The sequence below is a fragment of the Nocardia sp. NPDC004340 genome (genome assembly GCF_053602575.1).
On sequence record NZ_JBSGDW010000002.1, the window covers coordinates 227681 to 282744 of the forward strand.

Annotated in this window: 56 protein-coding genes, 1 tRNA gene and 1 pseudogene (3 of these 58 only partly in view); 23 read left to right on the plus strand and 35 right to left on the minus strand. The window is 68.0% G+C overall.

Annotation, left to right across the window (positions count from 1 at the left end):
* Positions 1-435, plus strand: the 3' portion of a protein-coding gene (locus tag ACWEOI_RS08515; RefSeq protein ID WP_452359275.1) for an oxygenase MpaB family protein. It extends 420 nt beyond the left edge of the window; 435 of the gene's 855 nt are visible here — the last part of the coding sequence; its start codon lies off the left edge, out of view; it ends in the stop codon at positions 433-435.
* A 13-nt stretch (positions 436-448) separates the two neighbouring features.
* Here ACWEOI_RS08515 and ACWEOI_RS08520 read toward each other — a convergent pair whose 3' ends face one another.
* Positions 449-1081, minus strand: a complete 633-nt coding sequence (locus ACWEOI_RS08520) for a TetR family transcriptional regulator (RefSeq protein ID WP_433668044.1) — start codon at positions 1079-1081, stop codon at positions 449-451.
* A 146-nt stretch (positions 1082-1227) separates the two neighbouring features.
* On the opposite strand from ACWEOI_RS08520, the gene ACWEOI_RS08525 reads away from it, so the two are divergent.
* Positions 1228-2091 (plus strand): oxygenase MpaB family protein, encoded by an 864-nt coding sequence (locus tag ACWEOI_RS08525; RefSeq protein ID WP_452359276.1) that lies wholly within the window; start codon positions 1228-1230, stop codon positions 2089-2091.
* A 24-nt stretch (positions 2092-2115) separates the two neighbouring features.
* Here the strand turns inward: ACWEOI_RS08525 and ACWEOI_RS08530 are convergent, their stop codons facing one another.
* The 7 genes and pseudogenes from ACWEOI_RS08530 to cofG all read right to left on the minus strand — a co-directional run.
* Positions 2116-3075, minus strand: a complete 960-nt coding sequence (locus tag ACWEOI_RS08530) for a proline dehydrogenase family protein (RefSeq protein WP_433668047.1) — start codon at positions 3073-3075, stop codon at positions 2116-2118.
* Positions 3075-4709 (minus strand): L-glutamate gamma-semialdehyde dehydrogenase, encoded by a 1635-nt coding sequence (gene pruA / locus ACWEOI_RS08535; RefSeq protein WP_433668048.1) that lies wholly within the window; start codon positions 4707-4709, stop codon positions 3075-3077. Before pruA ends, ACWEOI_RS08530 begins: the two co-directional genes overlap by 1 nt.
* Before the next feature lie 76 nt (positions 4710-4785).
* Positions 4786-6273 carry a GMC oxidoreductase gene (locus ACWEOI_RS08540; protein WP_433668050.1) on the minus strand — a complete coding sequence of 496 codons (1488 nt, stop codon included), beginning with the start codon at positions 6271-6273 and terminating at the stop codon, positions 4786-4788.
* 353 nt (positions 6274-6626) lie between these two features.
* Positions 6627-6700, minus strand: a tRNA-Asp gene (locus tag ACWEOI_RS08545).
* A 69-nt stretch (positions 6701-6769) separates the two neighbouring features.
* Positions 6770-7876, minus strand: a complete 1107-nt coding sequence (gene dapC / locus ACWEOI_RS08550) for a succinyldiaminopimelate transaminase (protein WP_433668052.1) — start codon at positions 7874-7876, stop codon at positions 6770-6772.
* Positions 7877-7885: 9 nt separating this feature from the next.
* The gene (gene fdxA, locus ACWEOI_RS08555) at positions 7886-8209 is read right to left on the minus strand and encodes a ferredoxin (protein WP_040812194.1); all 324 of its coding nucleotides are present in this window, start codon (positions 8207-8209) and stop codon (positions 7886-7888) included.
* Positions 8210-8348: 139 nt separating this feature from the next.
* A pseudogene (gene cofG / locus ACWEOI_RS08560) lies at positions 8349-9668 on the minus strand (7,8-didemethyl-8-hydroxy-5-deazariboflavin synthase CofG); the annotation flags it as partial.
* A gap of 174 nt (positions 9669-9842) precedes the next feature.
* Here cofG and ACWEOI_RS08565 point away from each other — a divergent pair.
* From ACWEOI_RS08565 to ACWEOI_RS08575, 3 genes are all read left to right on the plus strand, one after another.
* Positions 9843-11336, plus strand: a complete 1494-nt coding sequence (locus ACWEOI_RS08565; RefSeq protein WP_433668054.1) for a hypothetical protein — start codon at positions 9843-9845, stop codon at positions 11334-11336.
* Positions 11337-11432: 96 nt separating this feature from the next.
* Entirely contained in the window at positions 11433-11939 is a 507-nt protein-coding gene (locus ACWEOI_RS08570; protein ID WP_433668056.1) for a PH domain-containing protein, read from the plus strand.
* A gap of 113 nt (positions 11940-12052) precedes the next feature.
* Entirely contained in the window at positions 12053-13585 is a 1533-nt protein-coding gene (locus tag ACWEOI_RS08575) for a PH domain-containing protein (protein WP_452359571.1), read from the plus strand.
* 6 nt (positions 13586-13591) lie between these two features.
* Here ACWEOI_RS08575 and ACWEOI_RS08580 read toward each other — a convergent pair whose 3' ends face one another.
* From ACWEOI_RS08580 to typA, 6 genes are all read right to left on the minus strand, one after another.
* Complete coding sequence (locus ACWEOI_RS08580) at positions 13592-14896, minus strand: FAD-binding oxidoreductase (RefSeq protein WP_452359277.1); 1305 nt, start codon at positions 14894-14896, stop codon at positions 13592-13594.
* Between the two features lie 83 nt (positions 14897-14979).
* Complete coding sequence (locus ACWEOI_RS08585; RefSeq protein ID WP_433668060.1) at positions 14980-15477, minus strand: hypothetical protein; 498 nt, start codon at positions 15475-15477, stop codon at positions 14980-14982.
* Entirely contained in the window at positions 15474-15632 is a 159-nt protein-coding gene (locus ACWEOI_RS08590; RefSeq protein ID WP_167333469.1) for a hypothetical protein, read from the minus strand. The genes ACWEOI_RS08585 and ACWEOI_RS08590 overlap by 4 nt, the downstream gene beginning before the upstream one ends.
* Before the next feature lie 12 nt (positions 15633-15644).
* A complete protein-coding gene (gene mshB / locus ACWEOI_RS08595) occupies positions 15645-16535 on the minus strand; it encodes an N-acetyl-1-D-myo-inositol-2-amino-2-deoxy-alpha-D-glucopyranoside deacetylase (RefSeq protein WP_433668061.1) in 891 nt (296 codons plus the stop codon).
* Positions 16532-18292: an ABC transporter substrate-binding protein gene (locus tag ACWEOI_RS08600; RefSeq protein ID WP_433673470.1), complete on the minus strand. Its 1761-nt coding sequence runs from the start codon at positions 18290-18292 to the stop codon at positions 16532-16534. The genes mshB and ACWEOI_RS08600 overlap by 4 nt, the downstream gene beginning before the upstream one ends.
* 193 nt (positions 18293-18485) lie before the next feature.
* Entirely contained in the window at positions 18486-20384 is a 1899-nt protein-coding gene (gene typA, locus ACWEOI_RS08605) for a translational GTPase TypA (protein WP_379273392.1), read from the minus strand.
* 169 nt (positions 20385-20553) lie between these two features.
* Here typA and ACWEOI_RS08610 point away from each other — a divergent pair, with 169 nt between their 5' ends.
* Together ACWEOI_RS08610 and ACWEOI_RS08615 are read left to right on the plus strand one after the other, a co-directional pair.
* Positions 20554-20730: a hypothetical protein gene (locus ACWEOI_RS08610; RefSeq protein WP_357091493.1), complete on the plus strand. Its 177-nt coding sequence runs from the start codon at positions 20554-20556 to the stop codon at positions 20728-20730.
* Between the two features lie 21 nt (positions 20731-20751).
* Positions 20752-21045 carry a 4a-hydroxytetrahydrobiopterin dehydratase gene (locus ACWEOI_RS08615; RefSeq protein ID WP_379273396.1) on the plus strand — a complete coding sequence of 98 codons (294 nt, stop codon included), beginning with the start codon at positions 20752-20754 and terminating at the stop codon, positions 21043-21045.
* Here the strand turns inward: ACWEOI_RS08615 and ACWEOI_RS08620 are convergent.
* Positions 20987-22207: a mannosyltransferase gene (locus ACWEOI_RS08620; RefSeq protein WP_379273398.1), complete on the minus strand. Its 1221-nt coding sequence runs from the start codon at positions 22205-22207 to the stop codon at positions 20987-20989. The two genes, ACWEOI_RS08615 and ACWEOI_RS08620, sit on opposite strands and share 59 nt — an antisense overlap.
* Positions 22208-22352: 145 nt before the next feature.
* Entirely contained in the window at positions 22353-23561 is a 1209-nt protein-coding gene (locus ACWEOI_RS08625; protein WP_452359278.1) for a mannosyltransferase, read from the minus strand.
* Between the two features lie 270 nt (positions 23562-23831).
* Between ACWEOI_RS08625 and ACWEOI_RS08630 the strand changes: the two genes are divergently transcribed.
* Positions 23832-24617, plus strand: a complete 786-nt coding sequence (locus tag ACWEOI_RS08630) for an Rv1157c family protein (RefSeq protein WP_357091504.1) — start codon at positions 23832-23834, stop codon at positions 24615-24617.
* Positions 24618-24724: 107 nt separating this feature from the next.
* Complete coding sequence (locus ACWEOI_RS08635) at positions 24725-25090, plus strand: hypothetical protein (protein WP_433668066.1); 366 nt, start codon at positions 24725-24727, stop codon at positions 25088-25090.
* 70 nt (positions 25091-25160) lie between these two features.
* Here ACWEOI_RS08635 and ACWEOI_RS08640 read toward each other — a convergent pair whose 3' ends face one another.
* From ACWEOI_RS08640 to ACWEOI_RS08655, 4 genes are all read right to left on the minus strand, one after another.
* Positions 25161-25886, minus strand: coding sequence for a DUF1906 domain-containing protein (locus ACWEOI_RS08640; protein ID WP_452359279.1), 726 nt, complete (start codon positions 25884-25886; stop codon positions 25161-25163).
* Positions 25887-26171: 285 nt separating this feature from the next.
* A complete protein-coding gene (locus ACWEOI_RS08645; RefSeq protein ID WP_452359280.1) occupies positions 26172-27404 on the minus strand; it encodes a hypothetical protein in 1233 nt (410 codons plus the stop codon).
* Positions 27405-27559: 155 nt separating this feature from the next.
* Positions 27560-28204, minus strand: coding sequence for a CHAP domain-containing protein (locus ACWEOI_RS08650; RefSeq protein ID WP_452359281.1), 645 nt, complete (start codon positions 28202-28204; stop codon positions 27560-27562).
* Positions 28205-28242: 38 nt separating this feature from the next.
* Positions 28243-32193 (minus strand): BTAD domain-containing putative transcriptional regulator, encoded by a 3951-nt coding sequence (locus tag ACWEOI_RS08655; protein ID WP_452359282.1) that lies wholly within the window; start codon positions 32191-32193, stop codon positions 28243-28245.
* A 149-nt stretch (positions 32194-32342) separates the two neighbouring features.
* Between ACWEOI_RS08655 and ACWEOI_RS08660 the strand changes: the two genes are divergently transcribed.
* Positions 32343-32819, plus strand: a complete 477-nt coding sequence (locus ACWEOI_RS08660) for an MmyB family transcriptional regulator (protein WP_379273413.1) — start codon at positions 32343-32345, stop codon at positions 32817-32819.
* On the opposite strand, the gene ACWEOI_RS08665 is transcribed toward ACWEOI_RS08660, so the two are convergent.
* The 3 genes from ACWEOI_RS08665 to ACWEOI_RS08675 form a co-directional block, all read right to left on the minus strand.
* Entirely contained in the window at positions 32816-33361 is a 546-nt protein-coding gene (locus ACWEOI_RS08665; protein WP_433668074.1) for a hypothetical protein, read from the minus strand. The genes ACWEOI_RS08660 and ACWEOI_RS08665 overlap by 4 nt on opposite strands.
* A gap of 192 nt (positions 33362-33553) precedes the next feature.
* Positions 33554-34237, minus strand: coding sequence for a GNAT family N-acetyltransferase (locus ACWEOI_RS08670; protein WP_433668076.1), 684 nt, complete (start codon positions 34235-34237; stop codon positions 33554-33556).
* Positions 34238-34542: 305 nt separating this feature from the next.
* Positions 34543-35055: a nucleoside deaminase gene (locus ACWEOI_RS08675; RefSeq protein ID WP_452359283.1), complete on the minus strand. Its 513-nt coding sequence runs from the start codon at positions 35053-35055 to the stop codon at positions 34543-34545.
* A 548-nt stretch (positions 35056-35603) separates the two neighbouring features.
* Between ACWEOI_RS08675 and ACWEOI_RS08680 the strand changes: the two genes are divergently transcribed.
* Positions 35604-35843: a hypothetical protein gene (locus ACWEOI_RS08680; protein ID WP_452359284.1), complete on the plus strand. Its 240-nt coding sequence runs from the start codon at positions 35604-35606 to the stop codon at positions 35841-35843.
* A 55-nt stretch (positions 35844-35898) separates the two neighbouring features.
* On the opposite strand, the gene ACWEOI_RS08685 is transcribed toward ACWEOI_RS08680, so the two are convergent.
* Together ACWEOI_RS08685 and ACWEOI_RS08690 are read right to left on the minus strand one after the other, a co-directional pair.
* A complete protein-coding gene (locus tag ACWEOI_RS08685; protein ID WP_452359285.1) occupies positions 35899-36570 on the minus strand; it encodes an NAD-dependent epimerase/dehydratase family protein in 672 nt (223 codons plus the stop codon).
* 2 nt (positions 36571-36572) lie between these two features.
* The gene (locus ACWEOI_RS08690) at positions 36573-37481 is read right to left on the minus strand and encodes an SDR family NAD(P)-dependent oxidoreductase (RefSeq protein WP_452359286.1); all 909 of its coding nucleotides are present in this window, start codon (positions 37479-37481) and stop codon (positions 36573-36575) included.
* A 111-nt stretch (positions 37482-37592) separates the two neighbouring features.
* On the opposite strand from ACWEOI_RS08690, the gene ACWEOI_RS08695 reads away from it, so the two are divergent.
* The gene (locus ACWEOI_RS08695; protein WP_452359287.1) at positions 37593-38156 is read left to right on the plus strand and encodes a TetR/AcrR family transcriptional regulator; all 564 of its coding nucleotides are present in this window, start codon (positions 37593-37595) and stop codon (positions 38154-38156) included.
* A gap of 37 nt (positions 38157-38193) precedes the next feature.
* On the opposite strand, the gene ACWEOI_RS08700 is transcribed toward ACWEOI_RS08695, so the two are convergent.
* Positions 38194-38955, minus strand: coding sequence for a dienelactone hydrolase family protein (locus ACWEOI_RS08700; protein WP_452359288.1), 762 nt, complete (start codon positions 38953-38955; stop codon positions 38194-38196).
* A 198-nt stretch (positions 38956-39153) separates the two neighbouring features.
* Here ACWEOI_RS08700 and ACWEOI_RS08705 point away from each other — a divergent pair, with 198 nt between their 5' ends.
* A complete protein-coding gene (locus tag ACWEOI_RS08705) occupies positions 39154-39561 on the plus strand; it encodes an SgcJ/EcaC family oxidoreductase (protein WP_433668094.1) in 408 nt (135 codons plus the stop codon).
* Between the two features lie 45 nt (positions 39562-39606).
* Here the strand turns inward: ACWEOI_RS08705 and ACWEOI_RS08710 are convergent, their stop codons facing one another.
* Positions 39607-40632 carry an NAD(P)-dependent oxidoreductase gene (locus ACWEOI_RS08710; RefSeq protein WP_452359289.1) on the minus strand — a complete coding sequence of 342 codons (1026 nt, stop codon included), beginning with the start codon at positions 40630-40632 and terminating at the stop codon, positions 39607-39609.
* Here ACWEOI_RS08710 and ACWEOI_RS08715 point away from each other — a divergent pair.
* From ACWEOI_RS08715 to ACWEOI_RS08730, 4 genes are all read left to right on the plus strand, one after another.
* Positions 40625-41188, plus strand: a complete 564-nt coding sequence (locus tag ACWEOI_RS08715; protein ID WP_452359290.1) for a CGNR zinc finger domain-containing protein — start codon at positions 40625-40627, stop codon at positions 41186-41188. The genes ACWEOI_RS08710 and ACWEOI_RS08715 overlap by 8 nt on opposite strands.
* 178 nt (positions 41189-41366) lie before the next feature.
* Entirely contained in the window at positions 41367-41540 is a 174-nt protein-coding gene (locus tag ACWEOI_RS08720) for a CsbD family protein (RefSeq protein ID WP_404204912.1), read from the plus strand.
* A 110-nt stretch (positions 41541-41650) separates the two neighbouring features.
* Positions 41651-41821, plus strand: coding sequence for a DUF5670 family protein (locus ACWEOI_RS08725; RefSeq protein WP_433668100.1), 171 nt, complete (start codon positions 41651-41653; stop codon positions 41819-41821).
* Positions 41822-41888: 67 nt separating this feature from the next.
* On the plus strand, positions 41889-42467 hold the full coding sequence (locus ACWEOI_RS08730) for a GNAT family N-acetyltransferase (protein ID WP_452359291.1): 579 nt from the start codon (positions 41889-41891) through the stop codon (positions 42465-42467).
* Between the two features lie 412 nt (positions 42468-42879).
* Here ACWEOI_RS08730 and ACWEOI_RS08735 read toward each other — a convergent pair whose 3' ends face one another.
* Positions 42880-43326, minus strand: coding sequence for a MarR family winged helix-turn-helix transcriptional regulator (locus tag ACWEOI_RS08735; RefSeq protein WP_452359292.1), 447 nt, complete (start codon positions 43324-43326; stop codon positions 42880-42882).
* Positions 43327-43400: 74 nt separating this feature from the next.
* Between ACWEOI_RS08735 and ACWEOI_RS08740 the strand changes: the two genes are divergently transcribed.
* A complete protein-coding gene (locus ACWEOI_RS08740) occupies positions 43401-43775 on the plus strand; it encodes a cupin domain-containing protein (protein WP_452359293.1) in 375 nt (124 codons plus the stop codon).
* A 349-nt stretch (positions 43776-44124) separates the two neighbouring features.
* On the opposite strand, the gene ACWEOI_RS08745 is transcribed toward ACWEOI_RS08740, so the two are convergent.
* Both ACWEOI_RS08745 and ACWEOI_RS08750 read right to left on the minus strand, forming a co-directional pair.
* Positions 44125-45588 carry a flavin monoamine oxidase family protein gene (locus ACWEOI_RS08745; RefSeq protein ID WP_452359572.1) on the minus strand — a complete coding sequence of 488 codons (1464 nt, stop codon included), beginning with the start codon at positions 45586-45588 and terminating at the stop codon, positions 44125-44127.
* Positions 45589-45692: 104 nt separating this feature from the next.
* A complete protein-coding gene (locus tag ACWEOI_RS08750) occupies positions 45693-46340 on the minus strand; it encodes a hypothetical protein (RefSeq protein WP_452359294.1) in 648 nt (215 codons plus the stop codon).
* Positions 46341-46935: 595 nt separating this feature from the next.
* Between ACWEOI_RS08750 and ACWEOI_RS08755 the strand changes: the two genes are divergently transcribed.
* Together ACWEOI_RS08755 and ACWEOI_RS08760 are read left to right on the plus strand one after the other, a co-directional pair.
* Positions 46936-47688 carry a Mut7-C RNAse domain-containing protein gene (locus ACWEOI_RS08755; protein ID WP_452359295.1) on the plus strand — a complete coding sequence of 251 codons (753 nt, stop codon included), beginning with the start codon at positions 46936-46938 and terminating at the stop codon, positions 47686-47688.
* 529 nt (positions 47689-48217) lie between these two features.
* Positions 48218-48442 (plus strand): hypothetical protein, encoded by a 225-nt coding sequence (locus ACWEOI_RS08760; protein WP_452359296.1) that lies wholly within the window; start codon positions 48218-48220, stop codon positions 48440-48442.
* Between the two features lie 288 nt (positions 48443-48730).
* Here ACWEOI_RS08760 and ychF read toward each other — a convergent pair whose 3' ends face one another.
* Positions 48731-49810: a redox-regulated ATPase YchF gene (gene ychF / locus ACWEOI_RS08765; RefSeq protein WP_357091601.1), complete on the minus strand. Its 1080-nt coding sequence runs from the start codon at positions 49808-49810 to the stop codon at positions 48731-48733.
* A gap of 66 nt (positions 49811-49876) precedes the next feature.
* Positions 49877-50506, minus strand: a complete 630-nt coding sequence (locus tag ACWEOI_RS08770) for a TIGR03086 family metal-binding protein (protein ID WP_452359297.1) — start codon at positions 50504-50506, stop codon at positions 49877-49879.
* Between the two features lie 101 nt (positions 50507-50607).
* Between ACWEOI_RS08770 and ACWEOI_RS08775 the strand changes: the two genes are divergently transcribed.
* Positions 50608-51576 (plus strand): helix-turn-helix transcriptional regulator, encoded by a 969-nt coding sequence (locus ACWEOI_RS08775; RefSeq protein WP_379471547.1) that lies wholly within the window; start codon positions 50608-50610, stop codon positions 51574-51576.
* 140 nt (positions 51577-51716) lie between these two features.
* Positions 51717-52061 carry a hypothetical protein gene (locus ACWEOI_RS08780; RefSeq protein ID WP_379345297.1) on the plus strand — a complete coding sequence of 115 codons (345 nt, stop codon included), beginning with the start codon at positions 51717-51719 and terminating at the stop codon, positions 52059-52061.
* Positions 52062-52074: 13 nt separating this feature from the next.
* Here the strand turns inward: ACWEOI_RS08780 and ACWEOI_RS08785 are convergent, their stop codons facing one another.
* Both ACWEOI_RS08785 and ACWEOI_RS08790 read right to left on the minus strand, forming a co-directional pair.
* On the minus strand, positions 52075-52869 hold the full coding sequence (locus ACWEOI_RS08785) for a family 43 glycosylhydrolase (RefSeq protein ID WP_433668120.1): 795 nt from the start codon (positions 52867-52869) through the stop codon (positions 52075-52077).
* Positions 52870-53055: 186 nt separating this feature from the next.
* Positions 53056-54378: an MFS transporter gene (locus tag ACWEOI_RS08790; protein ID WP_452359298.1), complete on the minus strand. Its 1323-nt coding sequence runs from the start codon at positions 54376-54378 to the stop codon at positions 53056-53058.
* 195 nt (positions 54379-54573) lie between these two features.
* Here ACWEOI_RS08790 and ACWEOI_RS08795 point away from each other — a divergent pair, with 195 nt between their 5' ends.
* Positions 54574-55064 carry the 5' portion of an HIT family protein gene (locus ACWEOI_RS08795; protein ID WP_452359299.1) on the plus strand. Its footprint extends 1 nt past the window's final position, so only the first 491 of its 492 coding nucleotides appear in the window; it begins with the start codon at positions 54574-54576; the stop codon is cut by the window's right edge — 2 of its three bases fall inside, at positions 55063-55064.
* Positions 55062-55064 carry the 3' portion of an ATP-grasp domain-containing protein gene (locus ACWEOI_RS08800; protein ID WP_452359300.1) on the minus strand. The gene runs 288 nt beyond the window's last position, so 3 of the gene's 291 nt are visible here — the last part of the coding sequence; its start codon lies beyond the right edge, outside the window; its stop codon occupies positions 55062-55064. The two genes, ACWEOI_RS08795 and ACWEOI_RS08800, sit on opposite strands and share 4 nt — an antisense overlap.

Below are 55064 nucleotides of genomic sequence, written 5' to 3' on the forward strand. Positions count from 1 at the left end.
GACGACTACGACGCCGACGCCTTCTACCACCACGCCGCCCGCCTGGGCACCACCTTGCAGGTGCGCCCGGAGATGTGGCCCGCCGACCGCGCCGCCTTCGACCGGTACTGGGCCGAGAACCTCGCCAGGACCCGCATCGACCCGAAGATCAAGGCGTACTTCGACGATCTCATCGACCTGAAGATGCTGCCCCGCCCGCTGCGCCCGCCGTTCGCCGGCGCGCACCGCTTCTTCGTGACCGGGCTGCTGCCGCAACATCTCCGGGACGAGATGGGTATGACCTGGACGCCGGGTCAGGACCGGGCGCTGGCCGCCATGCTGAAGACGGCGGGCGCGGTCGAGTCGGTGGTGCCGGCCCCGCTGCGCGCGTTCCCGCTCAACGTCTATCTCACCGATATGCGGCTGCGCCGCCGACTGGGCCTGAAGCTGGTGTGAAACCCGTTGCCGGTCAGAGGATTCGGAAGCCCGGAATCACGTGCTCGCGGGCGAACTTGCGCAGCGCCTCCGGATCGTCGAGCGGGATGACGGTCTGCGGGGTGAGCGCCAGCGAGAGCGCGGCCCGCGCGGTCATCTCCGCCAGCGGCAGCGGATCGTACTGCGGCAGTTTGCCTTCCGCCTGGAGCCGGGCGGTGAACTCGGCCACGTAGTCGCGGCCCAGTTCGATCACCGGCGCGCCCTGCACGGTCAGATAGGGCAGCACGATCTCGGGCTCGGTCTTGAGCAGCCGGTCCAGCAGCTGGTTGTTGCGCAGGCCCTCGGTGAAGGCCACGAACAGCGCGACGATCTGCTCCTCGGCGCTGGCGTCGGCCTCGATCGGCCCCTGCACGGCGGCGTCCACGTCGTCGATGAACTGGCGGGCCTGCCGCAGCCCGACGGCCTGGATGAGATCGTTCTTCCCGGCGAAGCGCCGGTAGAGGGTGGCCAGCGAGAGTCCGCCACGCCGGGCGACCTCGACCATGCTGGTGCGTTTGATGCCGAAGTCCAGGAAGGCGAGCAGGGCGGCGTCGAGGACCTTGGCCTGATTGCGGTCCTCGGGGCCGGATCCGCGGACGAGTGGCAGCAGTTTGGCCAGTTTGGCCATGGTCCGGGCCCTTTCCGGTCGCAAAGAAACGGTGAGGCACTAATCTTCGCACATTGACACCGGCACCCCATGATGAGAAGGTGAGTGGCGAAATTTCTCACACTCTCCTCACCGGCGAGGAGTGACGACGAGGAGTCGAGTCAACGATGACCGCCCCGCTGCGCAAATTCGACGAGTTTCCCCCGGCCTATCAGCCGTTGACCCCCGCGGACATCCGCGAGCACATCGACGGCGTCGCGGCCTTCCTGGGCGGCGCGGCCAATGTGGTGATGCAGCTGTCGCTCGAGCCGGTCGCCTACGGCGTCATGGAGAGTGACGTGGACAGCGGCAAGGTGACCCTGCACCCGGTCAAGCGGCTGCGCACCACCCTCACGTACCTCTCGGTCGCCCTGCTCGGCAACGACCTGGACCGCAGTACCTACCGCGAGGCCGTGAACGGCGCGCACCGCAGCGTGCACTCCAAGCCCGGCAGCGCGGTCAAGTACAACGCCTTCGACCCCAAACTCCAGTTGTGGGTGGCGGCCTGCCTGTACTGGGGTGTGGACGACCTGTACCACCGCATGCGCGGCCCGATGGATCCCGAACTGGCCGAAGCCTTCTACCAGTACTGCGCCCGCCTGGGCACCACGCTGCAGATGCGCCCGGAGATGTGGCCCGCCACCCGCGAGGACTTCTACGCCTACTGGGACGAGAACCTGGCGACCAAGTCCATCGACGGGCCCACCCGAAAGTACTTCAACGACCTCACCGATCTGAAGATGGTGTCGTGGCCGGTGCAGTTCGCCCTGGGCGGCCTGCACCGCTTCATCGTCACCGCGCTGCTCCCCCAGCACCTGCGCGACGAGATGTCCATGACCTGGAGCGCCCGCGACGAGCGCGTCTTCACCGGCTTCCTGCGCGTGATCTCCGCGGTCTGGACCCGCATGCCCACGGTGCTGCGGATGTTCCCCTACAACTTCTTCCTGGCGGACATGCGTCTGCGCCGGCGCTTCGGCCGTCCGCTGGTCTGAATCCGACCGGCGGCCGGAGGGCCCTCAGCCGCGCTCGGTCAATGCGCGCAGGAAGAAGCCGAGATTGGCCGGGCGTTCGGCGAGACGGCGCATGAGGTAGCCGTACCACTGGGTGCCGTAGGGAATGTAGACGCGCAGCGAGTGGCCGTCGTCGACCAGGCGGCGCTGTTCGGCGTCGCGGATGCCGTAGAGCATCTGGAACTCGAAATCGCCTGGTTCGCGGTGGTTTTCGGCGGCCAGCGCGAGGGCGGCGGAGATCATGGCCGGGTCGTGCGAGGCGATCATGGGGTACCAGGCATTGCGGAGCAGCACCTCGAGGCAGCGCAGGTAGGAGGCGTCCACCTCCGCGCGGCGCTGGTAGGCGACGGTGTCGGGTTCCTGATAGGCGCCCTTGCACAGGCGGATTCGGGTGCCGTCGGCCGCCAGGTCGCGGGCATTGTGCTCGGCCTGTCGCAGATAAGTCTGCAAAGCTACCGCCAGCCACGGGAATTCGGTGCGGGCATTGCGGACCGCTTCGAGAGTCTCGGCGGTCGTGGTGTGGTCCTCGGCATCGACGGTCACCCAGACGTGGCGTTCGACGGCCTTCGCGCACAGCTTGTGCAGGTTCTCCGCGGCGATGGCCGGGCCGTCCTGCCCCAGGGACTGGCCCAGCGCCGACAGCTTGAGCGAGACCTCCACCCGCGGGATGTCGGTGAGCACCCCGGCGGCCGTCCGGTCCGCCTCGGCCAGATCGTCGATGAGCGAGAAGTATTCCGCCACCGCGGCATCCGCCTGGGCGCGGTCGGTGGTGTACTCGCCCAGGAAGTCGACGCTGACCGAGCGCCCGCTCTCCAGCAGCGCCCGCGCGACCGGCACCATGTCCGCGCGGGTCTCCCCCGCGACGAACCGCCGCACCACCGCGGCGGTCACCGGCACCTTCGTGATGACGTCCTTGATCCGGGACGACCCGGCGGCCGCCAGGATCGCCGGGCGCAGTGGATTCATCACGCCTCCATGTGGGGGTAGCGGTACTCGGTGGGCGGGACGAACGTCTCCTTCAGGGTGCGGGGCGCGACCCAGCGCAGCAGGTTGAGGTGGGAGCCCGCCTTGTCGTCGGTGCCCGAGGCCCGGGCGCCGCCGAAGGGCTGCTGGCCGACCACCGCGCCGGTGGGCTTGTCATTGATGTAGAAGTTCCCGGCCGCGAATCGCAGTGTGCTGGTGGCGGATTCGACGGCCTGGCGGTCGCGGGCGAAGATGGCGCCGGTGAGGGCGTACGGGGAGGTCCCGTCCACCACGTCCATGATCTCCTCGAAGGCGTCGGGCGCGCCGTCGTCGTAGACGTAGACCGACAGGATCGGCCCGAAGTACTCGGTCTCGAAGGACTCGTCGCCGGGGTCGTCGCTGAGCAGCACGGTCGGCCGCACGAACCAGCCCTCGCTGTCGTCGTAGCCGCCACCCGCCGGAATCGACACGCCCTGCTCGCGGGCGCGCCCGATGGCGGCCACGCACTTGGCGTAGGAGCGGTCGTCGATCACGGCACCACCGAAATTCGAGAGATCGGCGACATCCCCGTAGGTCAGCGACTCCACCTCGGCCAGGAAGTCCGAGCCCATCCGCCGCCACACCGATTTCGGAATATAGGCGCGCGAGGCGGCCGAGCACTTCTGGCCCTGATACTCGTAGGCGCCGCGAATCATGGCCACGCGCAACGCATCCGGATCGGCGGAGGGGTGCGCGAGGATGAAGTCCTTGCCGCCGGTCTCGCCCACCAGCCGCGGATAACCGTGGTATCGGCCGATATTCGAGCCCACCGTCTGCCACAGGTATTGGAAGGTGCGCGTCGATCCGGTGAAGTGGATGCCCGCCAGGTGTGGATCGGCCAGCACGACCTCCGACAACTGCGCGCCGGCACCGGTCACCATGTTGATGACCCCCGGCGGCAGTCCAGCCTCCTCCAGCAATTTCATGGTGTAGTAGGCCGAGAGCGTCTGTGTCTGCGACGGTTTCCAGATGACCGTATTGCCCATGAGCGCGGGCGCGGTGGGCAGGTTCCCGGCGATGGCGGTGAAGTTGAACGGCGTGATGGCGCACACGAACCCTTCCAGGGGCCGGTAGTCCATCCGATTCCACACGCCCGGTGAGGATTGCGGCTGTTCCCGCAGGATCCCCCGCGCGAAGGCCACATTGAACCGCCAGAAGTCGACCAGCTCGCACGGTGCGTCGATCTCGGCCTGCTGCACCGATTTCGACTGTCCGAGCATGGTGGCGGCGGCGATGGTCTCGCGCCAGGGCCCGGCCAGCAGGTCGGCGGCGCGGAGCAGGATGGCGGCCCGTTCCTCGAAGGGCATGGCCCGCCAGCCGGGCGCGGCCGCGGTCGCCGCGGCGATGGCCGCCCGGGCTTCGTCGTGGGTGGTGTTGGCGTAGGTCCCCAGTACGTGCCGGCGCCGGTGCGGCATCACGATATCGCGGCGTTCACCCGCGCCGGGCTGATGTTTGCCGCCGATCACCAGCGGCACTTCAACGGCTTCGGCGGAGAGTTCGGCCAGCCGCCCGGCCAGCAGCTCGCGTTCGCGGCTGCCGGGGGCGTAGGTGTGCACCGGTTCATTGACGGGAGCGGGGACAACCGTGACAGCGTCCATATCCAACACTATCGCGATCGCCCCCGTCCGGCCGGACAGAACACGCCCCGACGGCCGCTACAGCGGAATATTTACGTCAGTGAAAGTCCTCCGCGATGATCTTCTCGATATTCCGTTCCGCCAGAGCCGTAATGGTTACGAAGGGGTTCACGGTGGTGAAGCCCGGGATCAGGGAGCCGTCGATGACGTAGAGGCCCGGGTAGGACGAGAGGCGGCCGTAGTTGTCGGTGGCCACATTGAGCACGCAGCCGCCGAGCGGGTGGTACGCGAAGTCGTCGCCCCAGGTCTTGTAGGTACCGAACAGGTCGGTCCGGTAGATGGTGCCTTCCTTGCTGTTGATCTTGTCGAAGATCCGCTTGGCCGCGTCGATGCCGGGCTGGTTCCAGGCGGTCTGCCAGTTCAGGTCGACACCGCCGCTGCCCGAGTTGTAGGTGAACTTGGCCCGGTTCGGGTTCTTGGTGATGGCCAGATACAGGCTGGCGAAGGTCTCGATCCCGGCCGGGAACGGCGAGACCTCGGCGAAGGCCGGACCGCCGCTGTCGGCCAGGTTGTCGATGCCCAGGCAGGGGATGCAGGACTGCAGGCTGCCGGTGGCGTCCCAGGCTTGGTTCTGCCGGGCCACCATGACATTGCCGTTGTTGCCCCAGCCGGCGCCGACTGAGTCGGGCAGGTTGGGCAGCTTGCCGGTGGCCTTCTGGGTCACCAGCAGTTTGCTGGTGCCCACGCTGCCGGCCGCGAAGAAGACCTTCTGCGCCGTAACCGTTTTCGACTTCACGGTGTTGCCGCTGGTGTCGATCTGGTTCATCACGACCGAGAACCCGCCGCCGTTGGCCGGGGACACGGTGGTGACCACGTGCTGCGGGACGATGGTCACCTTGCCGGTGGCCGAGGCGTCCGCGAGATAGGTCTTGTCGAGGGAGTTCTTGCCGTAGTTGTTGCCGTAGATGACCTCGGCGTTGAGGGCGGAACGCGGCGCGGTGTTGGCCTGCTCCTGCTTCATGTAGTTGAAGTCGTAGACGTTGGGGACGAAGGTCCACTTGAAGCCGGACCGCTCGGCCTGCTTACGGCCGACGCGGGCGAACTGGTAGCAGTCGGCGTTCTCGAACCAGGTCGAGTCGATGTTGTTCACCTTCAGCCCGGCATTGGCGCGCGGGTAGTAGGTGTTGTACATTTCGCCCGGGTCCACCGAGGGCAGGATGGTCGGGAACCAGCTCTGCTGCGGCGTCACCGCCATACCGCCGTTGACCAGCGAGCCACCGCCGACGCCGCGGCCCTGGTAGATGCGAATCCCGCTGAACTGCTCGGAATCCAGCACGCCGGTGTACCGGGAGATGGACTTGTTGTAGGGCGCGCCCATGAAGTGGTTGACGGGCTGGTCGGTCTCGGTGCGCAGCCAGAACGAGCGGCCGTCGGGCTTGAGCATGTTGCAGAAGACCTTGCCGTCGGAACCCGGCTGGCTCCAGGACATGCCCTTCTCGACCATGACCACGTTCTGACCGGCCTGAGCGAGCCGCAGGGCCGCGACCGCGCCGCCATAACCTGTTCCAATTACCAGGACCGGCATCTGATCGCCGTCATTGATCGACCCGGCAGGTAAGGCCCGGGCCGCTGGGAGCTTCCCTAGTAGCGCGGCCGCCCCGAGAACAACCCCCGTTGCAGCTAGGAACCCTCGTCGGCTGACATTGCTGCCGTAAACACTCTTGCCGGGGGTTTCATAAGACAATCCACGCACTGAAATACTCCTCATCGAGTTGCGATGAGAACTTGTTATAGATGTTCTGGAGAGAACGTGTGTCAGTTTTCACAAAACGAGAGCTGACAACATATCTCGCTAACGGCGAGCAACCGAGGACGCAGCCGGAGGCAGAACAGCAAAAAGCCTCCCCACCGAAATCGGTGGGGAGGCTTTCACACTTGCGACCCTGACGGGACTCGAACCCGCGACCTCCGCCGTGACAGGGCGGCGCGCTAACCAACTGCGCCACAGGGCCTTACGAATCGCTCGGCCTTCGGCCTGGCGACGTCGTAGACGGTATCACGCGGGCCCGGGTAACCGAAAATCAGCTGGTCAGGCGATCAGCCGCAGTCGCGATGCGCTCGTCGGTGGCCGTGAGGGCAATGCGCACATGCTGATTCCCGCGCGGTCCGTAGAACTCGCCCGGGGCCGCCAGGATGCCGCGCGCGGCCAGCCAATCGAGGGTGGTGCGGCACGGCTCGTCGCGCGTCGACCACAGGTACAGACCCGCCTCGGAGTCGTCGATCCGGAATCCCGCGCGCTGCAGCGCATCTCGCAGCACCACCCGGCGGGCACGATAGCGGTCCTTTTGCTGGACCTCGTGCGCGTCATCGCCGAGCGCTGCGGTCATGGCCGCCTGGATCGGGAACGGCAGCATCATGCCGGAGTGCTTGCGCACCTCCAGCAGCTCCGCCACCAGCTCCGGGTCACCGGTCACGAAACCCGCGCGGTAACTGGCCAGATTCGAGGTCTTGGACAGCGAGTGGATGGCCAGCAGACCGGTGTGATCACCGTCGCACACCTCGGGATCGAGGATCGACACCGCGCGGCCCTCCCAGGCCAGGCCCAGGTAGCACTCGTCGGAGGCCACGATCGCACCGCGCTCGCGGGCGAACCGCACCACCTTGCGCAGATGGTCGACGCCGAGCACCTTGCCGGTCGGGTTGGACGGCGAGTTCAGGAAGATCAGCGCGGGCCGCTCGGGGCCCAGCGCCACCGTGCTGTCGGCGCGCAGGTACCGGGTGCCGGCCAGCAGCGCGCCCACCTCGTAGGTCGGGTACGCGACCTCGGGGATGACCACCAGATCCTCGGCGCCCAGCCCCAGCAGCCGCGGCAGCCCGGCGATGAGCTCCTTGGTGCCGATGGCCGGCAGCACCGCCGCCGGGTCCACCCCCGTGATCCCGAATCGCCGTTTCAGGGCCGCCACGACGGCCTCACGCAATTCGGGCGTGCCGTGCGTGGTCGGGTACCCGGGCACCTCCGCCACCGACGAAAGCGCCTCGCGGATCAGCGGATCCACCGGATCGACCGGGGTCCCGACCGAGAGGTCGACGATGCCGTCCGGATGCGAAGCGGCCTTCGCCTTCACGGAAGCGATGGTGTCCCAGGGGAAATCGGGTAGCAGTGCGCTGACCCGGCCACGCGCGGTCAAATCTCGGTCCTACTCGCTCGCCATCGGCGGCAGCGCGGCGATGAACGGCGGGTCGTAGTCGACCTTGCCGACCTTGGTGGCGCCGCCCGGGGAACCCAGGTCGTCGAAGAAGTCGACGTTGGCGTTCACGTAACCGGCCCACTGATCCGGGGTGTCGTCTTCGTAGAAGATGGCCTCCACCGGGCAGACCGGCTCACACGCACCACAGTCCACGCACTCGTCGGGTTGGATGTACAGCATGCGTCCGCCCTCGTAGATGCAGTCCACGGGGCATTCCTCGATGCACGCCTTGTCCTTCACGTCAACGCACGGTTCAGCGATGATGTACGGCACTGCCGCTCTCCTAGTCTGTCCACACCTGAGGGGGATACCTCCCCCCGGCGAAACCCTATCCCGGCCAGCCAACATTACTCTTGCACAGCCTGCCCTAACTTCGCGCGGTCACCTCGGGACCCCGTCCGGGCCGCGGGAGGTCGTCCCAGTCCTGCCACGGCAGGCCCTTCGGCCGCACGTCGGCGGCCAGACCGGTCACCGGATCGACCAGCGCGGCCACATGGCCCGCGATGCGCGGATCGATCCAGGGTTCGCCGGCCAGCACGTATTCCGGGTGGGCGGTGACGCGCTCGGTCAGCACGTACCCGCAGTCGGCGGTGATCCGCGCCAAAGTGTCCAGGTTCGGCCACGGACGTTCCGGATTCACGTGGTCCGGGGTCAGCGGCGAGACCCCGCCCCAGTCGTCGATGCCCGCCCCCAGCAGCGCCCGGCACTCCTCGAGCGACACCAGGTTCGGCGGCGCCTGGATGCGCATCCCCGGGCCCATCACCAGCCGGGTCACCGCGATGGCGGCGCGGAACTCCTCCATCCCGGCGTCGGGACTGTGCCGCATGGCGGTGTCGTGCTTGGCCAGGAAGTTCTGCACGATGACCTCCTGCACGTGCCCGAAAGCCTTGTGCAGCTGGTGAATCGCGAGAATGGACTCGGCCCGCTCGACGATGGTCTCGCCGATGCCCACCAGGATGCCGGTGGTGAACGGCACCGCGAGTCGACCGGCGTCGGTCAGCGCCCGCAACCGCACCGCCGGATCCTTGTCCGGCGAACCGTAGTGCGCCTGGCCGGGTTCGGTGAACAGCCGGGTGGAGGTGGTCTCCAGCATCATGCCCATGGACGGCGACACCGGCTTGAGCCACGCCAGTTCCTCGTGGCTCATCACGCCGGGGTTCAGGTGCGGCAGCAGCCCGGTCTCCTCGAGCACCCGGATCGCCATGGCGCGGATGTAGTCCAGGGTGGAGGCGTAGCCGCGTTCGTCGAGCCACTGCCGGGCCTCGGGCCAGCGGTCCTCGGGACGGTCGCCGAGCGTGAAAAGCGCTTCCTTGCAACCGAGTTCGGCGCCCTGGCGGGCGACGTCGAGGATCTCCTCGGGCTCCATGTACATGCCCTTGCCCTGGGCGCGCAGCTTGCCGGGCACGGTGACGAAGGTGCAGTAGTGGCAGCGGTCGCGACACAGGTGCGTAATGGGGATGAACACCTTGCGCGAGTAGGTGATCGGCAGGGTCTCGCCCGCATACCCGGATGCCCGCAGCCCGGCGTCGCGCACCCGCGCCGCCGACTCGCACAGCTCGACCAGGTCCGCGCCGCGCGCCCGCAGCAGCACGACGGCCGTATCCAGGTCGAGCGTCGCGCCGTCCCGGGCCCGTCCCAGTGCGGCCCGCATGACCTCGGCATCGGGTGTCACCTGCTCCCGCGGCGCGCTGGGCAGGCTCGGGGTGGGTAGATCCGTCACGTCCACGATCATGCGCCATCCATCCCGTTGATCCGACTCGGGTGCCATGGAACGAGGCAACCCGCGAGCCCGCCGAGGTTATTCCGATGCAATTACTTGCATCCTCGAGTACATCTATTCAAATCTCGGAAACGATCCAATAGCCTCGCGGGCGACTACTTCCCAGCAGAAAAGGGAGAGATCTTCGTGCTCGCGCAAATCCGACGTGCCGCCGTCGTCGCCGGCCTCGGCGCCACCGCCCTGCTCACCATCGCCACCAGCACCGCATCGGCCTTCGGGCCGCTCCCACCGGCAAATCCCTATCTGGGACCGGTCGGCACCGCGACCATGCACGGCGATTCGGAAGCCTCCGACACCACCCCGCTGCCGGGCGTCGGCACCGGCGGAGTGAATGCCGACTTCCACGAACAGGGCGCGGCCTGCCCGACCATCCTGCAGGGCGCGGACGGCCTCCCGCAGGCCCTGTGCACCAAGATCACCGATCGCGCGCCCGAGGTGCTGCTGCTGGATCCGGGCAACGGCAACACCCTCGCCAAGCTCGACCTCACCAAGGGCAGCCTGCTCGGCGGCGTCTACGCCTACCTCGACAACCAGGACCGGATGGTCACCGTAGACGGCTCCGGCAATCTGCTGCGGATCGGGCACCAGCGCGGCTCCGACGGCAAGTGGTCGCTGTCCATCGCGTCCAAAACCGATGTGACACAGGCGGTCACCGGGCACTGCGGCGGCGGCGACTGCGACGCGGTCAGCTCCGTCTCCCCCGACTACCAGGGCCGGGTCTGGTTCGCCACCGATGGCGCGGCCGCCGGATTCGTCAACCTCGACGGCAGCGCGCGCTCCATCGTGCTCGCGCCCGGCGAGAACGTGGCCAACAGCATCGCCACCGGACCCCAGGGCATGGCCGTCGCCACCGACCACGCCCTCTACCTGCTCGACGTGGACGGCGGCGGCAACCCGCGGATCGTCTGGCGGCAGGCCTACGACCGCGGCCCCGCCCGCAAACCCGGCCAGCTGAGCTGGGGCACCGGCGCCACCCCGACCTTCTTCGGCCCCGGCGACGGCACCGAATACCTGGCCATCACCGACAACGCCGCCACCAAGGAGAACCTGCTCGTCTACAACACGGCCACCGGCACGCCCGTCTGCTCGGTGCCCGCCATCGACGGCACCGAGAACTCCCCCATCGGATCCGGCAACAGCGTGTTCGTGGCCAGCACCTACGGCTACCCGTACCCGGCGCTGCCGCCCAACGCGGGCACCAGCCAGCCCGCCAGCGCGCCGATCTCGGGCGGCATGACCCGCATCGACGTCACCGGCTCCGGCTGCACCGTGGTGTGGACCAACACCGTGCCGTCCTCGGCGGTGCCGCGCCTGTCCGTGGCGGACGGCAAGATCTACACCTTCACCCGGCACTCGCTGCTCGGCAGCGGCAGCAGCGCGCTCGGCAGCGGTAGTTCCGCGCTCGGCAGCGGCAGCGCGGGTCTGGGCAGCGGCAGCGCGGGCGTCACCGACAACTACAGCTTCGCGGTGATCGACGCCAATACCGGCAAGGTCGACTCCGAGCAGTTCGTCGGCGCGACCACGATCAACGACACCCTCGAGATGGTCGGGACGATCGCGCCCGGCCGAATCCAGTACCAGGGCACCACGACCGGGCTGTACCGAGTCACGCCCAAGTAGACGGTCCGCCGCGGCGGCGGAGGCGACAGAACCGAGCGTTCGGTACTCGCTCGCAACAACCGCCTCCGCGGCCCGATTCATGCAAGCATGGGCACCATGTCCCAGCCCCTCGCTCCCGGCGGCCTGCCGGCCGACCCGGCCCGGCGGCCCAGCCCCCGCGCCAAACTGCTGTGGGCGCTGAGCGCCGCCCTGTCCTGGGTGGTGCCGGTCCTCGGGGTGGGGGTCTGGGCGTTGTTCGACACGCACCGGCGCGGGTTACAGGGACTGGTGCTCGGAATCGTGCTGCTGGCAGCGGTTTTCAGCATCGTGGTGATTCCGCTGTGGCGGTACGCGGTGCACCGGTGGGAGATCACCGACGAGGCCGTCTATACCCGGACCGGCTGGTTCACCCAGGAGAGCCGGGTCGCGCCGATCACCCGGGTCCAGACGGTCGACACCTATCGCGGGCCGCTCGAGCGACTGCTCGGGCTGGCCACCGTCACCGTCACCACCGCCTCCTCGGCGGGGGCGGTGCACATCAGCGCGCTGGCACTGGCCGACGCGCGGGACACCGTCGCCCAGCTGACCGCGATCGCCGCCCAGCACCGCGGGGACGCCACGTGAGCCTGCCGCCCGACGAGGACGCCTTCTCCGATTCCTATCCGACAGAACAGCTTTCACCGCTGCCCGCGAGCCTCGAACCGGCCGGCGCGGGCTGGCAGCGGCTCGACAAGCGCATGCTGCTGGTGCACCCGGTCACCGAACTCATCCGCTTCATCCCGGTGCTGATCGCCACACTGGTCGCGGGCGCCCGCGCCGACAGCCCGCTGTGGAGCCTCACCGTGGTCGGCGTGATCGTGGCCTTCGCGCTCACCCGCTGGTTCACCACCACCTACCGCATCACGCCCGACAATGTGGAACTCCGCACCGGCCTGATCCAGCGCAAACGACTCTCCGTCCCGCGCAACCGGGTCCGCTCGGTGGACGTGGAGGCCGACCTGCTGCACCGGGCGCTCGGACTGGCCGTGCTGTCCATCGGCACCGGGCAGCACGCGGACAAGCGGGAACAGTTCAAGCTGGACTCCCTGGACGCGAAACTGGTGCCGGACCTGCGGACCGCACTGCTGGCGCACACCCGGGCGAGCGCGGAATCGACTGCCCCGCAGTCGATCACGCCCGAAGCAGCCGCCCCGGTCGTGGCCGGCGATGCCGTGGAGATCGCGCACTGGCAGGCGGAATGGGTGCGGTACGCCCCGCTCTCGCTGACCGGCTTCGCCATCATCGCCCCGGTCGTGGGTCTGGCCTTCCAGTACGGCTTCGCGCAGATCTTCCTGAAGTCCGGCACCGTCCAGGATGTCGGCCACCGCAGCGCGGGCGTCATCGCGGGCGTCATCGCGCTGCTGATCGTGCTGCTCGTGGTCGTGGTCAGCGTGGCCGCCTGCGCCCGCTACCTGCTGACCTGGTTCGGCCTCCTGGTCCACGACGACGGCAAGACCCTCACCATCCGGCACGGCCTGCTCACCACCCGTCAGACCACGCTCGACCTGGCCCGCCTGCGCGGCGCGACGGTGAACGAGCCGCTGCTGCTGCGCCTGGCCGGGGCCGCCGAGCTCGAGGCCATCATGACCGGCACCAGCCCGCGGCAGAAGATCCTGCCGCAGGCTCCGCGCGCCGCCGTGCACCGGACGCTCGGCCACCTGCTCGGCACCGGCCGGACCGGCACCGCCGACACGGCATCGCTTGCCACACAACCGATCTCCGCTGTATCGGCGGTGGACGCCTCCGCGCTCGTGACCGTGCCGCTGCTCCCCCACGGCCCCGCCGCGCACCGCCGCCGCTACACCCGCGCGCTGGGCCCGCTCGCCGCGGCCGCCGCGATCCTGCTGGTGATTTCCCTTGCGGGAGGCCAGGTTCCGCTGTGGGTCTGGATCGCGCTTGCCGTAGCCGTGCCGCTCGCGGCGGCCCTGGCGTGGGACCGGTACCGCGGTCTCGGCCATGCCGTCCTGCCCGCCGCGGACGGCAAGCCCGCCTGGCTCATCACCCGCAGCGGCTGCCTGGACCGCGACCGCGACTGCCTGGAAGCGCCCGGCGTCATCGGCTGGACCGTCCGCCAGACCTTCTTCCAGCGCCGCGCGGGCGTCGCCACCGTGGTGGCGGCGTCGGCGGCGGGCAAGAAGCGGTATCACGTCATCGATCTACCGCTGGAGCAGGCGTGGGAGCTCATCGAGGCGGTCACGCCCGGACAGCTGGGCGTCCCGGCCCGGCCGTGATCCGGCTCAACCCTGGACCGGATAGTTGGCGCGAATCACGTTGTGCGGGTCGCGCTCTCGCTTGACCGCCCGCAGGCGGTCCAGGGTCGCCGGGTCGAACGCGGCGGCCGCCGACTCACCCGGGGACAGGAACGTGAAGGGCTTGCGCCCGGTGACCTGACCATCCAGCTGCGCGACCAGGGTGTCCACCTTGGCGTGCACCGCGTCCCGCAGCTGCGGCAGTCCGATGCCCAGCAGATACACCAGGTACCCGTCGGCCAGCGCACCGCGCGCGCCCGCGGCGGGTCCGGCGAACGCGCCGCCGAGCCCGCGCACCTGGATATTGGCCAGTGGCGCAACGGATTCGCCGAGCAGGATCTTCTCCGCCTCCGCCGTCAGCTCGGGCAGCAGTTCGGTGCGGCCGATGGCCGGGCTGGGATCGGTCGGCTCGGAGGTGATGGTCCCGATCTCCGCGACCGTCATGGCCGCCCGCGAATCGGAGACCGCGCCGCCGATCCGGTCCAGCGCCGACACCAGGTCCCGGCCCGTGCCGGCGTCGCCGAGGTAGGCGACATCGAGGGCCACCATCTCCGGCGACTGCGGGAACTGGAAGCGCTGGAACCACACCGACAGCTCGTCCGGCCCGTGAGAAGTCAAGGCCCGGAAGGCCTCCCACACCTCGGGCAGACGCTCGGCGGGCCACATCACCCGGCCGCCGTACAGGTCGGGCGCGGGGAACAGCTCGAACTCGAGCCCGGTCACCACCGCGAAATCACCGCCGCCGCCGGACAGCGCCCAGAACAGGTCCGGATCGCTGTCGGCGGTCACCCGGGCGGGGCGGCCGTCGGCGTCCACGATCTCGAAGGCGCGCACCGCGTTCGACGCCCACCCGTACTTGCGGCCGAACCAGCCCGCGCCGCCGCCCAGCGTGTAGCCGGTCACCCCGACCACCGGATTGCTGCCCGCCAGACCGGTGAGCCCGTGCTCGGCGGCGGCCGCCTGCACCCGGCCCCACTGCAGGCCCGCGCCGACCCGCGCCACCCGCGCCGCCGGATCGATCTCCAGGCGATCCAGCGCGCCCGTGCGCAGCAGGATGGCGGTCTCGACGCCGCCCGCCGCACCGTGCCCGGTCGGCTGGGTCACCACCGGACGACCCGCGGCGCGCGCGTACGCCACCACGGCGGCCACGTCCGCGGCGTCGGCGGCCTCGGCGACCGCCGCCACCGGCTGCGTCACCGCCAGGCTCCACGGCCGCGCGACCTGATCGAAGTCCGCGTCACCGGCCTCCAGCACCCGGCCCCGGACGGTGTTGCGCAGTTCGTCGAATCCCATCGTCTTCCCCTCGTCTCTCTCGCGAACGCGATTCCGCAAGAAGGACGAGACAGGACGACGAAGTGTGACAGCGCCCCGGAGACTCAGGCTCCGGCCGACGCCAGACGCGCGGTGGCGCGGTAGTAGAGGTACATGCCCGCGGGCAGCAGACCGCAGATCAGCAGCAGCATGGTGGGCCAGTCGCCCATGAGCAGCGCGTAGCCGCTGGGGCTGAAACCCGCGCAGATCAGGAAGCCCAACGCCCACACCAGGATCGGCAGCGCCATCACGCCGATCCGATCGGTCGCTACGCCCATGCCCATCACCAGCAGCACGTTCACCACCGCGGCCACCAGGGCGGCCACCGGCACCGGGATCGCGCCCGAGGTCATGCTCGAGGCCAGCGAACCCGCGGCCAGCACGGGGGTGGGCTCGGGAATGGTCGCCCGCCCGGCGTAGAGGGGCAGGAACAGCACTTCGAGGCCGAGCGTGATCACCGCGTCGATCAGCAACAGCCCGGCGATCACCGCGTTCAACACGACGCGACCCGGGCGCGGGCCCGCCACCGCGTCACCCGCGCGGGCTCCCAAGGCGGCCGTCACGGCACCGGCGGGAAACCGAGCAGCGTCAGCAGGTGACTCTGCATGTCCACGAAGCCGTACAGCACCGACAGGTACAGCTCGTGCTGCCACTCGAAGTAGGGCCGCTGGCTCTCGACGAACGCCGCGATGGCGTTCTGGAGGTCCCAGTTGTACATAGCCTCAGTCTCTCATTCCAGCCCGCCGAAGAGATCATGTTCCCGACCGTCGGGGCCGAGTGGGCCGCGCTCACCCCGCACCAGAATGTAATGCTCCTCCGGCAGCACCGGCTGGGCGACATCGTTCGAGAGCGCGAACTCCCGGCCCGACGGCGCCACCGTCACCTGGGTGGCGTGCGCCCGCAGCGCCGCCCGCTTCGCCGTCAGCACATCGGACACGTCCACCGCGGTGGTCACCGATTCCGCCGGGACACAAGCCAATTCGCCCTCGTGCGGCAGCCGCCAGCCGCGCGGCAGCGCGCCCGGCAGCTGATCCACGGTGCGGCGCTTCAACGCCTCGGTGTGCATGGCCAGCACCGCGGCGTCAGTGACCGTCCAGTACACCTTCGGGACCGTCCAGCCCCAGTCCGAGGCCGCGTGCACCGCCGCCATCGTGATCTCGTGCGCGCGAATGTGATCGGGATGCCCGTACCCGCCGCGTGGGTCGTAGCCGATCACCACCCGCGGGCGCAGCTCCAGCAGCACCCGCACCAGCGCGTCGGTGGCGGCGGTCCCGGAATTCACGAAAGCCCGCGGATTGCGCGCCGACGGCGTCCCGGCCATGCCGGAGTCCCGCCAGCGGCCCGCGCCGCCCAGGAAGTGCGGCACGCCCGCGTCCAACGCGTCCAGGGCCCTGGTCAATTCGGCGATCCGGTAGCCGCCCAGCTGATCGGCCGACCCGGCCACCAGCTGCTCGTACTCCTCGCCGATGACCTCGCCCTCCTCACCGAGCGTGCAGGTCACCACGGTGACCGGGACGCCGCGGCGGCGGTAGTGGGCGATGGTGCCGCCGGTGGTGATGGATTCGTCGTCGGGGTGCGCGTGCACCAGCAGCAGGCCGTGGCGCGCGGAATCGATGGTCACGGCAGCCTCCGCCAATTGGCGGCATCCGCGAAGATGCCGGTCTGGATGGCGCCGCTCAGCGAGGCCCCGTCCACGCGCGGGCCCGCAGCGGCCACCTGGGTGTCCTGCACGATCGGCAGCACGGTCGACATCTCCCACAGCCGGGGCTCGACCTCGGCGATCACCTTGCCGGGATCCAGGCCGCGCAGGGCGGCGTCGATACCGGGCTGCAGCGCCGCGTCGCAGACCCCGGACAGATTCGACGGCGACTTCTTCGCACCGTCCGCGACCGTGGTGTCGCCGTTGTCGCCCGGCGGGGCCACCGGCGCACAGCCGTACCGGGAGGCCAGTACGGTGGCCGGATCCTGACCGGTGCGCTCCCAGCCGACCACCGCGTCGATCCCGGCGTCGGTCAGTTCCTTGCCGTACAGCGTCGCCGCGGCGACGCTGCGGACGATGACATCGATTCCGGCGCTGCGCAATTGGTCGGCGGCGGTATTGGCCACCGCCAGCGACGTGGTGTCGCCGTCCACCGCGCCGACCCGCACCGTCAGCGATTTGCCGTTCTTGGCCAGCGGACGCGGCTGCGGCGCGGGCGAGGTCGCCGACGGCGCCGCGGGCGTCTCCGCGGCCCGCGCGAACCCGGCCTCCGCGAGCAAGGCGAACGCCTCCTCCACCGGCAGCCGCGGCGGCTGCGTGGCCGCGTACCCGGGGTCCGACGGCGAGAGCACCTGCGCCCGAACCGGTTCCACCCAGCTGCCGGTCTGCGCACCGACCGTGGCCAGCAGCACCGGATCCAGCAGCGCCAGCACCGCGCGCCGCACCCGGACGTCGGCGAGATCCCCGCTGCGCCCGTTGAGCACCAGCGACATCTCCCGCGACTGCGCCATCACGGCCGTGCGCACCGAGGGGATCGCCGCCAGCTGCGCCTGCAACGCCACCCCGCCGTGCACCAGCGCCATCTGCGCGTCCCCGACCCGCAGCGACTCCGCCACCTGCGCGGGAGTTCCGCCGCGCCGCAACAGGATCTGATCCGGCACCGCGGGCTGACCCCAGTACCGGTCATTGCGTTCCAGCAGGATCTCCTCGCGGCCACGATCGGCCTGCTTGATCCGGAACTGGCCGCCCGAGATCCGGATGGTGTCGACCAGGCCCTGCTCGAAACCGCTGTCCTTCACCAGATGCTGGGGCAGCAGATCCGTGAACAGCTGCCGCCACGCCGGATACGGCTGCGTCATCGTGACGTTCACGGTCTTGCCGCCCGCCGCGGAACTGACGTCGGAGATCAGCCGATACCCCGCCGGATCCACCGTGCCCGGCTGCGTGATCATCTGCTGCCACAGGTATTTGAAGTCCTCGGCCGCGATCGGAGCGCCATCGGACCAGGACGCCTCGTTCTTGATCTGGTAGCTGATCGTGAACGGCTCCTGCGAGGTCACGTCCGCCGACACCATGAGCGCCGGATTCAGAATCCAGTCGGTCGCACCCGGCACCCCCGGCGTCGGCGCGGCCTTGAACGGGCTCGGCAACACCATGGACGCCACCGCCGCCGTCGCGGGCGACTGCTGCGACCGCAGATGCGGATTGAACCCGATCCCGATGTCGTCCACCGCGACCACGACCGAATTCTTGCCGGGCTTGGCGGGCTGCGTCTTGGGAGAGTCCGTGGACTCGATGGGCGGCGGCGGATTCGCGGTGCAGCCGGTCGCGACCGCCAGCAGGGTCGCCACCATCAACAGCACCGCGCGCACCGATGCGCGCCTCCGGGCCCCCGTCATCACGTTCGGCACTCTACTGGATCCCCTTCACGCCACCCGGCTACCGGCACTGGGCCGGGGCAAGGTCCGTCAGAGCTGGAACCGCCCACCCGGGGAATCCGGGTGGGCGGTCGAGGTTTCGGGGCCGATCCACCGCGATCGGCGGTTGGAGGTTCGGGCGCGAAGCCCCCTAGAGTCCCGAGAGTTGGTCTGCCTACTGGGCGGCGGCCCGGTCACGCGCCTTGCGACGCGAGATCTCACGCTGCCGGTCGGTGGCGCTCAGGGTGACCTTGCGCACGCGCACGATCTCCGGCGTCACCTCGACGCACTCGTCATCGGTGCAGAACTCCATCGCACCCTCGAGGTCCAGCTGCAGCGGCTTGGCCAGCGTCTCGAACACGTCGGCCGTGGCGGACCGCATATTGGTCAGCTTCTTCTCGCGGGTGACGTTGACGTCGAGATCCTCCGAGCGCGGGTTGATGCCGACCACGTGGCCCTCGTAGGTGTCCGCGCCCGGCTCCACGAAGAACTGACCGCGGTCGGCCAGCTGGATCATGGCGAACGGGGTGACCGAGCCGTTGCGGTCGGAGACCAGCGAACCGGTGTGGCGGGCGCGGATCTCGCCGGCCCACGGCGCGTAGCCGTCGAAGACCGCGTTCGCGATACCGGTGCCGCGGGTCTCGGTGAGGAAGTCGGTGCGGAAACCGATCAGGCCGCGCGACGGCACGATGAATTCCATGCGCACCCACCCGGCGGAGTGGTTGCTCATCTGGACCATCTTGCCCTTGCGGGCGGCCAGCAGCTGGGTGACGGCGCCCAGGTACTCGTCGGGGCAGTCGATGGTCAGCTCTTCGAACGGCTCGTGGGTCTTGCCGTCGACCTGCTTGGTGACCACCTGCGGCTTGCCGACGGTGAGCTCGAAGCCCTCGCGGCGCATCTGCTCGACCAGGATGGCGAGCGCGAGCTCACCACGGCCCTGGACCTCCCAGGCGTCCGGGCGGCCGATGTCGAGCACACGCAGCGACACGTTGCCGACCAGTTCCTGGTCCAGGCGCGACTTCACCATGCGGGCGGTCAGCTTGTGGCCCGACACCCGGCCGACCAGCGGCGAGGTGTTGGTTCCGATGGTGACCGAGATCGCGGGCTCGTCGACGGTGATCTTCGGCAGCGCGACCGGGTTCTCGACGTCGGCGAGGGTGTCGCCGATCATGATGTCCGGGATGCCCGCGATGGCGACGATGTCACCGGCCACGCCCTCTTCGCCCGGCTGGCGGTCGACGCCGACGGTCTTGAGCAGCTCGGTGATCTTCACGGTCTTGACGCCGTCACCGTGCATCCAGGCCACGTTCTGGCCCTTCTTCAGGGTGCCGTTGTAGATGCGCACCAGGCCGATTCGGCCCAGGAACGGGGAGGCGTCGAGGTTGGTGACGTGGGCCTGCAGCGGCTTGGTCGCGTCGCCCTTCGGGGCCGGCACGTACTTCATGAGGACCTCGAACAGCTCGTCGAGGTTCTCCGCGTCCGGCACCTGGCCGTTCTCGGGGCGGCTGGTGGAGGCGACGCCCGCGCGGCCGGAGGCGTAGAGCACCGGCAGGTCGAGGGCCAGCTCGGCGGCTTCCGAGGCCTCGTCGTCGAGGTCGGAGGCCAGGTCCAGCAGCAGGTCGTGGGATTCCTCGACGACCTCTTCGATGCGGGCGTCCGGGCGGTCGGTCTTGTTGACCACCAGGATCACGGGCAGCGAGGCGGCGAGGGCCTTGCGCAGCACGAAGCGGGTCTGCGGCAGCGGACCCTCGGACGCGTCGACGAGCAGCACGACGCCGTCCACCATCGACAGGCCGCGCTCGACCTCACCACCGAAGTCGGCGTGGCCGGGGGTGTCGATGACATTGATGACGGTGACCGATCCGTCGGCATTATGCCGGTGAACAGCGGTGTTCTTGGCGAGAATGGTGATGCCCTTCTCGCGCTCGAGGTCACCGGAGTCCATCACCCGGTCGACGAGTTCGGCGCGTTCGGCGAACGCACCGGATTGCCGGAGCATGGCGTCGACCAGTGTTGTCTTGCCGTGGTCGACGTGCGCCACGATGGCGACGTTGCGGAACTCGACAGACGACACGTTTGATTCCTCCTGGTGAAAAGTCTGTAGCCGACCCGGATGGGTTCTCATGCGTGGGGCTGCCTACGACGAGACATGGCGAACTCCACCGGGCATGCGGCGAGCTACACATTACCGGGCGACGTGGGTCACCTGTTCAACGGCCAGAGGTTAGGTTAAGCTAACCAACATGGGCAAGGTCAAGGCAAAGGACGTCTCGCGTCTCAAGCCTAAGAAGAAATGCTGCCGCAAGAAAACGCGGTGCATGAAATGCCCTGTGGTCATCATGAAGATGAAGAAGGCAGAGGCCGCCGGCTGCTGCGGCAAGGAACTCAAGAAGTGCCTCAAAGCCGCACGCGCCGCCTGAAATCGGAGTAGACCAGGACTTATGAGTCCTGTGTTGCTCTCCGACGACGAGATCGCCAAGGCACTGACCGACCTGCCCGAATGGACCCGGACGGGCGACAGCATCAGCCGCACCGTGCAGGCCGACTCGTTCCTGGCCGGAATCGAGCTGGTCCGCCGGGTAGCGGCCGCGGCCGAGGCCGCCGACCACCATCCCGACATCGATATCCGCTGGCGGCGGGTCACCTTCACGCTCTCGACCCACTCCGCCGGCGGACTCACGCCACTGGATATGGCTCTCGCACGGGAGATCGATCGACTGCGGGAGCAGGGCTGAGCCGCTTCACCGCGATCATCCAACCGAACAGCACCAGCACCCCGGCCGCATTGGCCGTACCCGCCCAGGCCAGGTACCAGGGCCGGGAGATCTCCCACATGTTCGTCTGCACCGTGCCCAGCAGCCACGGGATGCCGACAATCGTGTTGAACAGCCAGAACGCGCGCATCAGGCCCGCGCCCGGCGCGTCGCGCAGCGGGCCGAAGCGCAGCCACAGCACCAGCGGGACCAGGCAGATCCAGTGGTGCGACCAGGAGATCGGCGCGGCCATCATGCCGAACAGCTGCACGATCAGCAGCGTGCCCAGCCGATCGTCGGAACGTAGTGCGCGCCAAGCGAAGAAGGCCAGCACGGCCGTGGCCAGCACCGCCGTCTTCCACAGCAGCCCGCCGCCGATATCGTGCCCGGCCAGGCGGCTGAGCGCGCCGCGCAGCGACTGGTTGACCACCGAACCGACCGGCCCGATGCGGTGCGGGTCGCCGACCAGCTCACCGAAGTACTTCTTGGTCTCGTTGGGCGTGAGCAGGTAGGTCAGCCCGATGGTTCCGACGAACGCGCCCACCGAGGCGGCGATCGCGAGCCACTGCTTGCGGGCCACGAAGTACAGCCCGGTCACCGCCGGGGTCAGCTTGATGCCCGCGCCCAGGCCGACCCACGCGCCCGCCAGCCACCACCGGGTGCTGCGCGCCGCGGCCATCGCCATGAACACCAGGAACACGTTGACCTGGCCGTAGTCGAGGGTGGACCGCACCGGTTCCAGCCACATGCCGCCCGCGGTCCACGCCACCGCGGAGGTGCGCCAACGCTGTTCCTGCATGGCCTCCGGACCGAGGATCATCTCCAGGGCGATCCAGATGATGCCGAACAGCGCCCCGACGGTGGCCAGCAACCAGCCCACGGCGACCACGTCGAAGGGCAGGAAATGCAACGGATACAACAGCAGCGCCGCGAACGGCGGATACGTGAACGGCAGCGGAAATTGTGGTGACCGACTGGAATCGGTCCATTCGTAGAGGTTCCCGCCGAAGAGATTCGCGGCGCCTTCGACATAGACGTGCAGGTCCACGAGGATCAGGTTGCTGGGCCAGAACAGCGCCCAGGCCACACGAGCCAGCACCGAGATGCCGAGGGCGACGGCAGCCAGCTGGAAACGTCGATTCACAGACGGACTTTCGGGTCGGATTGGTCACCGACCGGAGGTCACGGCTGGCGATCTCGCCTGACGGCGCGCGGATAAGCGTAGCCGTAGTAATGAATATCTCGCGCACCCAAGAAACGTGGGCACCGGGACCCGCCTATTGCGAATTTCACACCGCGACTTTCACTTCAGCGTCTGTCCGGCTACGACTCTCGAGGCGACCGGCCCAGATGATCCAGGCGAACAGCGCCAGCACACCGATCACATCCACCGCGCCGAGCCAGGACAGGATGCCCGGCCGCGAGATGGTCCAGATCGAATCCTGGAAGAACCCGAGCACCCACGGCACGCCGATCAAGGTCACCGCGAGCCAGTACCCCGCGAGCGCCCGCGCCCCGGGGGCGTCGCGCAGCGGACCGTAGATCAGCCACAGGATCACCGGCACCAGCCAGATCCAGTGGTGCGACCACGAGATCGGCGACACCATCAGCCCGAACAGCTGCACGATGATCAGCGTGCCCAGTCGATCGTCGGAACGCAGTGCGCGCCAAGCCAAGAACGCCAGGACCGCGGTCACCAGCGCCGCGGCGATCCACACCGGACCCGACACCACGTCGTGGCCGAGCAGACGGCTGAGCGCACCGCGCAGCGACTGATTGGTCGACGAGCCCACCGGGCCGATCCGCTTGGCGTCGCCGAGCAGCTCCCGGAAGTACTTGTTGGTCTCCCCCGGCGTCAGCAGATAGGTCAGGCCGATGGTGCCGAAGAAGACCACCGCCGACCACAACGCGGTGAACCAGCGCTTGCGGGCCGCGAAGTACAGCCCCGTGACCGCGGGGGTCAGCTTGATGCCCGCCGCCACACCGACCAGCGTGCCCGACACCCACCACCGCGAGCTGCGCACCGCGAGCATGGCCAGCAGCACCAGGAACACATTGACCTGGCCGTAGTCGAAGGTCGTGCGCACCGGCTCGAGCCACATCCCGACCGCCGTCCACGCGACAGCGGCTGTGCGCCAACGCTGTTCGCGCATGGCCTCGGAGCCCAGGATCATCTCCAGCGCGAACCACACCACGCCGAACAGCGCCGCCACCGTGGCCAGCAGCCACCCGATGGCGACCACGCCGAAAGGGAGGAAATGCAGGGGGTAGAACACCAGCGCCGCGAACGGCGGATAGGTGAAAGGCAGCGGAAAGTCGGGCGTCTTACTGGCATCGGTGTACTCGTACAGATGGCCACTGCCCAGATTCGCCGAGCCGTCGACGTAGACATGAAGGTCCACGAAGTTCATGCCATTGGGCAACAGGAGCACCCACAGCAGGCGGGCCAGCACCGAAATACCCAGTGCCGCGGCGGCCATGTGGAAGTGTCGTTTCACGCGGCACGTCTTTCAGCTCAGGCGGTCTACGGCCGCGGTCAGCCTAGTCGTATCCCGAATTGCGCCGCGCATCGGACACTCTGCGTAACATTTGCATCACTGGCCCCATCAGTAACACGCATTCTGGTCGCTCGTTCGATAGCGTCAGCTGATCAAGTTCGCCAAGATCACACGCTGGCTGTACAACACGGCAGCCCGGTCCCTAGAGTGGCGCGGAGCGATGGGGCTCCATCGCCGCTAGTTGTACCCGAGGTAAGGACGGCTACACCAGTGCTTCGCACCCGAGGAACGCGGTTCACAGTCTCCGCGCTGGCCCTGGCGGCCTGCGCCACCGTCGCCGTGCCGACTGCGGCAGAGGCGAAGCCCGCGCCCGCGCCCCTGAGCGCGGTGTCGATTCCGATGATCCCCGAAGGGGTTCCGGTCGACGCCCTGGCCTCGCTGATCCCCGCCATCGTGGGCGCGGCCGCCGGGCCCGCCGATATCGCCGATGCCGGCCCCAAGAACACCATCCTCGCCCAGGCCAAGCAGCTGCTGGAGAACAGCAACCTGCCGCCGCAGGTGAAGACCACGCTGCTCGCGGTCATCAAGTTCCTCGACGGCAGTGGCGGTGGCGGCCCGGACATTCCGGAGGACGGCCCGGTCATCTCGCAGTTCCTGTGGCCGACCATCGGCAAGGGCTGCATCTCCTCGTCCGCCGACTCGGTGGGCACCGCGCTGGCCGTCGCCGGTCCCGCGCAGCTGCCCCCGCCGGGACCCGCGCAGGGCCAGGCCGGTTTCGTGTTCACCGCGCTGGGCACCAAGCGGCCCACCGACCCGCAGCCCACCCCGATGACGGTGCAGTGGCTGAACCTGGACACCCGCGCCACCGGCACCATGAACCTGACCGACGACGCCAAGATCAACCCGGACGGCCCGGCCACTCTGTCGGCCATCGCCAACACCGGCGCCGGTCGCGTGGTCGCCATCGTCTCGGGTTCGCTGACCACCCAGTCCGACCCGGAGGCGCAGCCGATCACCTGCTCCTTCCTGCCGACCATCGGCTTCTTCACGGTCTAGTCTCGGCGCACGCCGAGAATTCGCCCCCGTCCCTCCCGAGCGAAAGCCCGGGAGCGGCGGGGGCGAAATCGTTTGCAGGAGCGGATTCCTGTGGTAGACCGCTAAGTATGGCCGCTGTTTCCAACCCGCTACGGGGACTGCATTCGCGCCGATCGATCCTCTCGATTCGTTCGGAGGGATCGATCCTGTCGATCGGCTCGGCCTATTCGATCCTGTCCATCGGCAGCGTGGGCTCGGTGCTGTCGATCGGGTCGGTGGGCTCGTTCGGCTCTCTCATCTCCTCGGCTTCCTTCGGCAGCCTGGGATCCGCCTTCTCCGGCCTGTCCCGCTTCTCACTGTTCTCCTGGAACGGCAATGGGCAGACCTTCGCCAACGGCGCCGACGAGGAACACAACGATCCCCACCTGATGCTCCGGGTAGTCGCGGAGGAGCCCGATCTGGCGCAGGACCCCACCTGCCACTGCCAGACCTGATCTCGGGCCTGTTCACGTTCGTGTCCCGCTACCGCAGGTAGCGGGACACGAGAGCGCCGCGAGTCGGCGATCACCACCACTGGCCGTACTGGGGAGCCAGTACGGAGTTCACGTCCACCGAGATGCCGCCCACCTCGCGCTTGTCGATCTCGAACTGGTGCAGGGTGGCGGCGGGGTGGACGTAGCCCTTCGGGGTGCCCCAATTGTGCTGCCAGAAGAACGAACCCAGCCCGACGTCGCGAATGTTGTCGATGGTCGGCGAGTTGGCGTACACGCCGGTCCGCCCGCGCCCGATGACGGTTTCCCATCCGCGCAGGTAGGGCTCGATCATCGACTCGAACTCCTCGTCACTGGGGTTGTCGTCGATGGAGGCGTAGATGGGCGCGCTGTCCGGGCCGCCCGCCGCCTTGTGCAGCACCAATCCCCGTGCGGCGTGCTTCAACCCGGCCGGGTAGCCGCCGCGCCAGTCGGCGGTCGGGCCCTTGCCGAACTGGTAGCAGGACACCACCGCCAGGCCCGCGGCGCGCAACGCGTCGACCTCGCGGGCGAGCAGCGGTTTGCCTTCCATCCATTCCGCGCCGGGCCGCCGGTCGGAGACATAGCGGATGACGCCCATATGGCCGTCGTCGCTGATGGATTCGGCTGTGGGGACGCCGCCCGCGTAGTCGAGCAGGGTGCCGAGGGATTCCTTGGCGGCGGCGGTGGCGGGTGGGAGGGCCATTCCAGCGGTGATCCCGGCGGCCAGGGCCGTTGCCCCGGAGAGGAAATTCCGTCGGTTGACAGGGGCAGAACTCATCACGGCTCCTTCGCGCACTGGTCGAACATTCCGATCGAGTGCTGGAGGAGTCTGGCTCTGGACCTATTCGGTCCACCTGCGGCGTACCCGGCGCACCTTCCCCGATGACAACAAGATCATCCGTGCGCCGGGAGCCCCTGAACGTGCCCTCATTTCACCATATTCACATTGGAATCGCCAGACTCATCGAGCACATCGGCACCATATGTCACATCAATGGAAAACCAGGCAACGACCGGCCGACAGCGAACAAATAGCTATGAATTTTCGTGGCTGCCGAGACCGTCAGACGCGGGTCTTGTTCAGCTGCGCGCCCACGTCGATGGTCCGGCGCGAGACATCCGCGACCTCGCTCCGCACGACCGTCGCCACCTGCGCGGCGATCTGCTTGCGCATGCCCGCGAGCTTGCCCAGGGCGGCGGCCCGCCAGCCCTCCGCGATCATCTCCAGATCGATGTCGCGGGCCCGGGGCGGGGCGGCGTCGATGACGATCAGCAACGGTTCGGCGGCGCGCGCGGTGAGGGCCACGGGCACGTTCACCTCGGCCCGGTAGCGATTGGTCTTCAGCACGTCCACGCTGATGTCCAGGCTGACCGGAATGGTGAGGTCGAAGCGCACCAGCGCGGGATCGTGGACTTCGGCGGCAGCGGCTTCGGCGCCCTGCGCGGCCGCGGCGGATTCGGCGGCGGCCCTGGGCAATTCGGCGATCCGCGGCGCGGGCGGGGCCGTCGGGGTGACCGGTGCGGCGGCGGCCACCTTGGGCAATCGCACGCTGCCCTGCACCCAGACCTCGGCCTTGTTGCCGGGGCCGGTGCGCAGCGGCCCGACCTCGATGGGTTTGCCGGCCATCGACTCCACCACCTGCCGGACCCGGTCCGCGGTGACGATCAGGTCGAAGAACCGGTGCCCGAACTCGTCGTAGCCGATCCATTCGTGGGTGGGGCGGCCCTTGTAGGGCGAGCGAGTGCCGTCCAGGATGGCCTGCACGTCGAAGGTGCGGCCGCGCTGGGAGTCCGGGTCGGCCAGGATCACATTGATCCGGTTGGCGACCTCGCGCTGCACCAGCTGCGCGATCGGGTTGAGCAGGACTTCCCAGGCGGTGCCGATGGCCTGCGCGCGCATGACGAAGCTCACGTCGCGGCCGGTGACCGGGGGGATGTCGATGACGATGAGCAGCGGGTCGGCGGTGCGCGCGTGCATGGTGAGGTCGATCTCCACGACCGCCTCCAGCCGCAGCCGCTGCCCGCCGAGGGTGACGTCGACCCGGAGAGTGACCGGGAGCATGACGTCGAAGTGCACGTGGGGGGCGCGCCGGATGATGGTGGGCTTGCCGATGCTGCCCTTGGCCACGAAGCGGGCCAGTCCGGCGGGCCCGATTCCGAAGGGCCCGATGGTGATGCCCTGACCGGCCACGCTGGAGACCGCGGATTCGATCCGGGATTCCGTCACCGCCGCCGCCACGAAACGTTCGCCGAATTCGGCGTAATCGATCCAGGTCGGTGCGTCGGGCAACGTCATCCAGCTCTTTCTTCGGGCGGGGACCCCTGTCCTGCCGATGAGGGGGCAGCAGGACAGGGATCAATCGGCGACGCTGCCGGGCGCCGCCGAAACCATCGTAGGCGGAAGATGCGCTCGGTTGTACACCCCGCCCCGCGTGTTTCCAGAATGTGGAATCAGCGTGTTCCCAATCGCCCGAAACCGACCAGCCCCGTTGTGCCGGATGGGCGGAATTCATGGATGGCGACGCCACCGGATTCTCCGGCTTCATTGCCACCCACCGTGGTGATCGTATCCGAATCCACCGCGATCACAATATTCGTGTGCTGATGGAACACACTGGAATCGGAGTACAGGACAACGTCTCCGACACGCGGTAGAAAACCTGCGTTCGCCTCCTCGAAACGGCGCTGACCCCGGTAGTACTCCTCCAACGTGTAAACGCCCGGTATGCGCCAGGATCCGGAATTCGGATTGTGCAACGGTTGCCCGGCGGCACGCATCACCCAGCTCACGAAGTCGGCGCACCACGGTTCGGCAATACCCTCCGAGTATTTATCGCGTCCGCTCTGTTCCTCGAATTGTTGCCGCAGCACATCCACGACGCGGTTCTGCGCGTCGGTCAGCCCGGTGGAATCGATGGCCGGAAAATCGTGCACCAGGCCGCCGGCCAGGTTGCGCGGACCGGTGAACGGATTCGTCCCGGGGTGTCCGTGCTGCCACCAGCGCACCCCGGCCACTCCCCCGGCCGCGAGGCCGCCGACCACCGCCAGCACCAGGACGGCCACCAGCGTCCGGCGGCCGCGCACCCACTTCGTCATGTCGCCCTCCCCCTTCGGCCGGTGATCGGCCTCGAAGGTTAGGACGTCTCACACCGGTTGGAAGTTCCCTCGCCCACCCGTGCGGCCGATTCGGCGGCCGGTTCGAGGCGGCCGTGGCCGACCGCGCCGAGCCGCCCGGCCCGCATCAGGCCCAGGCCCGCGGGCGCGAGTTCGCCCAACTGGGTGCGCAGCCGGGTCTGGAGTTCCGTCCCGGCGGACCGGTGCCCGGCGGCGCGCGTGTGGTCGCCGAGGTAGGCGGCGAGTTCGGCGAGCACGAAGTCCATGGGCCCCATGGCCGAGGCTCCCGATTCCAGCCCGCAGACGGTGCCCGCGTACGGCAGCAGCTGCGTGTAGATGTCGCGCGCGTCGGCCGGTTCGTCGAGGGCGATGGCCAGGCGGGCCTTCACCGCGGTGAAGGTGGACCAGAACTGCGGGGCGAGGGGCGGCGCGGCGGCGAGGGTGCGGCGGGCCTCCTCGGGGCGGCCCGCGTTCACCAGCGCCAGCGCGTAGCCGTGCACGAACAGTTCGGGTTTGAGCGCGGTGCGTTCGCGCAGGTCGTTCAGGTACTCCGACATGTCGCCGCGCAGCCAGCCGATGGATACGGCGATGCCGACGTGCAGCGCGTTGGTGTCGCGGGTCGGTTCGGCGGCGCCCTCCAGCGAGTGCGCCACCAGGTCGTCGATGCCCGCGCTGCCCTCGGCGAGCAGGCGCAGCACCTCATCGGTGTTGCCGCGCAACAACTCCAGCACCATGCCGAAGGGCGCGATGGCGTCGAGCAGGTGCCGCAGCTGCCCGTCGGTGGCGTAGGCCCCCGCCTGGGCGGCGTGTTCGGCGGCGGCCACCAGGTCGGCGTCGGCGAGGGTGGCGCGGAACAGCAGATAGTGGGCGAGCGCGCGGAATTCGGTGAGTTCGGCCTCGGCGGAGATGCGCAGCAGGTGGGTGGCGTAGCGCCGCAGGTCGTGGGCGCGCAGGAAGCCGCCCGCCGCGAAGGCCGCGAACGCCTGCGCGTTGAGCACCGTGCACAGCAGATCCGGGTCGTCGAGCGGTTCGGCCAGCGCCATCGCGGTGGCCGCCAGTACGCAGGCGGCGGCCGGATCCTCGACCGCGCGATCGAAAACAGCGGTGACCTGCAACATGATTCGCGTCCGCACCGGCTGCACCGGATCGGCCGACGCGGCCCGCAACGGCCCCCGCAGCCCCGGATCCGGTGTGTGCCAGTCGTGCACCGACCAGATCAGCGGCGTCGGCCAGCAGGTGACCGCGTGCGCGAGAACCGCTGTCCCCCCGACCGATTGGGCGAGATCCAGCGCCTGCGCCCGCGCCGCCCGCGCCGCGATGTGCTGCCCGTCGTAGGCCAGCGCCACCACCAGCTCGCACCGCGCCTCGAGCACCGCCAGCCGATCCCGCTGCGCCGCACCCTCCCCGGTGTGCCCCGCCAGATCGTGCAACGCCAGCACCGACCGCCACCGCCGTACGGCATCGGCCCGCATCCGCCGTTCCACACACCGCCGCGCCGCCGCCCGCACATAGGGCAATGCCACTGTCGCGGTCTCCCCATCGGCCCCGAGCGCCGCGTGATGCGCCAACTCATCGATATCCCGCCCGCGCGGAACCGCTGGCTCATCCGTGTCGGAATACGCTCCGGCAAAGGGGAACTCGGCCGCGAACCCGCCCACCGCCGATGAACTCAGAGCTGCCATTGCCGAATTGTTCGCCGCGCCGGGTGTTCCGCTGGTGCCGGGCGATCCATTCGCGGGGGCGGCGGTTCCGTGCGCGAAGGCCGCGCCGGCATCGCCGGCGGCGTGCCTGATTCCGGCCTGGAACAATCCCGCCATCCGCAGCGACGCGGCCGAGAGCGCCGACGGATCGGGTCTCGGTGCGCGTGGACCTGGGGCGTTGGGGGTGGCCGAGGCGACCTCGTCCGCACCACGCAGGGCCGACAACGTACGATCGATGCGAGATCCGTTGGCGTACCGCGGCATTCCGAGGAGGGCCGCGACCACTTCGTCGGCGCCGCGCAGTGCGGACAGCGCCCGGTCCGCCTCGAGGGGGAAGCCCGCGCCGTCGGTCGGGGGACGGGTCGACGACCTTCCGGCATCGGCGTCGTGTTCCGAGCTCAGCGGGTCGCGGGTCGCGGCGTCGGGGTCGTGGCGCAGGTACTCGAAAGCGGCCCAGTGCATTCGGGTGCGGCGGAGCGCGGGCAGGTCGTAGTAGACGGTTTCGCGGACGAGCGCGTGGTCGAAGGTGACGCGCCCGGCGCGGTCGGTGCGCAGCAGCCGCGCCGTTTCGCCGGCGGCGACGAGGTCGATGACGGCATCGTGGGACTGCCGGGTGGAGCCCGCGAGGGTGGCGATATCGCTGTCGCCCCATACCGACAGGTGCCGCAGCAGGTCCACCACGTCCGGCGGCAGCTGGGCGATCCGGCGCCCGAGCAGGTCGCGCACGCTGTCCGGCAGCGCGTCGGTAAGCCCCTGGGTGGCAACGAGTTTGGCGAGTTCGCGGACGAACAGCGGGTTGCCGCCGGTGCGGCGGCGCAGCAGTTCGACGGTGCGGTCGTCGAGGGCGGTGAGTCCGGCGGCGGCCGCGGCCCGGCGGGTCCCGGCCATGTCGAGTCCGTCGAGTTCGATGCGGTCGGCGGTGAACAGGGCCAGGGCGGCGGCGGTGTCGCGGACGCCGGGTCCGGCCTCGGTGCCGCGCAGCGTGGCGACGATGAGTATCGGGCTGTCGCGCAACCAGTTCACCACCTGCCGCAATACCTGCAGGGTGGCGGTATCCGCGCCGTGCACGTCCTCGAGCACGATGGCGACGGGAGTCCCGGCGGATCGTTCCCGGCAGGACCGGACCACGCGGCGCGCGAGGGTGAAAGCGTCGGCGGCGGTGAAGGTTTCGGGGTCGGCGGCGTCGAGTCCGGTGAGCACCTCGGCCCAGGACCAGGCGGGCGGCGCGGAGTCGACCTCGGGGCAGCGGCCGAAGACGGTGGTCCAGCCGCGTTCGCTCAGGTGCGTCGTGATGGCGGTGGCGAGGGTGGTCTTCCCGGCCCCGGCCTCGCCGGACAGCCAGACCAGTCGCACGTGTCCTTCGGCGGCGGCTTCGGCGGCGACCAGCACGGCGTCGCGCTGGGTGGCATATCCACTGTCCGGCAGAGGTTCCGGGGCGGGCAGGGGTTCGGTTTCGGCGGGCCGGACCACCACGACGGGCGGTGTGGTCTCGGCGTCCACCGAGTGGGTGAGGATGGCGGTTTCCAGGTCGCGCAGCGCGGGTCCGGGGTCGACCCCGAATTCGAGGGTGAGGAATTCGCGGCTGCGGCGCACGGTGGCGAGCGCGTCCAGCGACTGTCCCAGTCGGTATTGGGCGAGGGCCAGCAGCCGGGCGGTCTCCTCCCGGCCGGGATGCTCCTCGAGGACGGGCCGCAGCGCCAGCACTACCTCGGCGGGCCGGTTCATCTCGAGCGCCGCCTGGGCGCGCAGTTCGGCCGCGGTCATCTTGAGCGCCTGCAGCCGCGCGGTCTCCTGGGTCGCCCAGGTCATGCCGGGGAACGATTCGAAGGCGCCGCCGTGCCAGCAGGCGAGCGCGGAGTCGAGCACCCGCACCTGTTCGAGGGGTTCGGGTCGTCCGGCGGGATCGCGCATGGCGGCCTCGTGGCCGTGCAGCAGTTGTTCGAAGAGCCAGGAGTCGACCTGGTTGGGTTCCAGGTTGAGCGCGTAGCCGTGGGATTCGGAGACGATGACGCGCGAGTGGGCGCGACGCGGCCGGTCGGGTTCGAAGACGCGGCGCAGGTTGTGGATGTACACCTGGAGCGCGGCAACGGCTTTGGCGGGCGGGTCGCCGTGCCAGAGGTCGTCGATAAGCCGTTCGGTGGGCACCACGCGGCCGCCGGCGGCGACCAGCCGGCCCAGTACCGCGCACTGCATGGGCGCGCCCGGAGGCACGCGCTGGCCATCGATGCTGATGTGCAGCGGGCCCAGCACCCCGATCCGTATCAGCGCCATAGCCGGTGTCCGACCCCCGTACCCACTTCGAATAAAACCAAACAGGATCCTCTCAATATGGCAGAAATTCTGCGACAGTACCCAGTCTTGTGATCCGGCTTAACTCGATACGAAGTCATTCCGAAGAGCTATCCCGCACACTGCCTAGGGTGTTCGACCCCTCCCCGCCGCCCGACGCCGATCTCGCGGTGCTACACAGCCTCCCGCATCCGGCCTGCCTGCACGACGGCGGCTACGACGTGGTCGCGGCCAACGACGCGTTCAAGAAATTGTTCCCCGGCACGGGCCCGGGCGCGAATCTGATGACCGCGATCCTGCTCGAACCCATGGCCCGCTATCGGCTGGGCGATTGGGAGGCCGAGGCGCAGGTGATGGTGTCGGCGTTCCGTGCCGCCGCCCCCGAGCTGCACCCGGATCGGGTGGAGGAGATCGTCAATCTGGCCCGCCGCTCCCCCGACTGGGATCGCCTGTGGGACAGCGGGGTCGTTCCGGCCGCGCCCTACGAGCGCACGGTGCTGATGAACGATCCGCTGACCCGTAAGGAGCGGCGGATGTACGTGCAGACCTTCGAGTTCCGGTCGCCGCAGCGGCCGTGGTGGCTGCTGACCGTCGTCCCGTTCGACTAGGCCTCCGCGGCCGGGATCTCGAACCAGCCGTCCTCGGGTTCGGCGTATCCGTGGTACATGAGCGGGATGCGCCGGTCGACGCCGAAATGCCGGTAGACGGCGAGCATGGCGGACCGGACGGCGTAGTTGTGGAAGTCGTCGATGCGGCGCGGGCCGAGCCAGTGCTCGGGGAGCAGTTCGAGCCGGGCCAGTTCGTCGGGATCGTCCGCGTCCAGCCCCATGGGCGGCTCCGGATCGGCGATGAAGTGATCGTGCAGCACCACGTGCATCCGGTGCGGATCGTGCTCTCCGGCGGTGAAGGCCAGGAATCGGGTTCGGATGCTGGGTACGCCGTGCGCGTGCAACCACTCGACGAGGTGGGGGTTGGGGCTCGGGATCGGGGCGGGTGACCAGCGGGGCCCGGCGGCGAGCGGCGTCTGCTCGACCAGGTGCAGGACTCCGGCTCCGGGAACGCGGGGTTCGGGGACGAGGAACAGGCTCAGGACCGGGGATCCGGACACGCTGTCGGAGAGGCAGACTTTCGTGCGCATGGGGTCGGGCATGCGCCGCTCCTTCGGGAGAAGGGTTGCTGGCATCGTCATCCGAGGTGGTGCCGGCTCGTCGAGTGACCAGACTCGGACAGATCTCTCCTCGACGCCCGACCGGTGCAACACCCGGAATTATAGTCGCCGGCCATGGCTCGGACCGACCGGTCTTCCGGCCGGTCCGAACGGGTTCGCGGGCGCTCCCCCGGCCTACGCGCCGACCAGACGACTGCGCGTCCCCGGCGCGGGCAGCGCCGCCAATTCGCCCTCGATGATGGCCCGGACATTGGGCCACTCGTCCTCCAGGATCGAATAGAACGCGGTGCTGCGCACCTCGCCGTCCAGCCCGCGCGAATGCGCTCGCCGGACCCCGTCGCTGGTGGCGCCGAGCCGTTCGATCGCCATGCGGGAGCGCAGGTTCCGGACGTCGGCGCGCATGGCGATGCGCCGCACCCGCCACACCTCGAAGGCGTGTTGGAGTAACAGCAGTTTGGACTCCAGGTTGATGCCCGAGCCGCGGGCCTCCCTGGACAGCCAGGTGTTCCCGATCTCGGCGGCGTCGGGCACCGCCAGCAGCGGATCGTCGCTGGGCGCACCATGGACCAGCGGCCACACCACCGGACCCTGCCAATAGTCGAAGCGGGTGAACCGGGTCGAGCCCAGCACCCGGCCGCCGGCCATGGCCACGATGGCGAAGGCCAGCGAGGTGCCCGCGGCATGCCCGGCCAGTGCCTGGGCGATGTATTCCAGCGCCTCGTCCACACCGTGTGGGACAGGAGTGAACGCATAATCGTCGCGATTCCCTGCCGCGGCCTCCGCGAGACCCGACGCATGCTGCGGCGCAAGGGGTTCCAGCCGTACCAGACGGCCGGTCAGAGTAACGGGTACGGGCACGTTCCCTCGATCTTTCGGAGACGGTCGGGGGTCGCGTCAGGCATTGGCCGCCCCGGCCACCCACTCCGGAATCGACGAACCAGCCCTGGCGCGCCAGTAGCAGCATCGGATAGTGGGATGAACGATAGCGGAACACCAGCGCACCGCGCCGCAGGCGGCATGTAAATTTCGAGCGCTTTTCCGCGCGTCGCGCCGCTATTTTCACAGGTGTCATTCAGCCGATTCCGAGCCGACCGTCCGCTACCATCCGGCGACCCCGCCGCGACCTCCGGAAACGTCGAATACCTATGCGCTGGAAGGTATTACTACGCCATCGTTCCGCGCCAGAACCCGCCGTGCACCGCCCGTGCCTCCGCGAGCTCGACCGGCCCCACCACGGCGACCCCCCGCTGCCCCGCCGCGAATACCGCCCGGCACGGCAGCGCCATCGTCGGGTTCTCCCGATTCGCCCCGGTCAGCCCCAGAAGCTGGTCTTCCCCGAGTGCATAAACCACCCGGCCGATATTCGCCCAATAGATCGCCCCGGCACACATGACACAGGGCTCACAACTGGTGTAAACCGTACAGCCACGCAGAAACTCGGCATCATAAGCCGCACTGGCCGCCCGCACCAGATTCGTCTCCGCGTGCCCGGTCGCGTCGCGTCCGGTCACCACCGTGTTCTCGGCCTCCAGCAACACCGCCCCATCGGGCCCGGTGAGCAACGCCCCGAATGGGTGATTGCCCCGTTCCCGCGCCCGCCCCGCAATGGCGATGGCCGTCGCGAGAAGACGGGTATCCAGATCGGTCGGGACGCTCTCCTGCGAACCGGGGCTCATTCCACCATCATCACCCACCGGATCGACACCGGTCGTCCGCCCTCGACTGACAGACGCGGGTTGTCGCCTATCCCGGAATGACTGTTTCTGTTCTCCTCCACACCGACCTACGCTCCATTCGCACGGACGTCCGGTACACACGTCCGCTCCGATGCGAATGAATTGGCGACTGTGGCAGGACCTTTCAGCGCCGCACAGCGGTCGCCGCCCGCTGGGACGCATCGGCGACTCTCTGGATCACATGGGACGGCAATGCCACTGTGCAGTGGAACCCGTCCACGGCGGGTGAGCGCACCATCACGGCGCACCTCCGGCATTCTGGGCTCACTGCTGGGCGGCACCGGCGCCAGCCACTAGACCTCGCCTACGCCTGTTTGCAGGCCTGACCGGGCGACTCATCGCCCGTTGGACCCTCCGAGCCTCGCGCACGCCGACCCTGACCTGGGCTGCTTAAAGCACAGTGCTGCAACATCCGCGCAAATCGGGCGAACTTTGGGCTAGCTTCCGAAGGTGCGTTCGCTGTGGGCACTCGGCACGAGGAGGCATCCATGAGATCCAAGCGCGCGGCATTGGGGCTGGCTACGGCCATCCTCGCAATAGCGTTCGGCTCCGGCATGGCCGCCGCCGATCCAGACGATCCAGGCACCGGGGGCACGGGCCCCGATTCGGAGCTCTGCCAGTACCCCGATGTGAACAATCCGTATTGCACGAACTTCCCAGATGATCACAACAACGAGGGCGATATGGGCAACGGCCACGACGAAGGGGGCATGGGCGACCACCGCTGAACCGGGCCGATAGCAGTCGAGCCCCCACCCGGATACCGGGCGGGGGCTCGTGCTCTCACGATGGCGTCGGCTCGGCTGCCAGCTCGTTGATGTCGGCGGTGGACAGGATTCGCGGCGGGGATCCGGTGCGAGCGGTCCGAATCATCGCCTGCCCCAACCGAAGTGCCGAGGTGATCTGACGCGGCGCGATGCGGCCGACCAGTGGGTAGAGCGGGACCAGGACTCGCTGCAGCACGGCATTGGCCTTGGTCTTGGGCTCGCCGCCCGACAACGGCTCGATGAGCGCGGGCCGGAACATGTACGCGCGCTCGGTGAGTGCCAGCAGGGCGTTCTCGGTTTCGCCCTTGACCCGCGCCCACATCTGGCGGGATCCCGTGCCGGTGCCCGCGCCGGAGACATAGCAGAAGGTCAGTTCCGGGTTGGCGGCCAGAACGGCGTGCGCGGCCGCCAGACTGAGGTCGAAAGTGACAGTGCGGTAGTCGGTTTCGCTCATGCCCAGCGACGAGGTGCCCAAGCAGAAGAAGCAGGCGTCGTAGCCGCGGAGCCGCTCCTGGATCGCGGTGAAGTCGGTGAAGTCCGTGTGGTGAACCTCGTGCAGCTTCGGGTGCGCACGCCCGGTCGGCGAGCGGCCGATCACCAGCACGTCGGTGACGGCGTCATCGCGCAGACAGGCCTCGAGCACGCCCCGGCCCACCATCCCGGTGGCGCCGAAAAGGATGATCCGCATGGTCAGCCGATCGGGTAGGTGACGCCGGTCAGTTGCTCGGAGGTCTGCCACAGCCGTCGGGCCAGGTCGGCGTCGTGGGATTGCTTGCTCGACGACACCAGCTTCGGGTAGCCGCGGATACCGGCGAATCCGTCGGGGCCGTAGTACTGGCCACCGGTCGCCGCGGGGTCGATGGCCGCGCGCAGGGTGGGCAATGCGCCCATGGCCGCGGACTGACTCACCAGGCGCATCATCGGCGTCCCGATCACCGCGGGCAGGTGTCGGCCCAGTTCGGTGTTCGAGCCGCCGGGGTGGGCGGCCAGGGCGACCGTCGATTCGCCGGTCGCGGCGAGGCGGCGCTGGAGTTCATAGGTGAACAGCAGGTTGGCCAGCTTGGATTGGCCGTAGGCGGCCACCCGGTTGTAGTGCTTGTCGAAGTTGAGGTCGTCGAAGTGGATGGCCGCGCGGATCCGGTGCCCGATGCTGCTGACGGTGACCACGCGCGATCCTGGCGTGGGCAGCAGGGTGTCCAGCAGCAGTCCGGTCAGCGCGAAGTGGCCGAGGTGGTTGGTGCCGAACTGCAGCTCGAAGCCGTCGGCGGTGGTCTGCTTGGGCGGGTACATCACTCCGGCGTTGTTGATCAGCAGGTCGATGCGCGGATGGGCGGCTTTCAGTTCCGCCGCCGCGGCGCGAACCGAGGTCAGTGATCCCAGGTCGAGACGCCGCAGTTCGAGGGTGGCCGCGGGGGTGGCGGCGGTGATCCGGTCGGCGGCGGCCTTGCCCTTGTCCAGGTCGCGCACGGCCAGTACGACGCGCGCGCCCTTGGCGGCCAGCGCGGCGGCGGTTTCGAAGCCGAGTCCGGAGTTCGCGCCGGTCACGATCACGGTGCGGCCGGTCTGGTCCGGGATATCGGCGGTGGTCCAGTTGGTCATGAGGGGCTCCTCGCTACAATCCAGGTAATCGGAGTGATCACTCCGCTTAGATCCGACTATACGGAGTCTTCACTCCGTTTGCAGTGAGTACGGCACAGGAGGCGATTCGCCGTGAGCGAAAAGGTCAGGCCATTGCGCGCCGACGCGGCCCGTAATCGGGCATTGGTCCTGGAAACCGCCTATCGGGCCTTCGCCACCGAGGGCCTGTCGGTAGCCGTCGACGCGATCGCCCACCGCGCCGGTGTGGGGATCGGGACGGTCTATCGCCACTTCCCGACCAAGAGGGCTCTCTTCGCGGCCGCCGTCGAACACCGGCTCGGTCAGATCGTGACCGCCGGCCGAGCCCTGCTCGACGACGGTGACCCCGGCCAGGCACTGTTCGGCTTCGTGCGTTCCATGGCCACGGATTGGGGTGCGGCCGACCGGGGTTTGACTCAGGTGATAGCCGGAGACGATGTCGATACCGCCCAGATCGACGCCGCCGAAACCCAATTCATGAGCCTGCTCGCCGAGCTGGTGACCGCCGCCCAGCAGGCCGGCACCGTGATACCGGAACTCACCCCGCGCGAAGCCAAAGCGGTCATCGTGGCCTGCCAGGCCGTCGGCACCCACACACCCGACGTCGCCGACCGGGTGATCAGCCTGGTGCTCAACGGAATCCGGCCCGCGGGATGATCCACCCGATCGGGGCGATCACTGCCGGAGCCCTGAATTACCGGCGCAGGTTGCGGTCGAAGAGGGCCAGCAGTTCGCGGTAGTGCCGTTCGGCCGATGCGGGGTCGTAGGCCGCGGTGTCGGCCTGGGTGTAGCCGTGCTGGGCGCCTTCGTAGACCTCGGTGCGGTGGCGGACGCCGGCGGCGGCGAGTGCCTTGTCGAATTGGGCGATGTGTTCCGGGGTCATGTGGTGGTCCTCGCCCGCGTGGGCGAAATACAGTTCCGCGGTGATGTTTCCGACCGTCAGGTGCGGGCTGTCCGGGGTGTCGGTGACGAGTGGTCCGCCATGGAATCCGGCGACGGCACCGATCCGATCGGGGAACATGGCGGCGGCCATGACCGCCAGCCGGGCACCCATGCAGTAGCCGGTGACGCCGACCTTCCCCGCCGCGACCCGGGGTGACGCTGCCAGCCAGTCGAGGTAGGCGCCGATATCGGAGCGCAGTACATCCGGGGTCAGCTCGCGGATCATCGGAAAGACCTGCTGGAAGATCTCCGGCCGCTGCGCGGGATCGATCAAGTCCGGCAGCTCGATCACCGGGGCCCGGCCGTGCCGGTAGTAGGCGTTCGGCACCAGCACCGTATAGCCGTGGGCGGCAATGCGATCGGCCATCTTCCGCAGGCTGGGTCGCAGCCCGAATCCGTCCTGGATCACCAGCACGCCCGGATGGGTGGCGCCATCGTCGGGGTAGGTGACATAGGCGTCGGCGACACCATCGGGGGTGTGCACGTCCACCGGCATTTCGTGTGTTGCGGTCATCGTCGAATCCTTTTGTCGTAGTTGATGTCCTGTGAATCAAAACGACGAGGCGGATCCCGCGCGGCGCTCAGGAGAGCACCGGGTAACCAATCCGTGTGCGGCGCAAGCCAGTCCCGGTAGTCATCACCGCACACTGTAACCGAACCAACGATCTTGGTCACTTGACCTCGAGTGGGGTTGGGGTTCGAAGATTGCTACATGACAACCACGGAGCTCGAGCAGACCGAAGACATCGCCGCCATCCACGCCGTCGTGGCCGCGGTGGCCAAGGCGCAGCGCGCCGAGGACGCCGACGCCTTCCTCGCCCTGTTCCACCCCGACGCCATCTGGACCACCGGCGGCGGCAAGTTCCTCAACGGCCTCACCGAGATCTCCGAGTTCACCCGCGCCGTCCTCCCCGGCGCCACCAAGGACGGCTACGCCACCTACGAGCCGTTCTTCATCCGCTTCATCCGCCCCGACGTGGCCGCGGTCAAGGTCCGCCAGCAGTACTTCAACCACGCCGACGAACTCCAGGCGGAGGGCTCGCCGCTGTACGGCATGACCAAGGAGGACGGCCGCTGGCTCCTCACCTTCTGCCAGAACACCCCGGTCGCCGACCACTGACACCCGGCGACACGATTGAGCCCTGCCCGGATCACCGGGCGGAGCTCAATCAGCCTGTGCGCGTGGCTGTTGTTCCGCGATGACCGCCCAGTCGTCCGCCCCACGACCCTCGGCGATGGCCTGATCGAAGACATCCCGCAGCAGTTGACCGATCGGGAGCGGAATGTCGTGGTCCGTCGCCGCCTGCAGCGCGAGGTGGAGATCCTTGCGGCCGAGAACCGTGGTGAATCCCGCTGGCTGGTAACGCCGTTCGGCGATCATCGACCCGTAGCCGGTGTACACGGGCCCGGGGAAGAGCGTCGACGTCAGCAGTTCGACGAACCGCCCGGAGTCGACACCGGCGCCTTCCGCGAGGCTGACGGCCTCGCCCAGCGACTGGATCGTGCAGGCGATCAGGTAGTTCCCGAGAATCTTCACGATATTGGCCTGCTCCGGACGGTCGCCGAGTCGCCAGGTCCGCGAGCCGATCACATCGAGGAACGGCTGCACGCGATCGATCAGCGCGCTCTCGCCGGCCGCGAGAATGTTGAGCGCTCCGGCTTCGGCGACCGGAACCCGGCCGAAAACCGGTGCCGCGACGTACCCGACACCGTGCTCGGCATGCGCCGCGCCCGCCTGGCGAGCCAGACCTGTACTGACTGTTGCGAGGTTGACGTGGACGGTCCCGCCCGGGGTTCCGGCGAGGACACCGGAGTCGATGAAGGTCTCGGCGACAGCCTGGTCGTCGGACAGGACCGAGAACACCACCGGCATCCGCATCGCCTCCGCGACGGAATCGGCCCGGCGGGCGCCCGCTGCCACGAGTTCATCCACAGGCCGATCGGATCGGTTCCACACCACGACGTCGTGGCCGGCTTTCACGAGGTTGTGCGCGATGGCGCTTCCCATAGCTCCCAGACCTATGACCGCGATGCCGCTCATGAGTACCCCTTCCGTGAACCGTCCAAGACGGTTCAACAATGCCATGGGGTTACCATCATGTCGAACCAGCCAAGACGGTTCGAGGTACTGCTGTGGATCTTTGGAGGCTGGAATGACCGACGACGTTCGGCAGGTGTTCCGAATGGACAACGAGGTCCTGGCATTCCGGTTCACGGCCACCGTCAGCGATCGCGTCGGCTCGATGCCGCACGAGCGACTGGACACCCCCGAACGACTCGAATCATGGCTGCGGGCAGCGGAGTTCGACGTCGCAGCGGTGTCGACGACCGATCTGCGGGACGCCCTCGAACTGCGCGAAGCGATCTATCGGATCGGATCGGCGATCGCCGCGGGTGAACCGCCGGATTCCGGAGATGTCCACACCCTCAACGCATTCGCCGCGGCCGGGCACGCGAAAGCCACGCTGGAACACGGCGAACACGCAACCTGGCGCTTGACGAAGACGGCCCCGGTCCGGGACGCTCTCGGGGTCCTGGCCACCAACGCCATCCACACCCTCGGGGGCCCCGACCGCGGCCGCGTCAAGAACTGCGAAGGCCCGGGCTGCGCCGGACTCTTCCTCGACACGAGCCGCGGATCCAACCGACGCTGGTGCTCCATGAACACCTGCGGCAACAAGGTCAAGAAGTCACGCCTCGCAGCGAACCGACCCGACAAAGCCGCGGTCAGGCACCAGAGCCGGTAGTGCTACAGACCATCGAAACAGCGCTGCACATCGTTCTGCACGAACTGGAGAAACTCGGCGAATCCGACGGTGGCGCTGGTTAATTCGATTGATGCGTTTGGCCGATCTCCGCCCGGGTAGGTCGAGAGCGGGTTGCGCTCGCCGCAGCCCATCCGCCGAAGCGAGAAAGGAGATGCTCATGAGCGCCACCGACAAGGCCAAGAACAAATCCGAAGAACTCCGCGGTAAGGCCAAGGAGAAGTTCGGTGCGGCCACGAACGACCCCGAGCGTGAGCAAGAAGGCAAGATCGACCAGGTGAAATCCGACCTGAAGTCGGCGGGAGAGAAGGTCAAGGACGCCTTCAAGCACTGACCTGGTACCGCGACCGTTCAGAGGGACGATCACTCGCAATGCCGTACGACAGCATGCTTGTCAGCGAAGCGATCATTCGGGTAAGCGGTGGTCAGAGGAGGTGCAAAGACATGGTTGCGCTACTGCTCGTGCTGCTGCTCGTCCTGGTTCTGTTCGGAGCGGGTTTCGCACTGAAAGCCTTGTGGTGGGTCGCGGTCGTGGTGCTGGTGCTGTGGATCCTCGGATTCTTCTTCGCCAGTTCGGACGCGGCCGGGACCCGAAAACGTTGGTACCGCTGGTGAATCAGCAGTATGGCCGGGGTTCGTGTGCCCGGCCGAAACAGTCAGAACGTGGCGCGATAATTCACCGGTGTTCGATACCGCCGACTTCTCGGTCAAGCCCACGCTGATCGGCTCGAAAGTGATCCTGCGGCCGTTCGTTTCCGACGATCTCGACGCGATCGTGGCAGCGCTGCGCGATCCCGACGTCCGCCGGCTCACCGGCACCGTCCACGACGAGACCGCCGAAACGACGCCGCAGGATCCGGCCGAACGACGGCGCCTCAGCGACTGGTACGCCACCCGCGCAACCCAGACCGACCGCCTGGACCTGGCCATCGTCGACCTCGCCACCGGCCACTGCGTCGGCGAAGCGGTCCTCAACAAGTGGGATCCGGGCAATGCCGCCTGCAACTTCCGCATCCTGATCGGCCCAGCCGGTCACGTCTCGCCGCGAGCCGACCCGACTAAGGCCGCGCTCGGCGAAGTCGACAACTATTACCGTGCTCCCCGCGCCACAGCCGAAGCACCACGGGTTGGGTGCACAGGAGTGGTTATCGCGGGTCTGGGGTTGTACCGGTCCCGTCGGCCAAACCACCGCCGTCGGCCGGGAAGCCGCCATCGTTGCCACCCCACGCGGGGCCATCGGGCCAGCCGCTGCCCCCGCTGACGCCACCCGCGTCATAACCCGCCCCGCCGTAACCACCGCTGGGATCGGCGGGCTGGTCGTTGTGGTGATGGCGGTGATGGTGGTGGTTCTGGTTGGACAGCATCGAATAGAGCATCCATTGCTCGATGCCCGATGATTCGGTGCGTCCCGCACTCCACGCTTCGTTTTCCGGAGTGCTTTCACGCGCTCGACGGCGCCGGGATTCGGAATTCATGGCCAGGATCGCGATGAGCCCCACTATGGCCAGACCAATGAAGAACACGATCGCCATATGCATTCAACCAGGATGACCTGTACAAACGTGGACAGGAAACCCACACGCCGGGTCCTCCGCAATCCATATGGTGTCCAGATCGCGGGCGCCAGTCTTCACATGCAGCTGACGCGGCCGGCCCCGCCTCCCGTGCCGAGGTCACAGCGGGCGGAAGGTCTTGGCCCGCCCAGAATCCACTGCTTCGCTCATGATGCCGCCGAGCACGGCGCGGGCGGTAGCCACCTGTTCGGCGCCGATGCGTCCGGCGAGCCGGCGCTCGTAGTCGGCGTGGAACTCGCGGACGACGCGAAGCATGTCGTCCCCTCTCGGGGCAAGGTGGAGCAGTTTGGCACGCTTGTCGATCGGGTCGGGTCGGCGCTCCACATACCCGTGCCGGACCATCTCGTCGACGACCTTGGCCGCGCCCTGGGCGGTGATGCCGAGCTGTTCACCCAGTTGACTTGCGGTACAGGGTGATTCGGCGAGCGCGCGCAGGACGTACCCGTAGGAAGCGCCGAGGATCACATGACCATGCTCGGCGAGGTGGGCGCGCAGCTGCTGCACGAACGACTGATAGGCCTGGCCCAGAAGTACGCCGAAATCCATGTGTTAAGGCTCCTTTCGCGAAGCAATATATTCAACTGTAGTTGAACACCTTGGTTGAACATCTAGGAGCCATCATGCCACTCATCAAATCCGCCGACGCCCCCACCTTCGAAGCCCCTCTCATGACCGCGACCGGCCTGGCCGCACCCAGTCGCGGCTCCGAGGAGAACAGCGTCTGGCGCTTCACCATGCACCCCGGCAACCCCGGTCACGCGCACGCCGTGTCCCGCGAAGAGATCTTCGTCGCGCTCGCCGGAGCCGCCCGCGTCGAGATGGACGGCCGGACATGCGATTTCCGCGCCGGCGACGCCCTGGTGATCCCGGCGAACACCGTTTTCAAGGTCTCCGTCCCCGGCGACGAGCCCTTCGAGGCCGTGGCCATCCTCCCCGTCGGCGCCTATGCCCAGGCCCCCGGCGGTGACGGCGTCAGCCCGCCCTGGGCCCGCTGACCAGAGCGGGTCAGGCGAGGGCGCTGCCGTGCTGCCCTGCTGGCTCCAGTGAGCTCGAGTGCGCGCTCATGCCGATGGCCGAGCGGGCTTGTCGCCCGGAAAGTCTTTTCAGCTACTGGTGGGCCAGCGTTGCTCGATTGCTGGACGAGCCATAGTCCAGACCGACTCGAATTCCTCGGGCGGCATTTGGTCGAGGACATCGACCTCGACGTCCCCCGAAATTCGGCGAACACTACGGCGACCCCTGCTGGAGCAGAGCACCAACAACGGGTATCGGATCGGCCAGGAATGGTTCTTCGACCACCCAGCGTGCACAGAGATCGCCCGCTGGCGGGCCGGGCGCTGAAACCTACCTCGCCACAACGCCTTCGGCGGCCATTACCTCTGCGGCGGCACGTTCCCCCGACCGCACCGCACCGTCGATCCAGCCGCACATGATCGCCGAGCTCTCAGTCCCGGCCCAGTGGATCCGCCCGCAGGGGGTGCGTAGCGCGTGACCGAACTCGGTGAGCACACCCGGTGGCGCATGACTGATCATTCCGCCGCCGGAGTAGCGCTCGACCGTCCAGTCCTGCTCGTGGTAGCTGACCGGGGACGAGGCCTTCGCCCCGAACCGGTCGACCAGTTCGTTGATCACCACCGCTTTGCGTTCCGCCGGATCGAGTAGCCCGAGCTTGCGAGCCGCGGGACCTTCGGTGATCACGCACATGATGCCGGGAATGCCGGTGTCCGTGCAGGCGTCGATGGTCAGAGTGGCCGGGCTGCCGGGCGCGGCCGACTGTCCACACAGGCCGTCAGCGCGCCAGAACGCGGTGTCGTAGACGACCGAGATCTTGTAGACGGCACCACTGGGCATTCGCCGGTGCAGGAAGGCGCGGTCGACGGGAAGCATTGGCTCGTAGGCGATTTGCGTGGCGACGGCCAACGGCACGGCGACGATCGCGTGCCGAGCGCGGACGGTGAGCCGCTCGGAACGGACGCTGACGCCGTCCTCGTCCTGCGCAATGAGATCCACCGGACTCGAAAGATGCAGCGCGTCACCGAGTTCGGCGGCCATCGGCCCATAGATCGCACCCATACCGCCGTGCACCCTGGCGTCCTGGGCGCCGTCCTTGTTGGAGATGACGAACACCGGCCCGCCGCCCGAGCCCATCTGGTGCAGCGCCCACAACAATGACACCTCCGAGGCGGCCGAGGTGTAAATGCCGGCGAACGCCATGTCGAGCATCTCGCGCGCCTGATGGGAGTGAATATTTCGACTCAGCCACTCCCCCAGGGAGATTCGATCCCACTCGCTGGCCTTCTCGGCCTCCCACGGAGCGTCGAACGGGATCGACTTGCACATCTGCCCGACCTCGAACAGGCCGGCTCCGAGGTTGGCGATCGCCCACGGGCTCATCGCCCAGGGAATGGTGCCGGAGTAACGGTGCTTCTTGCCGTCGACGATCATCATCGCGTCGCCGTCGACATACTCCTTGTATTCGGTCACGCCGAATTCAGCCATCAGGGCCTTGATACGGTCCTGCCCGGGGCCGACCCACGCGCCGCCGCGATCAATCCAGGTCCCGTCGGGCAGGAACTCGGTGAAGGTGCGACCTCCGACCCGGTCACGCGCCTCCAGCAGAGCGACCGAGCGGCCGGCCTGCTTCAGCCGCAGCGCGGCGGTCAATCCCGCAAAACCCGCACCCACAACACAAAAATCGACATCGCCTGCCATGAGTCGCTCCTTCGTCCGGAAGTTCCGCACTCGAGCTACGTGTTCTTCGACGGTGACGCTACTCCGCTTCGGAACTCGACCACGTTGACATCCGATATCTGCACGTCAAACGCCCTGCTCGGCCGCCGACTCACATTCCGAAGCCGAACACCCTCAGCGCCCGACCGACGGGTCCAGCTGCCGCCGGCTGATCGTCGAGTTCACCGGACTCGCTCGTACTTCGGGCCGTCGCAACGTTCGAGCCACCACCATCCGCCCGCCAACTCCATGGTGGGGCACACGGGAATTCCGAATCCGTTGTACGGCCCCGGCTCCGGCGTGCCGACGAAGTGCCCGTAACCGTAGGTGAACTCCCCGACGTCGACATAGTCGGCGACGTACCGGACCGGTGCTCCGTTGCTGTCGCCAAGGTTCGCGATCCGGCAGTTCGGCGCCACGACGCACAAATAACTCGGTAGCTCGACACCGTAGAGGTCACCTTCGCCGTGCTCGGGCACCTCCACCGTGGCCGCCACGGCGAACGCGGGATACTCGAGCCAGAACCGCGCCCACCCGCTGGCCTTGGTATCGACGAACAGGAACAACGACCCGCTGACACCCACGACCGCCAGTGCCGCGGTGGCCACCGCCAGCCCCAGGGAACCGCGAGTAGCACGCCGCAGCAACACCACGAAAACGCTGGCCAGGATCAGATACAGGATCAGATAACCGAAGGCGAACAACGGCAGGTACAGCACCCAGATCCAGTACAAGAAGAACTCGGCGTGCAGCGTCACGACAATCGAAACCACGACCGACGCGGCGGCCACTCCCAGCCCCAGAACCGAACTGCGCTTTTCAAACGGCATCCTGGAAACGTATTCGGACGATATGCAGAATCCGCGTGAGAAATGTGCGGATTCCGTAGCGGCCTCGGTTCGAAAACCCGTCCGTCCACAGGTCGTCTCGACACCGGTTGACGCTGATCTGCGGCCAGTCGAGTCCTACGACCGAGCCCCGCCCGGAACACCGGGCGGGGCTCAATGAGTCTGTGCGCGTGGCGGTTTGCCCACGAGTTGGACGGTGAAGCGGAATTCCACGACGTCGCCATCGAATACCTGCACGTCAAACGCCCTGTTCACCCCTCGACTCGCGTTCCGGACCCGAATAACCTCTGCACGCGCCGCCGAACCCCAACCACGGTCGGCCCACGCTCCGGAGACACCGCACAGCTGCGGCTGGCTCCAGCGGGCTCGAGTGCACGCCCACACCGATGAGCGGATGTCCGTTGCCTACCTCAACGTTCAGTGGCGCCGACTGCTCTGCGGTCCGCCAAGGGGGGTGAGCGGACCGTTCTCGGTCAGCGCATCCGGGGAGATGCTGACCCGCACCGGGCATACGCGGGATTGCTCGAACCGGAGATTGCTCTGGGCACGCTGGGTGCTCCCGCCGGACAATGGTCCTATGACCGCCAGTGTCGAACTGCGTGTGTATGCCGAGCTGAACGACTTCTTGCCCCCGGGAGTGCGGTACGCCGCGCAGCTGCGGCCGGTCCGGCCGCACCAGACCGTGAAGGACGTCGTCGAGGCTGCGGGTATTCCGCACACCGAGGTCGACCTGATGCTGGTGAACGGTGAGTCCGTCGACTTCGGCCGCCGTGTGCAGCCGGGCGATCGGGTTGTGGTCTACCCGATGTTCGAGACGCTCGACATCGGGCCGCTGACCCGGGTGCGTCCTTGTCCGCTGCGCGATCCGCGCTTCATCGTCGATGTCAACCTCGGCGGGCTCGCACGGCTGATGCGGCTGATGGGACTCGACGTGCGCGGGGACTGGGAAGCCGACGACGCAGAACTGGCGAAAACAGCCGCGGCCGAGCATCGAATCCTGCTCACCCGAGACCACGGACTTCTCGAGCGCCGCACCGTGACTCACGGCGTATTCGTCCGGTCGGACCACCCGCTCCAGCAGATGGTGGACCTCGTCCGCCGACTCGACCTGGCGGATCGGCTGGTGCCGTTCAGTCGCTGCCTGCGCTGTGGCGGCGCTGTCACCGGTGTGGCCAAGCAGGACATCATCGAGAGACTCGAACCACTCACCCGCCGCTACTATGACACCTTCCGGCAGTGCTCGGATTGCGGCCGAATCTATTGGGAGGGTTCGCATCAGCAACGTCTGGACGCCCTGGTGGCCCGGATCCGCGCGGCCATCTCGTCGTGATACGGCGACGGCGCTCCTCAGCACCGTGACGGCGGTCGGCCTTCTCGCAGAGGGCATTCACCGAAATCCATTCACCAGCTCCGCGCGCAGGGCATGAGCTGCATTCGTATGCACGGAAAGCCGACGATCGGCCACCGCGACCGGGCTGCCGACGGGCTTGCACTACGTCGCGATACTCCCAGCCCAGAAGTACCGCGTAGAGATGGTGTCGGCAACATCGGCCAACCGCTGGACAAGGGCCAGGCTATCCATCGGGGCCACAGGTACCAGAGCTTGGAAGCGGCTGGCCGCTCGGTCGCAAGATCAAACCGAACCATCTGGCGCACTTCAGACAACACGTACCGTAATGCCGCATACGGGGCGACGCGGACCGGCCGAGCCGCGGTCTGCTGAACGCACCCTCATGCCGAGTTGAGGGTGCGTTCAGGTACTGCCGTTAATCCGGACACCCGCGTACGCTTATGCGCTGGATCGATGACGAACGAAGGCGTAGCTGTTCGGCGGTACCCAACCGGCATAGGAGACGGATATGGACCAGCAGCAGTTCATTGCCACCCGGCGGGAGTTCGACGAGATCGATGCAGATCATGACGGTTTCATCACCTTCGATGACGCGCTCGTGTGGGGTATGGCCCAGGACCCGGAAGTGCGGGACATCGTTGGGCGCCGCATCAACGGGGACCACATCTGGGCGGAGGGGCAAGTCTCCTTCGATGAGTTCCTGAACTACAAGGAGCTGACCAACGGCTCATAGTTATGGCGAGTCGCGGAATCGCCCGGCCGCCCGATGGGCGCTGAACAAGGTTCCGATCGATGACCCATTTCGGTCGGCGAGGTGCGGTCGGCGCTACTGTTATCGCAGGTCAGAGGGATAACTACCTCCGTTTCGCTGACCTGCCATGTGCGGCTCCCAATGGCCGCGATCCGCACCATGGTGCACAGTGCCGCCAGGGTTGCCCTGACGGCACTGTCGCGTGACCACCCCGCACGAGCCAGTGGTCACGCTCGGGCGATGGGGTGCGGGCCGCCCGTCCGAGGGGGACTAAACGTTGAAGCGGAATTCCACGACGTCGCCGTCGGCCATGACATAGTCCTTGCCTTCGATGCGGACCTTGCCCGCGGCCTTGGCCGCTGCCATGGAACCCGCGTCGACGAGGTCGTTGAAGGCGACGATTTCGGCCTTGATGAAGCCGCGTTCGAAGTCGGTGTGGATGACGCCTGCCGCCTTGGGTGCGGTATCGCCCTGGTGGATGGTCCAGGCCCGGGATTCCTTGGGGCCTGCGGTCAGGTAGGTCTGGAGGCCGAGGGTGTGGAAGCCGGCGCGGGCCAGGGCGTGCAGGCCGGGCTCGGACTGGCCGATGGACTCGAGGAGTTCGAGGGCGGACTCGTCGTCGAGTTCGATGAGTTCGGACTCGATCTTGGCGTCGAGGAAGACGGCGTCGGCGGGGGCGACGGCGGCCTTGAGTTCGGCCTTCTTCGCCTCGTCGGTCAGGACCGATTCGTCGGCGTTGAAGACGTAGAGGAACGGCTTGATGGTGAGCAGGGAGAGTTCCTTGAGGAGCTCCACATCCAGCTCATTCTGCGCGGCGAACAAAGTGCGGCCGCCGTCGAGGATTTCCTGCGCCTGCTTGGCGGCATCGGCGACCGGCTTGCGGTCCTTCTTGATGCGGGCTTCCTTGTCGAGGCGCACGACCGCCTTCTCCAAGGTCTGCATATCGGCGAGGATCAGCTCGGTTTCGATGACCTCGATATCGGCGAAGGGATCGACCTTGCCGTCGACGTGCACCACGTCGTCGTCGGCGAACACACGCACGACCTGGCAGATGGCATCGGCCTCACGGATATTGGCCAGGAACTTGTTGCCCAGGCCTTCACCCACGGACGCGCCCTTGACGATGCCCGCGATATCGACGAACGTCACGACGGCGGGGAGCTGGCGCTCGGACCCGAAGATCTCGGCGAGCGTGGCCAGCCTCGGATCGGGCAGCGGGACGACGCCGGTATTCGGCTCGATGGTGGCGAACGGGTAGTTCGCTGCCAATACGTCGTTGCGGGTCAGCGCATTGAACAGCGTCGACTTTCCGACGTTGGGCAGGCCGACGATTCCGAGGGTGAGACTCACGAGAGTGGGAGTCTACCCGGCGCCCCGGACCGGGCGGTCACCCCAGGTCCGGGGCTGCCACGCCGGTCAGGCGCGCGGGGTGCGACCGAGGTAGGCGAGCAGTTCGGCGACGACTGGGGTATCGGTCGCGGGGGCGTCGGTGACGACGGGGGCGAAGACGCCGTAGTCGCGCAGCGGCTCGATGAGGCCGCGCGAGGCGGTGAGCAGGTGGGCGGCCAGTTCGTCGGTGAGGGGCGAGGGCTGGCCGGTGCCGATGGCGATGTCCCAGGCGTGGACGGCGGCGTCGAGGGCGCACATGACGGCGGCGACCGGGGTGGGGAGTTCGCCGTGCGGGAGCGGGGTGGGGACAGTCTCGGTGCCGTCGGTGACGGTGCCCCAGGCGGTCGCGGTGGGTTCGATTGCGGCGGACACCAATTCGGCCGCGCCGCCGTCGATGCTGCCGGACGGCTCGAAGGGGTTGTAGGCGGGGCCGTCGCCGATGCCGAGGAACTTGGCGTAGGCCAGCTGGTCGCCCGCGGCGTGCTGCACCACCTGGGTGACGGTCCACTCCGAGCAGGGCGTGGGGTTGTCCCACTGGTCGGGGCCGACTCCGGCGACGGCGTCGGCGAGGGCCCGGTGGGAGGCGGCGAGCACGTCGCGCCAGACCGGGGCGAGGGTGGCGGCGGGCGAGTTACCGGTCTGCGGGGTGACGTTCATTGTTCTTGCCTCTCAGGTCGTTTCGATCCGTTGAGATAAAGGTATGACCCGATTAGGCTGAATTCCTTCCTAATAAGTTCGGTCGAGCGAAGGGACTTCGTGTGACCTCCCCCACAACCCGTCTGCTTCGCCTGCTGACCCTCCTCCAGGAGGGCGCCCATACCGGCCGCGACCTGGCCGAACGCATGGACGTCACCGACCGCACCCTGCGACAGGACATCGCCCGGCTGCGCGATCTCGGCTACCCCGTGCACGCCGCCCGCGGGCCGATCGGCGGCTATCGACTCGGGCAAGGTGCCACCATGCCTCCGCTGCTGCTCGACGACGACGAGGCCGTCGCGGTGGCCGTCGCCATGAACGTGGCGGCCGACGGCAGCACGGGCATCACCGATATCCAGGCCAATCTCGAACGCGCCCAATCGAAGCTGGACCGCATCCTGCCGAAACGCCTGCAACGCAAGGTCACCGCCCTGCGCACCGTCACCGACATCGGCCCGGCCGTCACCGGTTCCCGCGAACCGGACGCACCCGTACCCGCCGAAACCCTCGCCACCTTGGCGACCGCGATCCGCGGCACCACCACCCTCCACGTCGACGGCTCGGAATTGGAGCCTTACCGGCTGATCAGCTGGCAACGCCGCTGGTACCTGGTCGCCTACAGCCTCGCCATTCACGCCTGGCAGGCGCTCCCCGTCGCGTCGATGTCCGAGATCCGGCCGGGTACACGACATTTCGCCGCACGAGCACTCCCCGAGTCCGATCTCGTCGCCTTCGTGCTGCGCGAAATAGCCTCCACCGGTTGGCAGGTACACGCCCGCGTCACGGTGCTGGCGCCCGCCGAGACCGTCATCGCCCGCATCAACCCGACGGTCGGCGTGGTGGAGCCGCTCGACGACTCCTCCTGCCTGCTGCTGACCGGAGCCGACCGGCTGGAAACGGTCGCCATCTACCTCAGCATGCTGATGATGGACTTCCGCGTCACCGAACCGCCCGAACTCGTCGCCCACCTGCGCACCCTCGCCCGCCGGTACGCGGAAGCAACCACCGTCGACGCGTCGGAGAAGTCATAGGGGCCCGACATCGCGGCCACGCGAGAATTCCCGAACGGTATCGGCTGCCGTATCGGTCGTTGCGAAGTAGCCGGATGTGGCCGTGCCCTCGACTGGGCTAGCGTGCTGTGGTTCTATCCATACTTCCAGCAAGGCAATTCGTGAATATTCATGCCCTTCGTTCGGCCGTCGTCGGCGCTGTCGGCGCCGCCGGAATCGCAGCCGCGTGCCTGGCCCCGGCGGCCGCCCACGCCGATGAGACGAGCTTCCTGATCGAGGCGAAGCGGCTCGGCCTGCTCGCCCAGGACGCGAACATGACGTCGCCGGGCGGTCCGGAGAGCAGCGAGTACAACGCCATGCGACTGGGCTGGTACATCTGCGCCGCGTACAAGGGCGGCTACTCCGACGCGACCATTCGCGAAAGAGTGAACCGTGTCTTCCCACCCGATGTCTCCAAGCAGTGGATCACCCTCGCGATCCAGGAAATCTGCCCCGAATACCTCTGATCGGTTCTCGGACTTACCTGGCGACCACCGACTCGGACAGCACCGTGAAATGACGGACCGTTCCGGACAGTTCCGGCAGTTCGCCGGGCGCTGTCCAGGTGCGGAAACCGTCGAAACTATCGCTGTAGAAGTACTTTCCCTCGGTGTACGCGTCGAAGTAGATCCGATGGCCGCCGCTCGGCAGTGCGACCACACACTGTCCTTCCCGGGGCGCGCCCCATCCGGCCCAGTCGCCGAGGCCGATGAACCGGTACGGCCCGAGCGGATGCGGGGCGATCGCGAGCTCGATGAACTTGGTCGATTCGTTCTTGGCGAACGCGTAGTAGCTCCCGTTGTTCGCCACGATGGTGGTGTCGATGAAGCCGAGGTGCCCGGGCTGCTGCGGGCCGATTCCGATCAGCGGAATCGGCGGGCTCCAGATCGGGCGAGCCGGGTCGTTCGCGATCATCAGGTAGGGGGTGAACCCGTGGCCCTGCGAGATGGAGACGAGTACGCCGACGAAGCCGGACATATGGGTGAACCACTTTGGCGCCCAGGCGGCTTCGGCCTTCGGCACCGGCACTGGGTAGTCGGACATATGGGTCCAGTTGATCCGATCGGTGCTGCGCGCGAATCCGATCGTATGACCGTCCCCGGCCGTGGTGTAGGTGATGTAGTACGACCCATCGGTATGTCTCAGCAGACTGGGGTCTCGAACCAGCCCGGCCGGGGGCCGATAGGCGTTCGCACCGAGTAGCTCGAAGTTGGTCGCGTCCTGGGATTCGTAGACGTACAGCTCGGAGTCACTGCTGTTGGTGAACGCGGTCATCGTGTACCGGGTCCCCGCTGCCGCCCGTGCTACCGCCGGCCGCGCCCCGACCCCGGCTCCGAGCGAGAACAAGGCGATCGAAGCCAGTACGGATCGACGATTCCAGCGGATCATGTCCATCCACCGGATTATTCAAGGCCTGATTGCCGACACGTAGCCGCCGCGCCGCGAAATTCGCGATCGCGGTCACCTTTCCATCGCGGGTACGAGCTCGGTTTCGGGTATCTCGGTGCCGTGCAGCGAGGTTCCGGCGGTTTCGCGGAGGAAAGCGCAGGCGACCAGTCCGATAAGAGAAGCCGCGACCATATAGCCCGCCGGGAACAGCGACCAACCGGTGTGTTCGATGACGGCCTCGTTCACCAGCGGCGCGGTACCGCCGAACAGCGCCGTGGACACGTTGTAGCCCAAGGCGAATCCGGCATACCGGACGTGAGTCGGGAAGATCGCCGGAAACGTGGAGCTGATCGTCGACAGCTGCGGCACATACAGCAGTCCGAGCACCACGAATCCGATGACAGCCCAGACGGTTCCGCGCCCCATCAGCCAATACATCGGTATGGCGGCGACCGCGAGCCCCACCAGCGAGACCAGCCACATCGGACGCCGGCCGACCCGGTCCGAGAGCCGGCCGAAGAACGGCAGCGACACCATCATCACCAGCTGGCCGATCAACATCATGGCGGTGGTGGTGGATTCACCCAGGCCGATGGTCCGCTGCAGGTAGGTGGGCTGGTACGTGAGCAGTGTGTAGTTCACTACGTTGAGGGCCACGACCAGGCCGATCAAAGTGAATAGTTCACGCCGGTAGGTGGTGAGCACCACGCGCAGCCCACCCGGCGGGGTCTCCTCCTCGGACAGCTCGGTGAACACCGGCGACTCGTCCAGCCTGCCGCGCAGGTACCAGCCGGTCAGGCCCAGCGGCACGGCCAGCAGGAACGGGATACGCCAGCCGCCCGCGTACATGGCGTCCGAGCCGAGGGCCAGCTGACAGGCCAGCACGACCGCCGAACCGCCGACGAATCCCGCGAGGGTGCCGAATTCGAGGAAGCTGCCCAGGAATCCGCGGCGGCGATCCTCCGCGCATTCGGCAAGATATGTTGCGGCGCCACCGTATTCGCCGCCCGTGGAGAAGCCCTGCACGACGCGCAGCAGAATCAGCAGAATCGGCGCGAACACCCCGGCCACGGCATGAGTCGGCAGCAGACCGATAGCCCCGGTAGCCGCCGACATGATCAGGATCGTGGTCGCCAGCACCGCTTTCCGCCCGATCCGATCCCCCAGCGGCCCCCACACCATGCCGCCCAGCGGCCGCAGCAGGAACGAGACCGCGAACCCCAGCATGGTCCCGAGCGTCCCCAGCGAACCCGGGAAGAAAGCGGACGTGAGATACCCGGCCGTGGCCGCATACACCCCGTAGTCGAACCACTCGGTGGCATTGCCCATGGCACTCGCGGCAACCGACCTCCGCAACGGAAGCCCGGCGTTGCTCGATTCCGTCTTCTCTCGCATGTAACAAACCGATACCCACGCTAAGCGTCCACAAACCGCGATGACCTCGAACTCACTTTCGCCGACCATCGCCACCAGCGCCTAAACCCGAACGTGATCGTTCCCATAACACCGATCGATTTCCTCAACCGCGAGCGCCGATTCCACTCTCGAGGAATGATTTCGACAGACGATTCGTCCTTGCTCGGAGGGGAAATGAGCGACGAAATCAGCGACGCGCCTATCGACTACCGCACGGATTCGCTCGGCGCGGCCCGCCAGGGCACCAACCCGACAGTCCTCACACGCATGCGAACCGGCTGGGCGGTAATCGGTTCCACCCAACACCTCCCCGGCTACTGCCTGCTGATCCACGACGGCCAGGCCGATCAACTCACCGAACTCCCCCGCACTGACCGCCTGGCCTTCATGCACGACCTGATCATTCTCGGCGAAGCAGTCGAAACAGCATGCCGCGCAGCCGACCCCGACTTCTGGCGCATCAACTACGAAGTCCTCGGCAACAGCTGGCACCACCTCCATGCCCATGTCCACGCCCGCTACCGCTGGGAACCGGACAACTTCCGCACCGGCCCGGTCCACCTCTACGGTTCAGCCCGCGACACCCCCGAACACCTCCTCGGCCCGCGGCACGACCCGCTACGACAGGCCATCGCGGCGGCATTGAAGGACCTCGTCGCCATCTA

Bases quoted from the DNA above. Each gene is read 5' to 3' on its own strand.
- ACWEOI_RS08520 (WP_433668044.1), bottom strand. From the start codon at position 1,081: ATGGCCAAACTGGCCAAACTGCTGCCACTCGTCCGCGGATCCGGCCCC.
- ACWEOI_RS08525 (WP_452359276.1), top strand. From the start codon at position 1,228: ATGACCGCCCCGCTGCGCAAATTCGACGAGTTTCCCCCGGCCTATCAG.
- ACWEOI_RS08530 (WP_433668047.1), bottom strand. From the start codon at position 3,075: ATGAATCCACTGCGCCCGGCGATCCTGGCGGCCGCCGGGTCGTCCCGG.
- pruA (WP_433668048.1), bottom strand. From the start codon at position 4,709: ATGGACGCTGTCACGGTTGTCCCCGCTCCCGTCAATGAACCGGTGCAC.
- ACWEOI_RS08540 (WP_433668050.1), bottom strand. From the start codon at position 6,273: ATGCCGGTCCTGGTAATTGGAACAGGTTATGGCGGCGCGGTCGCGGCC.
- ACWEOI_RS08570 (WP_433668056.1), top strand. From the start codon at position 11,433: ATGTCCCAGCCCCTCGCTCCCGGCGGCCTGCCGGCCGACCCGGCCCGG.
- ACWEOI_RS08575 (WP_452359571.1), top strand. From the start codon at position 12,053: ATGCTGCTGGTGCACCCGGTCACCGAACTCATCCGCTTCATCCCGGTG.
- ACWEOI_RS08580 (WP_452359277.1), bottom strand. From the start codon at position 14,896: ATGGGATTCGACGAACTGCGCAACACCGTCCGGGGCCGGGTGCTGGAG.
- ACWEOI_RS08590 (WP_167333469.1), bottom strand. From the start codon at position 15,632: ATGTACAACTGGGACCTCCAGAACGCCATCGCGGCGTTCGTCGAGAGC.
- ACWEOI_RS08600 (WP_433673470.1), bottom strand. From the start codon at position 18,292: ATGACGGGGGCCCGGAGGCGCGCATCGGTGCGCGCGGTGCTGTTGATG.
- ACWEOI_RS08610 (WP_357091493.1), top strand. From the start codon at position 20,554: ATGGGCAAGGTCAAGGCAAAGGACGTCTCGCGTCTCAAGCCTAAGAAG.
- ACWEOI_RS08615 (WP_379273396.1), top strand. From the start codon at position 20,752: ATGAGTCCTGTGTTGCTCTCCGACGACGAGATCGCCAAGGCACTGACC.
- ACWEOI_RS08635 (WP_433668066.1), top strand. From the start codon at position 24,725: ATGGCCGCTGTTTCCAACCCGCTACGGGGACTGCATTCGCGCCGATCG.
- ACWEOI_RS08640 (WP_452359279.1), bottom strand. From the start codon at position 25,886: ATGAGTTCTGCCCCTGTCAACCGACGGAATTTCCTCTCCGGGGCAACG.
- ACWEOI_RS08645 (WP_452359280.1), bottom strand. From the start codon at position 27,404: ATGACGTTGCCCGACGCACCGACCTGGATCGATTACGCCGAATTCGGC.
- ACWEOI_RS08650 (WP_452359281.1), bottom strand. From the start codon at position 28,204: ATGACGAAGTGGGTGCGCGGCCGCCGGACGCTGGTGGCCGTCCTGGTG.
- ACWEOI_RS08655 (WP_452359282.1), bottom strand. From the start codon at position 32,193: ATGGCGCTGATACGGATCGGGGTGCTGGGCCCGCTGCACATCAGCATC.
- ACWEOI_RS08665 (WP_433668074.1), bottom strand. From the start codon at position 33,361: ATGCCCGACCCCATGCGCACGAAAGTCTGCCTCTCCGACAGCGTGTCC.
- ACWEOI_RS08675 (WP_452359283.1), bottom strand. From the start codon at position 35,055: ATGAGCCCCGGTTCGCAGGAGAGCGTCCCGACCGATCTGGATACCCGT.
- ACWEOI_RS08680 (WP_452359284.1), top strand. From the start codon at position 35,604: ATGAGATCCAAGCGCGCGGCATTGGGGCTGGCTACGGCCATCCTCGCA.
- ACWEOI_RS08685 (WP_452359285.1), bottom strand. From the start codon at position 36,570: ATGCGGATCATCCTTTTCGGCGCCACCGGGATGGTGGGCCGGGGCGTG.
- ACWEOI_RS08690 (WP_452359286.1), bottom strand. From the start codon at position 37,481: ATGACCAACTGGACCACCGCCGATATCCCGGACCAGACCGGCCGCACC.
- ACWEOI_RS08700 (WP_452359288.1), bottom strand. From the start codon at position 38,955: ATGACCGCAACACACGAAATGCCGGTGGACGTGCACACCCCCGATGGT.
- ACWEOI_RS08705 (WP_433668094.1), top strand. From the start codon at position 39,154: ATGACAACCACGGAGCTCGAGCAGACCGAAGACATCGCCGCCATCCAC.
- ACWEOI_RS08715 (WP_452359290.1), top strand. From the start codon at position 40,625: ATGGACAACGAGGTCCTGGCATTCCGGTTCACGGCCACCGTCAGCGAT.
- ACWEOI_RS08720 (WP_404204912.1), top strand. From the start codon at position 41,367: ATGAGCGCCACCGACAAGGCCAAGAACAAATCCGAAGAACTCCGCGGT.
- ACWEOI_RS08725 (WP_433668100.1), top strand. From the start codon at position 41,651: ATGGTTGCGCTACTGCTCGTGCTGCTGCTCGTCCTGGTTCTGTTCGGA.
- ACWEOI_RS08735 (WP_452359292.1), bottom strand. From the start codon at position 43,326: ATGGATTTCGGCGTACTTCTGGGCCAGGCCTATCAGTCGTTCGTGCAG.
- ACWEOI_RS08740 (WP_452359293.1), top strand. From the start codon at position 43,401: ATGCCACTCATCAAATCCGCCGACGCCCCCACCTTCGAAGCCCCTCTC.
- ACWEOI_RS08750 (WP_452359294.1), bottom strand. From the start codon at position 46,340: ATGCCGTTTGAAAAGCGCAGTTCGGTTCTGGGGCTGGGAGTGGCCGCC.
- ACWEOI_RS08755 (WP_452359295.1), top strand. From the start codon at position 46,936: ATGACCGCCAGTGTCGAACTGCGTGTGTATGCCGAGCTGAACGACTTC.
- ACWEOI_RS08760 (WP_452359296.1), top strand. From the start codon at position 48,218: ATGGACCAGCAGCAGTTCATTGCCACCCGGCGGGAGTTCGACGAGATC.
- ACWEOI_RS08770 (WP_452359297.1), bottom strand. From the start codon at position 50,506: ATGAACGTCACCCCGCAGACCGGTAACTCGCCCGCCGCCACCCTCGCC.
- ACWEOI_RS08785 (WP_433668120.1), bottom strand. From the start codon at position 52,869: ATGACCGCGTTCACCAACAGCAGTGACTCCGAGCTGTACGTCTACGAA.
- ACWEOI_RS08790 (WP_452359298.1), bottom strand. From the start codon at position 54,378: ATGCGAGAGAAGACGGAATCGAGCAACGCCGGGCTTCCGTTGCGGAGG.